48 protein-coding genes (1 of these 48 running past the window's edge) are annotated in these 56,918 nt (G+C 72.0%); 26 read left to right on the top strand and 22 right to left on the bottom strand.

Annotation, left to right across the window (positions count from 1 at the left end; translation table 11 throughout):
• Both ACFWZH_RS20130 and ACFWZH_RS20135 read left to right on the top strand, forming a co-directional pair.
• Positions 1-203 (top strand): hypothetical protein (locus ACFWZH_RS20130; RefSeq protein ID WP_384432605.1); only part of this gene is annotated, 203 nt, incomplete at its 5' end.
• 546 nt (positions 204-749) lie between these two features.
• Positions 750-1,952, top strand: coding sequence for a Cmx/CmrA family chloramphenicol efflux MFS transporter (locus ACFWZH_RS20135; RefSeq protein WP_384432608.1), 1,203 nt, complete (start codon positions 750-752; stop codon positions 1,950-1,952).
• Here ACFWZH_RS20135 and ACFWZH_RS20140 read toward each other — a convergent pair.
• Positions 1,897-3,972 (bottom strand): FUSC family protein, encoded by a 2,076-nt coding sequence (locus ACFWZH_RS20140; RefSeq protein WP_384432611.1) that lies wholly within the window; start codon positions 3,970-3,972, stop codon positions 1,897-1,899. The genes ACFWZH_RS20135 and ACFWZH_RS20140 overlap by 56 nt on opposite strands.
• Positions 3,973-4,185: 213 nt before the next feature.
• On the opposite strand from ACFWZH_RS20140, the gene ACFWZH_RS20145 reads away from it, so the two are divergent.
• Positions 4,186-5,169 carry an FAD-dependent oxidoreductase gene (locus ACFWZH_RS20145; protein WP_384432613.1) on the top strand — a complete coding sequence of 328 codons (984 nt, stop codon included), beginning with the start codon at positions 4,186-4,188 and terminating at the stop codon, positions 5,167-5,169.
• A gap of 149 nt (positions 5,170-5,318) precedes the next feature.
• On the opposite strand, the gene ACFWZH_RS20150 is transcribed toward ACFWZH_RS20145, so the two are convergent.
• From ACFWZH_RS20150 to ACFWZH_RS20160, 3 genes are all read right to left on the bottom strand, one after another.
• Positions 5,319-6,998 carry a BCCT family transporter gene (locus ACFWZH_RS20150; RefSeq protein ID WP_384432970.1) on the bottom strand — a complete coding sequence of 560 codons (1,680 nt, stop codon included), beginning with the start codon at positions 6,996-6,998 and terminating at the stop codon, positions 5,319-5,321.
• A 79-nt stretch (positions 6,999-7,077) separates the two neighbouring features.
• Complete coding sequence (locus tag ACFWZH_RS20155) at positions 7,078-8,424, bottom strand: M14 family metallocarboxypeptidase (RefSeq protein ID WP_384432616.1); 1,347 nt, start codon at positions 8,422-8,424, stop codon at positions 7,078-7,080.
• Positions 8,425-8,508: 84 nt separating this feature from the next.
• The gene (locus tag ACFWZH_RS20160; protein ID WP_384432619.1) at positions 8,509-10,446 is read right to left on the bottom strand and encodes a Xaa-Pro dipeptidyl-peptidase; all 1,938 of its coding nucleotides are present in this window, start codon (positions 10,444-10,446) and stop codon (positions 8,509-8,511) included.
• 244 nt (positions 10,447-10,690) lie between these two features.
• Here ACFWZH_RS20160 and ACFWZH_RS20165 point away from each other — a divergent pair, with 244 nt between their 5' ends.
• Positions 10,691-12,187, top strand: coding sequence for a M1 family metallopeptidase (locus tag ACFWZH_RS20165; protein WP_384432622.1), 1,497 nt, complete (start codon positions 10,691-10,693; stop codon positions 12,185-12,187).
• A gap of 69 nt (positions 12,188-12,256) precedes the next feature.
• On the opposite strand, the gene ACFWZH_RS20170 is transcribed toward ACFWZH_RS20165, so the two are convergent.
• Positions 12,257-13,108 (bottom strand): oxygenase MpaB family protein, encoded by an 852-nt coding sequence (locus ACFWZH_RS20170; protein ID WP_384432625.1) that lies wholly within the window; start codon positions 13,106-13,108, stop codon positions 12,257-12,259.
• A 305-nt stretch (positions 13,109-13,413) separates the two neighbouring features.
• Between ACFWZH_RS20170 and sph the strand changes: the two genes are divergently transcribed.
• Entirely contained in the window at positions 13,414-14,385 is a 972-nt protein-coding gene (sph, locus tag ACFWZH_RS20175; RefSeq protein WP_384432628.1) for a sphingomyelin phosphodiesterase, read from the top strand.
• A gap of 4 nt (positions 14,386-14,389) precedes the next feature.
• On the opposite strand, the gene ACFWZH_RS20180 is transcribed toward sph, so the two are convergent.
• Positions 14,390-14,935, bottom strand: coding sequence for a hypothetical protein (locus tag ACFWZH_RS20180; protein ID WP_384432631.1), 546 nt, complete (start codon positions 14,933-14,935; stop codon positions 14,390-14,392).
• A gap of 255 nt (positions 14,936-15,190) precedes the next feature.
• Positions 15,191-15,607 carry a hypothetical protein gene (locus ACFWZH_RS20185; RefSeq protein ID WP_384432634.1) on the bottom strand — a complete coding sequence of 139 codons (417 nt, stop codon included), beginning with the start codon at positions 15,605-15,607 and terminating at the stop codon, positions 15,191-15,193.
• A gap of 951 nt (positions 15,608-16,558) precedes the next feature.
• Between ACFWZH_RS20185 and ACFWZH_RS20190 the strand changes: the two genes are divergently transcribed.
• Both ACFWZH_RS20190 and ACFWZH_RS20195 read left to right on the top strand, forming a co-directional pair.
• Positions 16,559-17,815 (top strand): protein-glutamine gamma-glutamyltransferase, encoded by a 1,257-nt coding sequence (locus ACFWZH_RS20190; protein ID WP_384432637.1) that lies wholly within the window; start codon positions 16,559-16,561, stop codon positions 17,813-17,815.
• 9 nt (positions 17,816-17,824) lie between these two features.
• Positions 17,825-18,187, top strand: a complete 363-nt coding sequence (locus ACFWZH_RS20195; RefSeq protein ID WP_384432640.1) for an SPASM domain-containing protein — start codon at positions 17,825-17,827, stop codon at positions 18,185-18,187.
• 127 nt (positions 18,188-18,314) lie between these two features.
• Here ACFWZH_RS20195 and ACFWZH_RS20200 read toward each other — a convergent pair whose 3' ends face one another.
• Both ACFWZH_RS20200 and ACFWZH_RS20205 read right to left on the bottom strand, forming a co-directional pair.
• Positions 18,315-19,775: an amino acid permease gene (locus ACFWZH_RS20200; RefSeq protein ID WP_384432644.1), complete on the bottom strand. Its 1,461-nt coding sequence runs from the start codon at positions 19,773-19,775 to the stop codon at positions 18,315-18,317.
• A 133-nt stretch (positions 19,776-19,908) separates the two neighbouring features.
• Positions 19,909-21,738 (bottom strand): AMP-dependent synthetase/ligase, encoded by a 1,830-nt coding sequence (locus ACFWZH_RS20205; RefSeq protein WP_384432647.1) that lies wholly within the window; start codon positions 21,736-21,738, stop codon positions 19,909-19,911.
• A 124-nt stretch (positions 21,739-21,862) separates the two neighbouring features.
• Between ACFWZH_RS20205 and ACFWZH_RS20210 the strand changes: the two genes are divergently transcribed.
• Positions 21,863-22,630: a MerR family transcriptional regulator gene (locus tag ACFWZH_RS20210; protein ID WP_384432650.1), complete on the top strand. Its 768-nt coding sequence runs from the start codon at positions 21,863-21,865 to the stop codon at positions 22,628-22,630.
• A gap of 33 nt (positions 22,631-22,663) precedes the next feature.
• Here ACFWZH_RS20210 and ACFWZH_RS20215 read toward each other — a convergent pair whose 3' ends face one another.
• From ACFWZH_RS20215 to ACFWZH_RS20240, 6 genes are all read right to left on the bottom strand, one after another.
• Positions 22,664-24,868 carry a 3-hydroxyacyl-CoA dehydrogenase NAD-binding domain-containing protein gene (locus tag ACFWZH_RS20215; protein WP_384432653.1) on the bottom strand — a complete coding sequence of 735 codons (2,205 nt, stop codon included), beginning with the start codon at positions 24,866-24,868 and terminating at the stop codon, positions 22,664-22,666.
• Positions 24,869-24,902: 34 nt separating this feature from the next.
• Positions 24,903-26,117, bottom strand: coding sequence for an acetyl-CoA C-acetyltransferase (locus ACFWZH_RS20220; protein WP_384432656.1), 1,215 nt, complete (start codon positions 26,115-26,117; stop codon positions 24,903-24,905).
• A 50-nt stretch (positions 26,118-26,167) separates the two neighbouring features.
• Positions 26,168-27,310 (bottom strand): acyl-CoA dehydrogenase family protein, encoded by a 1,143-nt coding sequence (locus ACFWZH_RS20225; protein WP_384432973.1) that lies wholly within the window; start codon positions 27,308-27,310, stop codon positions 26,168-26,170.
• A 334-nt stretch (positions 27,311-27,644) separates the two neighbouring features.
• Complete coding sequence (locus ACFWZH_RS20230) at positions 27,645-28,838, bottom strand: CoA transferase (protein WP_384432659.1); 1,194 nt, start codon at positions 28,836-28,838, stop codon at positions 27,645-27,647.
• Between the two features lie 178 nt (positions 28,839-29,016).
• Positions 29,017-29,169 (bottom strand): hypothetical protein, encoded by a 153-nt coding sequence (locus ACFWZH_RS20235; protein ID WP_384432662.1) that lies wholly within the window; start codon positions 29,167-29,169, stop codon positions 29,017-29,019.
• A 138-nt stretch (positions 29,170-29,307) separates the two neighbouring features.
• On the bottom strand, positions 29,308-30,819 hold the full coding sequence (locus ACFWZH_RS20240) for a sialate:H+ symport family MFS transporter (protein WP_384432976.1): 1,512 nt from the start codon (positions 30,817-30,819) through the stop codon (positions 29,308-29,310).
• Positions 30,820-31,143: 324 nt separating this feature from the next.
• Between ACFWZH_RS20240 and ACFWZH_RS20245 the strand changes: the two genes are divergently transcribed.
• Positions 31,144-32,334: a saccharopine dehydrogenase family protein gene (locus ACFWZH_RS20245; protein ID WP_384432665.1), complete on the top strand. Its 1,191-nt coding sequence runs from the start codon at positions 31,144-31,146 to the stop codon at positions 32,332-32,334.
• A gap of 30 nt (positions 32,335-32,364) precedes the next feature.
• Here the strand turns inward: ACFWZH_RS20245 and ACFWZH_RS20250 are convergent, their stop codons facing one another.
• A complete protein-coding gene (locus ACFWZH_RS20250; RefSeq protein WP_384432667.1) occupies positions 32,365-33,069 on the bottom strand; it encodes an endonuclease V in 705 nt (234 codons plus the stop codon).
• 236 nt (positions 33,070-33,305) lie between these two features.
• On the opposite strand from ACFWZH_RS20250, the gene ACFWZH_RS20255 reads away from it, so the two are divergent.
• Both ACFWZH_RS20255 and ACFWZH_RS20260 read left to right on the top strand, forming a co-directional pair.
• Complete coding sequence (locus ACFWZH_RS20255) at positions 33,306-34,727, top strand: amidase (RefSeq protein WP_384432670.1); 1,422 nt, start codon at positions 33,306-33,308, stop codon at positions 34,725-34,727.
• 152 nt (positions 34,728-34,879) lie between these two features.
• Positions 34,880-35,179, top strand: coding sequence for a YciI family protein (locus tag ACFWZH_RS20260; protein ID WP_384432672.1), 300 nt, complete (start codon positions 34,880-34,882; stop codon positions 35,177-35,179).
• A gap of 77 nt (positions 35,180-35,256) precedes the next feature.
• Here the strand turns inward: ACFWZH_RS20260 and ACFWZH_RS20265 are convergent, their stop codons facing one another.
• Positions 35,257-36,723: a sugar porter family MFS transporter gene (locus ACFWZH_RS20265; protein ID WP_384432675.1), complete on the bottom strand. Its 1,467-nt coding sequence runs from the start codon at positions 36,721-36,723 to the stop codon at positions 35,257-35,259.
• 420 nt (positions 36,724-37,143) lie between these two features.
• Here ACFWZH_RS20265 and ACFWZH_RS20270 point away from each other — a divergent pair, with 420 nt between their 5' ends.
• From ACFWZH_RS20270 to ACFWZH_RS20285, 4 genes are all read left to right on the top strand, one after another.
• Complete coding sequence (locus tag ACFWZH_RS20270) at positions 37,144-38,049, top strand: SIS domain-containing protein (protein ID WP_384432678.1); 906 nt, start codon at positions 37,144-37,146, stop codon at positions 38,047-38,049.
• A 56-nt stretch (positions 38,050-38,105) separates the two neighbouring features.
• Positions 38,106-38,987 carry a ketose-bisphosphate aldolase gene (locus ACFWZH_RS20275; protein WP_384432681.1) on the top strand — a complete coding sequence of 294 codons (882 nt, stop codon included), beginning with the start codon at positions 38,106-38,108 and terminating at the stop codon, positions 38,985-38,987.
• Between the two features lie 69 nt (positions 38,988-39,056).
• Entirely contained in the window at positions 39,057-39,860 is an 804-nt protein-coding gene (locus ACFWZH_RS20280) for a DeoR/GlpR family DNA-binding transcription regulator (RefSeq protein WP_384432684.1), read from the top strand.
• 404 nt (positions 39,861-40,264) lie between these two features.
• Entirely contained in the window at positions 40,265-40,579 is a 315-nt protein-coding gene (locus ACFWZH_RS20285; RefSeq protein ID WP_384432687.1) for a hypothetical protein, read from the top strand.
• Between the two features lie 89 nt (positions 40,580-40,668).
• Here ACFWZH_RS20285 and ACFWZH_RS20290 read toward each other — a convergent pair whose 3' ends face one another.
• Positions 40,669-41,286 carry a TetR/AcrR family transcriptional regulator gene (locus ACFWZH_RS20290; protein ID WP_384432689.1) on the bottom strand — a complete coding sequence of 206 codons (618 nt, stop codon included), beginning with the start codon at positions 41,284-41,286 and terminating at the stop codon, positions 40,669-40,671.
• 129 nt (positions 41,287-41,415) lie between these two features.
• Here ACFWZH_RS20290 and ACFWZH_RS20295 point away from each other — a divergent pair, with 129 nt between their 5' ends.
• Both ACFWZH_RS20295 and ACFWZH_RS20300 read left to right on the top strand, forming a co-directional pair.
• Entirely contained in the window at positions 41,416-43,398 is a 1,983-nt protein-coding gene (locus tag ACFWZH_RS20295) for an FUSC family protein (protein WP_384432692.1), read from the top strand.
• Between the two features lie 193 nt (positions 43,399-43,591).
• Entirely contained in the window at positions 43,592-44,098 is a 507-nt protein-coding gene (locus ACFWZH_RS20300) for a MarR family winged helix-turn-helix transcriptional regulator (RefSeq protein ID WP_384432695.1), read from the top strand.
• Between the two features lie 112 nt (positions 44,099-44,210).
• Here the strand turns inward: ACFWZH_RS20300 and ACFWZH_RS20305 are convergent, their stop codons facing one another.
• Positions 44,211-45,284 (bottom strand): WD40/YVTN/BNR-like repeat-containing protein, encoded by a 1,074-nt coding sequence (locus tag ACFWZH_RS20305; protein WP_384432979.1) that lies wholly within the window; start codon positions 45,282-45,284, stop codon positions 44,211-44,213.
• Positions 45,285-45,699: 415 nt separating this feature from the next.
• Here ACFWZH_RS20305 and ACFWZH_RS20310 point away from each other — a divergent pair, with 415 nt between their 5' ends.
• Positions 45,700-46,125 carry an SsgA family sporulation/cell division regulator gene (locus tag ACFWZH_RS20310; protein ID WP_384432699.1) on the top strand — a complete coding sequence of 142 codons (426 nt, stop codon included), beginning with the start codon at positions 45,700-45,702 and terminating at the stop codon, positions 46,123-46,125.
• A gap of 49 nt (positions 46,126-46,174) precedes the next feature.
• Here ACFWZH_RS20310 and ACFWZH_RS20315 read toward each other — a convergent pair whose 3' ends face one another.
• Positions 46,175-46,804 (bottom strand): TetR/AcrR family transcriptional regulator, encoded by a 630-nt coding sequence (locus tag ACFWZH_RS20315; protein WP_384432702.1) that lies wholly within the window; start codon positions 46,802-46,804, stop codon positions 46,175-46,177.
• A gap of 160 nt (positions 46,805-46,964) precedes the next feature.
• On the opposite strand from ACFWZH_RS20315, the gene ACFWZH_RS20320 reads away from it, so the two are divergent.
• From ACFWZH_RS20320 to ACFWZH_RS20330, 3 genes are all read left to right on the top strand, one after another.
• On the top strand, positions 46,965-47,483 hold the full coding sequence (locus ACFWZH_RS20320) for a PH domain-containing protein (RefSeq protein ID WP_384432983.1): 519 nt from the start codon (positions 46,965-46,967) through the stop codon (positions 47,481-47,483).
• Complete coding sequence (locus ACFWZH_RS20325) at positions 47,480-49,084, top strand: PH domain-containing protein (RefSeq protein WP_384432705.1); 1,605 nt, start codon at positions 47,480-47,482, stop codon at positions 49,082-49,084. The genes ACFWZH_RS20320 and ACFWZH_RS20325 overlap by 4 nt, the downstream gene beginning before the upstream one ends.
• A gap of 135 nt (positions 49,085-49,219) precedes the next feature.
• Entirely contained in the window at positions 49,220-49,633 is a 414-nt protein-coding gene (locus ACFWZH_RS20330; protein WP_384432708.1) for an SsgA family sporulation/cell division regulator, read from the top strand.
• Between the two features lie 157 nt (positions 49,634-49,790).
• Here ACFWZH_RS20330 and ACFWZH_RS20335 read toward each other — a convergent pair whose 3' ends face one another.
• The gene (locus tag ACFWZH_RS20335) at positions 49,791-50,567 is read right to left on the bottom strand and encodes a polysaccharide deacetylase family protein (RefSeq protein ID WP_384432711.1); all 777 of its coding nucleotides are present in this window, start codon (positions 50,565-50,567) and stop codon (positions 49,791-49,793) included.
• Positions 50,568-50,718: 151 nt separating this feature from the next.
• Here ACFWZH_RS20335 and ACFWZH_RS20340 point away from each other — a divergent pair, with 151 nt between their 5' ends.
• Genes ACFWZH_RS20340 through ACFWZH_RS20355 form a run of 4 tightly spaced genes read left to right on the top strand, consistent with a single transcriptional unit; the run spans position 50,719 to position 53,981 of the window.
• Positions 50,719-51,426: a response regulator gene (locus tag ACFWZH_RS20340; RefSeq protein WP_384432714.1), complete on the top strand. Its 708-nt coding sequence runs from the start codon at positions 50,719-50,721 to the stop codon at positions 51,424-51,426.
• Positions 51,427-51,434: 8 nt separating this feature from the next.
• Entirely contained in the window at positions 51,435-52,922 is a 1,488-nt protein-coding gene (locus tag ACFWZH_RS20345) for an ATP-binding protein (RefSeq protein ID WP_384432717.1), read from the top strand.
• Entirely contained in the window at positions 52,919-53,542 is a 624-nt protein-coding gene (locus ACFWZH_RS20350; RefSeq protein ID WP_384432720.1) for a hypothetical protein, read from the top strand. Before ACFWZH_RS20345 ends, ACFWZH_RS20350 begins: the two co-directional genes overlap by 4 nt.
• 37 nt (positions 53,543-53,579) lie before the next feature.
• Positions 53,580-53,981, top strand: a complete 402-nt coding sequence (locus ACFWZH_RS20355) for a DUF1992 domain-containing protein (RefSeq protein WP_384432723.1) — start codon at positions 53,580-53,582, stop codon at positions 53,979-53,981.
• A gap of 16 nt (positions 53,982-53,997) precedes the next feature.
• On the opposite strand, the gene ACFWZH_RS20360 is transcribed toward ACFWZH_RS20355, so the two are convergent.
• Entirely contained in the window at positions 53,998-55,281 is a 1,284-nt protein-coding gene (locus tag ACFWZH_RS20360; protein ID WP_384432726.1) for a DUF4185 domain-containing protein, read from the bottom strand.
• Positions 55,282-55,424: 143 nt separating this feature from the next.
• On the opposite strand from ACFWZH_RS20360, the gene ACFWZH_RS20365 reads away from it, so the two are divergent.
• Positions 55,425-56,918: the 5' portion of a methylmalonyl-CoA mutase family protein gene (locus ACFWZH_RS20365; protein ID WP_384432729.1), read on the top strand. It continues 411 nt past the right edge of the window; the window shows 1,494 of its 1,905 coding nt (coding positions 1-1,494); its start codon is at positions 55,425-55,427; its stop codon lies off the right edge, out of view.

The following is a 56,918-nucleotide window of genomic DNA, read 5'->3' on the forward strand; positions in this document are numbered from 1 at the left end:
GCGACCGACACCAGGACGTTGACCTGTGCGCCGTGGACGGCCGCCAGGGCGGCGGCCGGGGCGGTGCGCCGCGGCAGCGGCAGGGCGGCGGCCAGCGCGGCGGCGACCGCCGTGGCGGCCGCGACGCGGGACCGGCGAACGACGCGATGGCGGACGCCCTGCGGCGGGCCGGCCTCCTGGGCAAGGAGCGGGGCGGGCGCTGACGCCCCGGCCCCTGAAGCAGCCTTCTCCCAGCGCCTTCTGACGTACCGTCACTTTCCACGGCCGTCAGTTCGGGCAGCCGCCTGCCGGTGGCTTCCCGGACTGACGGCCGCGCCGTTGCACCCGCGGACGGGGCGTCGACGGCGCGGAGAGGCCGGACCGGGCCGCGCCCCGAAAAAACGCGTGGACGGCGCTGAGCCGGGGTCGTTATCCTGCGCCCATGTCCAGCCCCGAGGCGTCAAGACGCTAGCCACCGGTCGTCCGGTGGCTTTTCGCGTTGCCCGACCGTAGGGAGTGCCCACGCCGCACGGCGTGTCCGGCACGTCCCGCCCGGCCCGTGCCGCCTCGTCGCGCGCTCGTCTCCACGGCCGCGCTCGCCTGCCATCGGATCGCCGTAGTACGGGCTCTCCCCCGACCTGACGCGGGCTCTCCCCTGTGTGCAGCCCCAGATCGTCTGCCAGGTCGTCTTCCTGCGCGGTAGCCGCATGCGTCGTGCGCACGCCCTGCCGCCGCACCGTATCGATCCTCTGTGGTTGCGGAGTGTTGCTGTGCCCTGCTTTCTCTACCTCCTCGGACTGGCCGTCTTCGCCCAAGGCACGTCCGAGTTCATGCTGTCCGGTCTCCTCCCCGGCATCGCCGCGGATCTGGGTGTCTCGCTCTCGGCCGCGGGCGCGCTGACCTCGGCCTTCGCCGTGGGAATGATCGTCGGTGCGCCGCTGATGGCGCTGCTGAGCCTGCGCTGGCCGCGCCGCCGCGCGCTGCTGGCCTTCCTGATCGCGTTTCTGCTGGTCCACGTCCTCGGCGCGGTCACCACGAGCTACGGGGTGCTGCTGGCCACGCGGGTCGTCGCGGCACTGGCCAACGCCGGGTTCCTGGCGGTGGCGCTGGCCACCGCGACGGCCGCGGTGGCCCCGGACGCCAAGGGCCGCGCCACATCCGTCCTGCTCGGCGGCACCACCATGGCCTGTGTAGCGGGCGTACCGGCCGGTGCGTTCCTCGGTGGGCTGTGGGGCTGGCGCTCGGCGTTCTGGGCGGTCGCCCTGGTGTCGGAGCCCGCCGTGGTCGCGATCGTCCGGTCGGTACCGGCCGGGCAGGACCGCGCATCCGCCCAAGAGCGCGGCACGGCGGCCGCCCGCCGTACGGAGCTCCGCGCGCTGCGCAGCCCGCGGCTGCTGGTGACCCTGCTGCTGGGCGCCCTGGTGAACGGCGCGACCTTCTGTGCCTTCACCTACCTCGCGCCCCTGGTCACCGGCGTCGCCGGCATCGCACCCGGCTGGGTGCCGGCCGTGCTCGCGCTCTTCGGACTGGGCTCCTTCGCCGGCGTCACCCTCGGCGGACGGATGGCCGATACCCGCGCCGTACGGCTCCTGGTGACGGGCGGGCCGGCCCTGCTGCTGGGGTGGGCCCTGCTGGCGCTGACGGCGGGGAGCCCGGCCGCGGCCGTCGTGCTCGTCCTGGTCCAGGGAGCCCTCTCGTTCGCCGTCGGCTCCACCCTGATCTCGCAGGCGCTCTACGCGGCGACCGGCGCGCCGACCCTGGCCGGCGGGTTCGCCACGGCCGCGTTGAACGTGGGCGCGGCGATCGGCCCCTGGCTGGGCGGGGTCGCCCTCGCCGCCGGGCTCGGCTACCGGGCGCCAGTGTGGGTCAGCGCGCTGCTGGTGGCGTGCGCCCTGGTGGCGGGCGGGGTGGCCGGGCTCAGCCCGCGCCCGCGTAACCGCGCATGCGTTCCAGCTCCGCCGCGACGTCGGTGAGCGTGGCGCAGTCCGGAACGGGACGCAGATCGGGGTCCGCGACGTCGGTGTCACGACGGCGGCGCGGGTCCTCCAGGGCGTCGGCCATCGCGGACAGCGCCCGGCACAGCCGCTCGGACTCCTGCCGGTCGGGGCGGTGGGCGCCGTGGTCGAGGCGTACGGCGCAGGCGGTCGCCGCGTCCACGACGCGTTCGGCCGCGGTGACCACGGTCAGCCAGTCGGGGTTGCGGTCGCGGGCGGCGAGGAGTTCGGCCGCGGCGGTCTCCGCCGCGGCCCTGGCCTCCGCCAGCGCCCGGTAGGCGGCCCGTCGCAGCGCCAGCCGCCGGGTGGGGTCGGCTCCCGGCTCCGACTCCAGGACGTGCCGCAGGAACCGCTCGGTGGCGCGCAGCGCCGAGGTGACGCGCTGGCCGACCCTGCGGCGCGGGTCGGCGAGCTGGGGCAGATGCCCGACGATCAGGACGATGGCGCAGGCGATGGAGGTGTCGACGATCCGCTCGGCGGCGGGGAGCGCGGTGAGATGCGGGTACGCCCGGCCGAAGGCCGTGGGGGCCGCCCCGCCGACGTCCACGAACGACAGCACCATGAGGGTGATGGCCACGGTCTGCAGCGCGAAGTGCCGGGTGGCGAACGGCAGCAGCGCACCGCCCGCACCGGCGACCAGCGCCGGCCACCACGCCCCGGTGAGCAGCAGCCCCGCCCCGGCGAAGACCAGCACCCCGGCCACGGTCCCGGCGAAGCGGTTGACGGTACGGGAGAACAGCGGCCCGAGGTCCGGCTTGACGAGGAAGGTGGCGGTCACCGGCAGCCAGTACCAGTGGTCGGCGCGCAGCAGCAGGGCCACCGCGGCGCTCGCGGCGATGCAGACGGCGACCCGGAGGCCGTAGTGCCGTCCGGCGGGGCCGAGCAGGCTGCGCCCGCGCCGGGTCCACCGCTCCGCGAAGGCGCCCAGCATGCGGCGGACCGCCGCTCCGGGCGGCACGGCCCCGGTCGGACGGCCGGGCGGGGGCGGCGCCGGCTCCGTCGCCGCGTCCGCCTCCGGCTCCGGCTCCGGCCGGGGCGACGGCTCGCGGCGGGCGAACACCACCGCCGCGTCCAGCAGCGCCTGGTCGAAGGCGCCGCGTGCGGCCGTACTGGTCTCGGGGGCGGACAGCCGGCCCGGTGGCCGCCCGGTGCGCAGCGCCTCGGCGAACCGGCGGGGGCTCTCGGCGACCCGGGACGGCAGCGGGCGGGCCTCCCACAGCAGCGCGACGCTGGCCTCGCACAGCGCGGTGGCCGCGGCGAACCGCTCGGTGAGCAGCAGCTCTTCGGCGCGCGCGGGGCGGCGCAGCAGCCGACTGGTCAGCCGGCGCAGCCGCAGGGCCTCGTCGGCGCGGTCCAGGGCCGCGGTGAGCCGGCGCCTGGCAGGCTCGGCACCGGAACCGCCGGCCGCGCCCAGGGCGTCGGCGAGCGCGTCGAAGACCGTGGCGACCGCCGCCCGCTCACCGCTGAGCGCGCCGCCCGCGGGACGCGGTGAGCGCAGTACCAGGCGGAGCACAAGCAGCCACAGGCAGCCGGCGAGGACGTAGAGGGCCTTGGTCCAGGGCGCTCCAGGCAGCGGCATTCCGGCGCCGAGGATGGTGGTGGCCAGCATCTGCATACCGGCGTTGGAGCGCACCGGCCCCGCCACGCTGCCCGCGCCGGAGACGAAGCCGACCGCGAACAGCGCCGGAACGATCCACCAGCCCGCACCGGCCGCCTGCAGCGAGGCGCCGATCAGCATGCCGAGCGCCGAGGCGAGGGCCGGCAGTCCGATGTGGACGATGCCGGTACGGCGGGTGCCGGGGCGGTCGTTGACGCCGGCGAGCATCGAGCCGAGGCCGGCCAGCACGCCGGGCGCCGGATGGCCGGTCGCGATACCCGCCCCGAGCAGCGGCCCCGCGCACAGCGCACCGCGGGCGACGGCGGCCCAGGGCACGGGCAGCCGCTGCCAGCGGAACGGATGCGCCAACCAGGCGGGCACGGCGCGCGGCGCGCGGAGCATGGGCCTCCTCAGACGACGGCGTACGGACGGACGGCAAGCGGAATCCGAGGGGCGACATCGGCCGACGGTGCTGCCACCAGCCTAAGGTCCGGGTTTGTCCGCGCCACGTCCGGAGGGTTACCGCAAGATCAAGAACGGCGGGCGGGCAGGCGGCCGGCCTCGCCCCGGCGCTCCCGGTGGGCACGCTCCACCGACCCCGCCTACCATCCCGCCATGACGCTCAACACGGATGACGTATGGGTGATCGGCGCGGGCGTGATCGGGCTGACGTCGGCGGTCGCGCTGGCGGAGGGCGGGCACCGGGTGCGGGTGGTGAGCCGGGACGCGGTGGCCGCCACGACGTCGGCGGTGGCCGGCGGGCTGTGCTGGCCGTACCGCATCCGGCCCTACGAGCGCGCGGTGCGGTGGGCCGTCAGGTCCTTCGAGGTGCTGGCGGAGCTGGCGGGCAGGCCGCAGGAGACCGGCGCCAGGATGGTGACGGGCACGATGGCGGGCGCCTCGGCGGACCCGGGCGCCGCCGATGACGGCCTCGCCGCCTGGTACGACGCCGTACCCGGACTGCGGCACGCGGTCGCGGACGAGCTTCCCCAGGGGTGCGCGTCGGGGTGGCGGGCCCGTACTCCGCTCGTCGACATGCCGGCCCATCTGCGCTATCTGGAGCGGAGGTTGGCCGCGGCGGGCGGGGTCGTCGTACGGCGCGAGGTGCGGTCCCTGGACGAGGCCGGCCGGGCGGCGGCCGTGGTCGTCAACTGCTCGGGGCTGGGCGCGCGGAGCCTGGTGGCGGATCGCGAAGTGCACCCTGTACAGGGGCAGTTGGTGATCGTGGACAACCCGGGTGTGCGGGAGTGGTTCGTGGCCGCGGACCAGGGAGCGGAACAGACCGCGTATGCGCTGCCGCAGCCGTACGGGCTGGTGCTGGGCGGTACGGCGTGTCAGGACGCCTGGTCGCGGGAGCCCGATCCGGAGGTGGCCGACGCGATCGTGGCGCGCTGCGCGCGGTACGTCCCGGAGGTGGCACGGGCCCGGGTCCTGGCCCACAGGGTGGGGCTGCGCCCGGCCCGGTCGTCCGTGCGCCTGGAGGCGGAGCGGCTGCCCGGCGGAGCGCTGTGCGTGCACAACTACGGGCACGGCGGTGCGGGGGTGACCGTGGCGTGGGGCTGCGCGGAGGAAGTGGTGCGGCTGGTGCGGGACGCCTGAGGCGGCCCGGATGCACGCGGCGGGACCGGACGGCCCGAGGCCCGTCCGCGGCGCGCGGCCGGAAACCGCAGGCGCTGGGCCCAGGCCCGTGGAGGGCCGGCGGCATCGGCCACCGGCCCTCCACGAAGCCCTCGGGCTCGCCGCCGGAGCTAGTCGCCTTCCTTCACCTCGACGGTGGCGCCGCTCGCACCGCCGCCGGCCCGGATCTGGAACTCGAAGTCCCCGTCGTAGCGTTCATGCCCGGCGATGACGGCCAACTCGACGGCCTCCTCGCCCTTCTGGCCCCGCACGATCAGCGGATCGCTGCGCAGGTCCCGCATCAGCGCCCAGCACATGACGATCATCACGAGCAGGAACGGCACCGCGACCAGGATCGTGAGGTTCTGCAGTCCGGTCAGCGCGTCGCCCGAGCCACCGCCGATCAGCAGCATGATCGCGGCCACCGCGCCGGTCACCACGCCCCAGAACACCACCACCAGCCGGCTCGGTTCGAAGGTTCCCCGCTGCGAGAGGGTGCCCATGACGATGGAGGCGGCATCGGCGCCGGAGACGAAGAAGATGCCGACCAGGATCATGACGAGGAGGCTGGTGAGCGTGGCGAGCGGGTACTGGTGCAGCACGTCGAAGAGCTGGCCCTCGGATGTGCTCGACCCGCTGAGCTGCTTGGAGTCCTGCAGCTTCATGGCCGAGCCGCCGAACACCGCGAACCACAGCAGGCTGACCACGCTCGGCACGAGGATGACCCCGCCGATGAACTGACGGATCGTCCGGCCGCGGCTGATCCGGGCGATGAACATGCCCACGAAGGGCGTCCAGGAGATCCACCACGCCCAGTAGAACACCGTCCAGCTGCGCAGCCAGCCGCCCACGTCGCTGCCGCTGCTGGCCTCCGTACGGCCGGCCAGCTGCGGCAGCTCGCCGATGAACGAGCCGATGGAGGTCGGCACCAGGTTGAGGATGAGGATGGTCGGTCCGACCACGAAGACGAAGACCGCCAGGATCAGCGCCAGCACCATGTTGATGTTGGACAGCATCTGGACGCCCTTGGCGATGCCGGAGACCGCGGACAGGATGAAGGCGATGGTCAGCACGGTGATGACGCCGACCAGCAAGGTGGTGCTGACGCTGTCCATCCAGCCGAGCACCTTGATGCCGCTGCCGATCTGCAGCGCGCCGAGCCCGAGCGAGGCCGCGGAGCCGAAGAGGGTGGCGAAGATGGCCAGGATGTCGATGACCCGGCCACCCCAGCCGCTCGCCCGCCGCTCACCGATCAGTGGGCTGAACACCGCGCTCATCGTCTGCCGCCTCCCCCGCCGGAAGCAGCTGTACGCGATGGCCAGACCCACGACCGCGTAGATGGCCCATGGGTGCAGCGTCCAGTGGAACAGCGTGGTGGCCATCGCCGTGTCCATCGCCTGGGCGGCGTCCTTGGGATCGGTGCCCGGTGGTGGCGTGGTGAAGTGGCCCAGCGGCTCACTGACGCCGTAGAACATCAGGCCGATGCCCATACCGGCGCTGAACATCATCGCGATCCACGACACCGTGCGGAATTCGGGCTCCTCGCCCTCCTTGCCGAGGGTGATCCGGCCGTACTTGCTGACGGCCAGCCAGATCGCGAAGATCACGAAGCCGGAGGCGGAGAGCACGAAGGCCCAGCCGCCGTTGTCGATCACCCAGTTCAGCATCGTGGTCGACACGTTCTTGAGCGATGCGGTGGAGGTCGCTCCCCAGGCGATGAACGCCAGGGTGAGCAGTGAGGTCACACCGAAGACCACACGGTCGGTGCGTGGGCGCCCGGTCCGCAGCGGGTCGTCGGGGAGGTCCGCCACCGATGACGCGCCACCCCCGTCTCCCGTCCCCTTGTCTGCGTTCGACACGTAGTCAACCTTTCAATAGCCCATATTTTCCTTACCCGTTACCCCCTACCACACCTCGGCAGACGTTCAGGGGCGCCGCGACCGTAAGGTGATAATCGGCCCTCCGGTCCAGCAGCAGCGGGACGAGGCCGCGCAGCGACTGGCGCAGCGGGACGACCGCGCCGCCGTCCCGGTCCCGCCGGTAGGCCACGCCGTGCAGGTCCAGCTCGTCCTTGATGCCGGCGAACTGATCGGCGTCCAGGCGGTAGGCGCAGGGCGGGTCGGACAGGATCTTGTCGTCGGGGGCGGGTTCGTTGTCCGCGCCGCCGAGGTAGACCGGGCCGTGGTCGGCCCAGCCGGCGAGCCGGGCCGCGTCGGTGGCCGCCTCGACGCGGGTGCGGTGCTGCTCGGCGAAGCCGAACAGGCCCTTCAGAGCCGCCAGTTGGGAGGTGACCCGGCGTCGGTTGTTGAGCGCGGGGTCGGCCTTCTCGGCGTCCGTGAGGGGGTCCACGCGGGTCTCGACGAGCAGCCCGACCGATCCCTTCACACCGGCGGTGTTGCGCAGAATGCGCTCCTGGCCGTCGCCCGCGACCTGTTGGACAGGGTCGCCGGTCTCCGGGTCGGTCCAGATGCCGTAGACGCCGGTGCTGAATCCGGCCCTGCGGACGGCGGGCCCGAGGAAGTCGGTGAAGAGCGAGGTGGCCTCGCGGTGCACCGCGTCCGAGGTGTTGAGGTTGCGCGGCCACAGCGACAGCACGTCCTTCATGTAGTACGGGACGGTGGGTCCGTACTCGTGCAGGTCGTAGATGGTGTCGGGGCGGTGGTCGCGGATGACCGCGGCCATCGCCCGGCCCTCGGCGGTGCGCAGGGCGAGGTGGTCGCGGTTGATGTCCGCCCCGTCGGAGTTGCCGCGGGTGTCGGCGGCCCGGCCGTCGGGGTTGGCGGTCGGTACGACGAGCACGGTGGTGCGCTCCAGGAAGCGCCGGGTCGCCCGGTCCTTGGCGTAGGCGAGGTCGCGGACGGTGGCGAGGCAGGCCTCGCGGCCGGAGGGCTCGTCGCCGTGCTGGGAGCAGATCAGCAGCACGGAGTTGCCGCGCCGTACCTCGGCCGGGCGCCCGGGGGCCGGGGCGCCGATGCGTACCAGCTGCAGCGGGCGGCCCTGTGCGGTGCTGCCGATCCGCTCGACCCGTACGCGCGCGGTGGCACGGTCGACGGTGGCGAGGAACTCCTGCTCCTCGTGCTGACTGGTCCAGCGGGCGCCATGGCTGGTTTCGAATCCCGTACGGGGTGCCCGGGTTCCGGTCGCGCCGGCGGGCGAGGCCGACAGGGTGGCGCTGAGCGCGGCGGTCAGAGCGAGGGCCAGGGGCCCGAGGGCCAGGCGGCGGGAGCGGAGTATCACGAGGAGGTGCCTCCCTAGGTGGAGCGGTGGGGGGTGGGGTGCGGTGGGGGTCGGGCCGGGCCGCCCGCTGCGGGGCGGTCCCGGTCATCCGGCGTGCGGCAGCCGGCTGATCGAGTGCGGCGGGGCGATCCCGTCATGCGGCCCCGCGCTGTCGGTCTGCCGGGGCGCGCCCCCGATGGCCCGTGCGAAGGCCCGGGCGCCACCGGTCAGCGGCAGTTCGGCGAAGGTGCGGGCCACATCGAGGGTGAGCCGCGGCCGGGAGGAGGGCGGGTCGATCAGACCGGCGTCGGTCCCGGCCACGATCAGCGCGAGCCGGTGTCCGGCGGGCACGATGTGGTCGCTCGCGGCCAGGTCCAGGGTGAGGGTGTAGGGCTTGCCGGGGGTGAGCGGGCGGCCCTTGTGCGGGTCGGCGTAGTTGCCGAGGTCGGCCCAGCCGCGGCTGAAGACCGTGTGCGCGACCTGCCGGGTGTCGGCGGCGGTCTCCTTGAAGCAGCCGGTGTCGCCCTTGGCCCCCTCGCCCCAGCAGGTGCGCCGGTCGAGGGTGGTGATGCCCTCGCCCTCGTCCGCGTAGTCGCGGATGGTGGCGGGGCCGAGGTCCACCAGGACGGCGGAGAGGTGGGCGGTCGTGGTGCTGGGCGTGGCGGTCACGGTCACCGTGCCGGAGCCGGACAGCCGCAGCGGTGCGCGCAGCGGCCCGGTGGTGAACCCGGCCTTGGCCGCCGTGGGTTCGTCGAGGTGGGCGGCCCAGTCGGCCTCGCTCAGCCGCGGGTCGTCGGTGAAGGTCTCGGTCGAGCCCGGCGGGGCCTGCTCGGTGCCGAGGACGCCGACGCCGGGGGCGCTGCCGCCGCGCGGCCACACCCTGGTGGCGGAGGTGCCGGGTGCGGGCCATTGCGGGTCGGTGGTCCAGCTGCCCGGCGCGCGTTCGACATCGGCCATCGGGGCGCGGTCGATGCCGTTGTCGTAGCCCATCAGATAGTGGTCGAACCAGTGGTGCAGGGTCTTGACCCAGTCCGCGCGCCGGAAGTCGAAGGGGTCGACGTGCCCGGTCTGGGAGAGCCAGATCTTGCGCTCGACACCGTGCCGGGCGAGCGCGTCCCACCAGCGGCCGACGTTGCGGGTACGGACGTTGAGGTCCTGCATGCCGTGGACCAGGAAGACGCTGGCCCGGACCTTGCCCGCGTCCCGGACGTAGTCCCGTTCGCTCCACAGCCCGGTCCAGTCGCCACTGCGCGGCGCGCCCTCGACGAGCCTGCGCTGCATGGCGGCGCAGCCTCTTTGCGCCTCGGGGCTCTCGACCAGGTGCGCGAGGGTGTCCGGGCCCGAGTCGTAGAGCGGGGCGCCCTTGGCGAAGTAGTAGTCGTACCAGGAGGAGATGCCGGCGATCGGGACGATGGTCTTGAGGCCCTTGACGCCGGTGGCCGCGACGCCGCTGGCGATGGTGGCGTCCCAGCTCTTGCCGATCATGCCGGTGCTGCCATTGGACCAGTCGGCCGTGACGGGTCTGCCTCCGCTGCGGGCGGTGTAGGCACGGCCCCGGCCGCCCAGCCAGTCGACGACGGCTCTGGCCGACTGGATGTCGTGGCGTCCGCCCACGTCGACGCAGCCGTCCGACCGGTTGGTGCCCGCCAGGTCGACCAGGACCGTCGCATAGCCGCGCGGCACGAAGTAGTTGTCGTAGAAGAGCGGGAACTGGACCGGCCGGCCCCGCTCGTCGTAGGTCTTCTTCTGGCTCTCGTTGCCGCGTCCGCAGCAGGAGTAGTACGGACTGGCATCCATGATCACGGGGACCCGGCGGCCCTGCCGGGCGGGTTCGGAGGGCCGCACGATGTCGACGGCGACGCGGTCGGTGCGCCCGTCCTCGTCGCCGTCGAGCCCGGTGTCGACCCAGACCGATGCGCGTATCGCGCGGTCGTAGGAGTACACGGGTCTGCTCTCGCCGGGCGCCGCCTGCGCGGTGGCCGGCCCGATCAGGGCGGACAGCAGGGCGAGGACGGCCGCCGGCACGAGCGCTGTGAAGGGCATGCGGGGGAACCGCGCAGGATTCGTCACGGGCGGACGGTAGCGCGGCTCAACTCGTCGGCGTAAGGGCACGGGTGACCGCGGCTGCGTGGGCGGTGACGGATGTGGGGCCGGTGGCACGAAGGACCACCGGGGCAGATGGTGGTTCATGTCGGTCATGTGTCAGATCGGGCCATGTACATGACTCCGGCCCGGAGGACTGCATAAGGTCTGAAGCGAGCCATCCCCCCTACGAGTTGGAGGACTCGTGCGTCACAGACTCCTCGTCCCGGGCGCGGCCGCGCTCAGCCTGCTGCTGGCGATCCCGGCATCGGCGGCCAGCTTCTCGCCCGGCGCTCCCGGTGTGGGCGACACCTACTACCCCGAGAGCGGAAACGGCGGATACGACGTTTCCCACTACGACCTGCGACTCAAGTACCAGCCGAAGACGGACCTGCTGGAGGGCACGGCGACGCTGCTCGCCAAGACCACCCAGGACCTCTCCCGCTTCAACCTGGACTTCGGCCTGAAGGTCAGCGAGATCCGGGTCAACGGCAAGAAGGCCGCCTTCGCCACGTCCGGCAAGCACGAGCTGGAGGTCACCCCGGCCACGCCGCTGGAGAAGGGCAAGCAGATCAGCGTCGTGGTCCGCTACGCGGGCAAGCCCTCCGAGCTGAAGATAGACGGCTACTCCGCCTGGGCCCGTACGCCCGACGGCGGTGTGGTGGCGCAGGAGCCGGACGCCGCCGTGTGGTGGTACCCGAGCAACGACCACCCGACCGACAAGGCCACCTACGACATCTCGGTGGCGGTCCCGGACGGCACCCAGGCCCTGAGCAACGGCGTACTGGCCTCGCAGTCCTCCAAGCTCGGCTGGACGCGCTACAACTGGCGCTCGGACAAGCCGCAGGCGACGTACCTGACGACGCTGGCCGTCGGCAAGTTCGACATCACCACCGACAAGACCGCGAACGGCCTGCCGGTGATCAACGCCGTCAGCAAGGACCTCGGCGCCAACGAGGGCTCGGCGAAGGCCAGCATCGAGCGCACCACCGAGATCACCGAGTGGCTGGAGAGCGTCTTCGGCCCCTACCCATTCAACTCGGTGGGCGGCTACGTCCCCAACGTGCCGGCCGGGTACGCGCTGGAGACCCAGACCCGCCCCTTCTACGGCAAGAAGGCCTTCGACCGCGGCACGAACGTCTCGGTCGTGGTGCATGAGCTGGCCCACCAGTGGTACGGCGACAACGTCTCGCTCAAGGACTGGAAGGACATCTGGATCAACGAGGGCTTCGCCGCCTACAGCCAGTGGCTGTGGTCGGAGAAGGAGGGCGAGGGCACCGCTCAGGAGCTGGCGGACTACGTCTACGCCCAGCACCCGGCCGACGACGCCTTCTGGACGGTCAAGCCGGGCAACCCGGGCGCGGAGAACCAGTTCGACGGCGCCGTCTACGACCGTGGTGCGCTGACCCTCCAGGCGCTCCGCAACAAGGTCGGCGACAAGGTCTTCTTCCACATCCTCAAGTCCTGGCAGACCGAGCACACGTACGGCAACGCCTCGGTGGCGGACTTTGTGAAGTTCGCCGAGGAGAAGTCCGGCAAGCAGCTGGCCGACTTCTTCGACACCTGGCTGTTCCAGCCGAAGAAGCCGGCCGCGGGCGCGGCCAAGACGGCGTTCGGCGCGCAGCGGGGGCCGGTCGCCCAGCCCAAGTCGTGGAAGCAGATCGCGGCCACGCACGATGTGCACGGGGCGCACGGCCACTGATCCGGTGGACGGGTGAACCATCCGGAGCCGGGGCGGCGGGTATCCCGCCCCGGCTCCGTTCGTGCGCGGCTACTTCCGTGCGGCCCGGCGGGCCCGGCGCGCGATCGGCATGAAGCGCAACCGCTCCGGCAGGGCCGGGACCACCGCGCGCACCACCCGTCCGAAGCGGCGCAGCCGGCGCTCCTGCGCCTCGGTCCACTCCAGGCCGATGGCCTGCCGGGCGTCCGGCGGCATCAGCCCGATCGTGACGAACCGCCGGAAGCGGGCGAACCGCGGGCACAGCCACGGCCAGGTGAGCCGGAGGAGCAGCCGCAGCCAGCGCGGACCGCGGTCGGGGACCGGCAGTTGCGGGTCGGTCGCGATCAACTCCCGCACCACCGCGGTCTCTTCGAGGTCGTTGTCGAGGACCTTGCGGTAGTACGGCCAGAACTCCTCGATGGTCTGCGGCATATCGCGGTCGTGGATACCCAGGATCCGGCCGACCTGGAGCCACTCCGCGTAGAGCCGGCGCTCCTGCGCCTCGGTGAAGGGGCGGCCCAGGTAGCGCTGGGCGTGCCGGAACACGGGGTAGCCGGTGGCGTGCACCCAGGCGTAGTAGGCGGGGGTCAGCGCGTGGTACCTGCGGCCGTGGGCGTCGGTGCCCTGGATGGTCCGGTGCAGTCGTCGCAGCCGCTGCCCCTCCTCGGCCGCGCCCTCGCCGCCGTACACCCACAGCTGCAGCGAGGTCAGCGAGCGCTCGCCGCGGCCCCACGGGTCGGTGCGGAAGGCGGAGTGGTCGTCCACGCCGGCGCCCACCGCCGGGTGTGCGACCTGCATCGTCAGCGCCGACGGCAGGGTGAGCAGCGTGCGGATGTCCCCGACCATCGACCAGAGCACACCTCCGACCGGCGGGGGCTTTGGGTATGTTTCCACCGTATTCATGGCATTAATCATCATACGGCGGCTCCCGGTGCCCGCGGGTACGAGGTCCAGCCCTGGCCGGAACGTGTTCCGGCACACCACCGTGGCACCGGCGCCGCGGCCCGCCGCCCGGCCGCCCGCGCCCGCCCCGCCCGACTGACGGCCCGGAATCGGCCGCCTCCCCGCGCGACCGCGGGCGGTCATGCGCCGGGTGCGGTAAATCCCGTTGCCCTCCATCTCGTTGCCCCCGGATGGTTACCTCGAAGTAACCCCAGCTGATTTGATGTGCGTCGCCGGAACTCACCCCCACCCCACAGGGAGTCCCCGTGTCGCCTTCTCCGCTGCGCGTGTCCCGCGCCGCCGCGGCAGCCGCCGCCCTGGCCGCCGTCACCCTCGCCGCCGCGTCCCCCAGTTCGGCCGCCACCGCCCCTCATCTGAAGGTACTCACCTACAACGCCTTCCTCATGAGCAAGAACCTCTACCCCAACTGGGGCCAGGACCACCGCGCGCAGGCGATCGCGGACGCGGACTTCTTCCAGGGCCACGATGTCGTCGTCCTCCAGGAGGCGTTCGACAACTCCTCCTCCGACGCCCTGAAGTCCCGGGCCGCGGCGCAGTACCCGCACCAGACCCCGGTGGTCGGCCGCAGCAAGGACGGCTGGGACGCCACCGGCGGCGCCTACTCGGCCACCACCCCGGAGGACGGCGGGGTGACGCTGCTGAGCAAGTGGCCGGTCCTGCGCAAGGAGCAGTACGTCTACAAGGACGCCTGCGGCTCGGACTCCCTGTCCAACAAGGGCTTCGTCTATGCCGTGCTGGACGTCGACGGCGCCAAGGTGCATGTCGTCGGCACCCACACCCAGTCCACCGACTCGGGCTGCGGGGCGGGTGAGGCGGCCGCGGACCGCGCCAAGCAGCTCAAGGAGATGGACGCCTTCCTGGACGCCAAGCACATACCGGCGGACGAGGAGGTCATGGTCGCCGGCGACCTGAACGTCGACTCGCACAGCGACGAGTACCAGGCGCTGCTCGACAACGGCGACCTGGCTCCCGCCGACAGCCGCACCGGCCACCCGTACTCCTTCGACACCCAGGACAACTCCGTCGCGAAGTACCGCTACCCGGACGACCCCCGCGAGGACCTGGACTACGTCCTGCACCGCAACGGCCACGCCCGGCCCGCCGGCTGGCGGAACGAGGTGGTCAAGGAGGAGTCGGCGCCCTGGACGGTCTCCAGCTGGGGCAAGGACTACACGTACACCAACCTCTCCGACCATTATCCTGTAATAGGCGCATGACCGGCTAGGCGCTCTGGATGCTGGCGGCGGTGTCCGGTTCATCTGCCGGCGCCCGCACGGGCACGACGTTGACCGTCTTGTTCGGGGCGATCTCTACTCGGCGAACGATCGAAGCGAGAGTGACCCGCTTCGACTCGACGCCGATCGTGTCCCACTCATCGAGCAGCCCCTGCATCTTCTCGCGGTAAGGCAGCGGGCCGAGTTGCGGCGCCTCGTCGTCCGGCAGCGCGTCGAGTTCCTTCTGCTTCTCGGCGCGCTGCCCGTCGAACTTGCCGCGGGTGCGCAGGTACGAGTCACGCGGGATGTCGCCGAGCGCGAAAGCTTCCGCGGCTCGGTCGAGCGCGCCCGTCACCTTGGCAATCTCCTTTTCGAGGCGCTTGCGCTTCTTCTTGACGTCGGGAGCCTCGCGCGGCTGCGGGATCACGATCCGGCCGGGATCACCGCATTGCGTCGGGTCGGTGCGTGACGAGCAGCCCGGCACCGAAACCGCTGTCGAAGTACCAACGAACGGTCTGGTCTTGCCACGGTCGACCGCGGGTGTTGAACACACCGAGCTCGTTCCACCTGATGGCGATCTTCCCGTAGCCGGTCTTGCCCACGTTGTACCGCTGGAGCCCTTCGAGGGACAACTCTGCGACATCCGCCAATCCCCGCCGGCATCGCCGAGGAGAAGGCCGACGCCCAGGCCGACAACGACGCCCGCCTTCAACCGGGCCGCTCCTGGCACGCCACCCTCGCCACCCAGCACACGACCGAACTCACCACAGCTCTCGCGTCCGTACTGCGCGACCGGTGAGACCTGAAGTCACCTCCCCAGCCACCCACGGTGCGCCGCAGGATCGTGCTCCTGCAGCGCACCGCTGCCTCCGGCCCGCGCTGCCCAACTTGCCACCGGTTGTTCCGAGGCCGTGACCGGCTCAATGCCCGGGAGGAATCCCCAGCTCGCTGCCGCGTGATCGGCGGCGATCTTGAATTCCGGACAGATCACCTCCAGTACACCGGCGATGATCAGCAAGGTGACCCGCAGCACCGAAAGGAAGAGCAGGAGCAGCAGCCAGAGGGCGTAGTGGTGCAGGATCTGGATGTTCCACTCGCCGAGCTCGCCCGGCACGAACAGCATTCCCACCCGGACCGCCACCCGCTTCCAGGCGATTTCCCGCTCCCGGCCGCGGTGGGTACAGCGCAGCATGCACACGGGCCAGGTGAGGCTCGTCTGTTGCACGGCTCACAGCCTGGCAGCACAGTGCGTCGGAGGACGGCTGGAAGGACTGCACCCCGCCGTTCTCCCTGCCCCGGGCTGAGGCACTGCGCGACGGATGACCCCGAACGGGCGAGGGGGCCGCCGTAGCGGGTGGCGAAGATCTTCCGGTCCTTCACGTGGGCGATGGCCCGTTCGACTGCGGCCCCGAGCGTGTTGACGGAGCTCCCGCAGCCGGTTCACCCGCTGAATGGGACTCTTCCTCCCGGTCGACGACGGCTTCAAACTGCACCGTGGGATTCGCGACAACATCGGTACCGGCCTCGCCGTGAACCACACGCCAGGAGCAGGGGAACGCTGCCGCATCGCATCCCCACAGGCCGGCTCGGATACCTGGCCAGATACGTCCTACGTGACAGATTGGCCGATTGTAAGACCGCGACGTTGCCGGTGAGTTGGCGCCGAGGCATGATCACTGCCCGTATCCACCTGATCACTCACCCAGGAGCCGATACGTGATACGCCCCATCGCTTCGCGTGCTCTCCCTGCCGTCGCTTTGACCGGCACCCCCGCCCTGGCCTTCGCCCAGGGAGCCCAGGCGGCCGCCCCGATCCCCGACCCCCGGCGCCCGGCGACCACCGCTGTCGGCCAGGTCCGCAGGGGCGACACCGACTCCGGGCCCGCGTCGTCGCCTCGGCGGCGACGCTGACGTAGCGAGGCACCAGTGCCGCCCGACCCGGGCGGCCCGCCGGCCACCAGGTCATGACCGGCGACGGCCACGCCGCCACCGACGTCTCCCGCCTCTGCCGCATCTCCTTCCGCCTCGCGGCGGCGTTCCTTCCTGTCTCCGGCGCAGCGCCCCAGGACAGCGCGGCCGGGGTCACGGAGCGGCTGCTTACCGCAACCGCTCATTGTGTCGTTCGCTCGCATGCCCCGTTTCACGAGATTCCACAACAAGGGAGTTATTGATTTTCATGAACAAACGTCGGAGTCTACTCGCCTTCGCCACTGTGAGTGCGGCGATATGCACCGCTGGAATCATGCCGTCGGTCAGCCATGCCGCCAGCGGCGGCGACGGGGAAAGGGAGGGGTCCTACGCCGCAACGCACGGCCTGACGGCGGAGGACGTCAAGAACATCAACGCACTGAACAAAAGAGCCCTGACTGCGGGTCAACCTGGCAATTCTCTGACGGAATTGCCGCCGAGCGCCAGTACGCTCTTCCGGGCCCCCGACGCTGCCGACGAGAGGGTGACCCCTACCGCCGAGCCGCTCAACCGGATGCCTGACGCGTACCGGGCCTACGGAGGTAGGGCCACTACGGTCGTCAACAACTACATACGCAAGTGGCAGCAGGTCTACAGTCACCGCGACGGCAACCAACAGCAAATGACCGAAGAGCAGCGAGAAAAGCTGTCCTACGGCTGCGTCGGCATCACCTGGGTCAATTCGGGCCCCTACCCGACGAACAAATTGGCGTTCGCGTTCTTCGACGAGAACAAGTACAAGAGCAACCTGGAAAACAGCAGACCACGCCCCAATGAGACGCAAGCCGAGTTTGAGGGGCGCATCGTCAAGGACAGTTTCGACGAGGGGAAGGGTTTCAAGCGGGCGCGTGATGTGGCGTCCGCCATGAACAAGGCCCTGGATAATGCGCACGACGAGGGGACCTACATCGACAACCTCAAGACGGAGCTCGCGAACAAAAATGACGCTCTGCGCTACGAGGACAGTCGCTCGAACTTTTACTCGGCGCTGAGAAATACGCCGTCCTTCAAGGAAAGGGATGGAGGCAACTACGACCCATCCAAGATGAAGGCGGTGATCTACTCGAAACACTTCTGGAGCGGGCAGGACCAGCGGGGATCCTCTGACAAGAGGAAGTACGGCGACCCGGATGCCTTCCGCCCCGACCAGGGCACAGGACTGGTCGACATGTCCAAGGACAGGAATATTCCGCGCAGTCCCGCCCAACCCGGCGAAAGTTGGGTCAATTTCGACTACGGCTGGTTTGGGGCTCAGACGGAAGCGGATGCCGACAAAACCATATGGACCCACGCCAACCACTATCACGCGCCCAACGGCGGCCTGGGCCCCATGAACGTATACGAGAGCAAGTTCCGGAACTGGTCTGCCGGGTACGCAGATTTCGACCGCGGGGCCTACGTCATCACATTCATACCCAAGAACTGGAACACTGCCCCCGCCGAGGTGAAGCAGGGCTGGTCGTAACAGCCGGGTATGAGGGCCGGGTCACCCGGCCCTCTCCCCCCAGCCCACCGGCGTCGATGCGGTCCCGGTCTTCTTCGGTCACACCCCAGCGGTTCAGGTGAGCCAACGTGCTGCAAGGGCAGCGCGCCGACCAGTCCCGCCGGCAGCTGCTCGACATCGGCCTGCGGGACGTTCGTACGGACCGAGTCCGGCCCTTCGGACGGGCAGCAGCCGACGGCGCCGCCCCGGACATCGCGAAACTCTGCGGGCGCTGCGGCCGGAACAAGCTGGCCATCACCCAACGGGGACGTCTGGCCATGCGTGTTTGCGCGCTGGATGACCGTCGGCAACGTCCACGAGACGAGCCTGCAGCAGATTTACCACGGGGCTTGAGGGTGGTCATCCGACCACTACCCGGTGATCGGCGGCTGATCGGCGGCCGAACAGCGCGAGGGCGGTCGCAGAGGCCTCTCGACCTCTGCGACCGCCCTCGATTCCTCGGGTGTCCGCTACCGCGCGGCTACTTCGCCAGCTGGCGCTCCTCGGCGATCCGGGCGACCCGGCCGCGGACCGCGAACCAGCCGCCGACCAGCGCGGCGCCGATGATCGGGATCAGCAGCACGGTCTGCCGGCCGACACCGCCGTCGAACCACATCAGCACGATGACGCCGACCAGGAACACGATGGTCGCGATGTCGGTGACCGGCGTGCCCGGCAGGCGGAAGCGCGGGCGCTCGACCAGACCGGCCTTGGCACGGCGCACGAACACCATGTGGCAGATCATGATCGTGCACCAGGTGCTGACGATGCCCAGCGCCGCGATGTTGATCACGATCTCGAACGCCTGGCCCGGCAGCCAGTAGTTGAGCCCGACACCGAGCACACACACCGCGGAGGTGAGCATGATGCCGCCGTACGGCACCTGGTTGCGGTTCATCAGGCCGGCGAACTTCGGCGCGGAGCCCGCCATCGACATCGAGCGCAGAATGCGGCCGGTCGAGTAGAGCCCGGAGTTCAGGCTGGACATCGCCGCGGTCAGCACGACCAGGTTCATCACGTCGCCCGCCGCCGGAACACCGACGTTGGACAGCACCGTGACGAAGGGGCTCTCGCTGCCGGTGTACTTGTTCCACGGCAGCAGCATCGCGAGCAGCACCACGGAGCCGACGTAGAAGACGCCCACCCGCCACATGATCGAGTTGACGGCCTTCGGCACGACCTTCTGCGGGTCCGCGGTCTCACCCGCGGTGACACCGACCAGCTCGACCGCGGAGTAGGCGAAGACGACGCCTTGCAGCACGATCACCACGGGGAGCAGGCCGGTCGGGAAGAGGCCTCCGTTGTCGGTGATCAGACTCAGGCCTGGTGTGTGGCCGTCGACCGGGTGCTGGGTGGCCAGCAGGAAGATGCCGATGAACATGAAGACGACCAGCGCGGCGACCTTGATGATCGCGAACCAGAACTCCAGCTCACCGAAGATCTTCACCGAGATCAGGTTCACCGACAGGACCACCGCCAGGGCGATCAGCGCCATCACCCACTGCGGGATGTCGGTGAACATGCTCCAGTAGTGGGTGTAGAGCGCGATCGCGGTGATGTCGGCGATACCGGTCGTCGACCAGTTGACGACGTACATCCAGCCGGCGACGTAGGCGCCCTTCTCACCCAGGAACTCACGGGCGTAGGAGACGAACGAACCCGACGAGGGGCGGTGCACCACCAGCTCGCCCAGGGCCCGTACGACGAAGAAGGCGAAGAGGCCACAGACGGCGTAGGCGACGGCCAGCGCGGGTCCCGCGGAGTGCAGCCGACCGCCGGCGCCCAGGAAGAGGCCGGTTCCGATCGCCCCACCGATGGCGATCATGTTGATGTGCCGGCCCTTGAGGCCCTTGCTGTAGCCCGCGTCGCCCGCATCCTGCTGCGCGGCGCTCCCCCCGTCAGGTGACCTCTGGGCTGTCTCGGTGACGGTTTCTGTGCTCACTGCTGGTGAATCTCGCTTTCGGGCAGGCGTCGCCTAATGGGGCAGGCGCTCGAGCGATGGCCGGATCCCGCGGATCGCGCGGCGGCCGACGGCACACCTTCCCTGAAGAGCGGCCCCCCGTCTGTGTGCAAGATCACAGCGTGTATAGGCCATCCAAGATTTGTCCGTATTTGGCGGCAATTATCCGGCGACGCAATTTCAAGGAGGGCGTCAGTTCACCCGATTCCGGACCCCATTCCTCACTCAGCAGCGAAAACTTCTTGACCTGTTCCGTTCGGTTCAGACGCGAATTCGCCGCCGCGACGGCCCGCTCCACCTCCGCCCGCACCTCCGGATGCCCGGCCAGCTCCCGCAGCGTCCCCTCGATGCCGCGCCGCGCCGCCCAGGCCGGGGCCAGCCCCCCGTCCAGGACCAGCAGCGCGACCAGATAGGACCGGCCGTCGCCGTGCACCAGCGCCTGCCCGATGAGCGGATGCTCCTTGAGGCGGTTCTCCACCAGAGCGGGCGAGACGTTCTTGCCCGTCGAGGTCACGATCATTTCCTTCTTGCGGTCGGTCAGCCAGAGGAAGCCGTCCTCGTCGACCCGGCCGATGTCACCCGTCGCGAACCAGCCATCGGCGTCGGCCGCCGGCTCCACCGATCCGTCGGCCCGCAGATACCCCTCGCACACCGTGCGGCCCCGGACCTCGATCTCGCCGTCCTCGGCCGTACGCACCTGGACGCCGTCGATCGGACGGCCGACCGAGCCCAGCCGGAACGCGCCGGGGCCGTTCGCCGTGCACACCCCCGCCGTCTCGGTCAGCCCCCAGGCATCCATGATCACGACGCCCAGACCGGCCCAGAACCGCACCACGTCCGGGGGCATCGGCGCAGACGCGCTCGCGGTCCACACCAGGCGGTCGAAGCCGGCCCGCGCCAGCAGCGGATCGAGCACCTCGGCCTTCGCCCTGCCGTAGGCCTTCGCCAGCTCCTCGCCGGGACGCTCGCCCCGCTCCCGGCACGCGACATACGCCCGGGCGCACTCGCCGGCCGCCGCCACCGCCGCCCGCCGCTCCTCGGGGAGCAGCGCGAGGACGGCCCGCACCGACGCCGCCAGCTTCTCCCACACCCGCGGCACCCCGAAGAACTCCGCCGGGCGCAGCTCGCGCGCCGTCCGGGCGACCGCCGCCGGATCCGCGCACAGGTAGACGTGTCCGGCCCGGAAGACCGGCAGATAGATGCCCAGCATCCGCTCGGCGATATGCGCGAAGGGGAGATAGCACAGGTGCTCGGCGTGATCGGGCAGCTCCACCACCGCGTCCAGGGCCACCGCGTTGAGCAGCACGTTGCGGTGGCTGACCAGCACGCCCTTGGGGTCGCCGGTGGTGCCGGAGGTGTAGACGACGGTCAGCGGGTCGCCCGCCCGTAACCGCCGCCGGTCCTCCTCGAACGCCTCGGGGTCGTACCGCTCGGCGCCCCGCTCGGCCAGCGCCGCGAAGGTCTCCTGCCGGCCGTCACCGGCGGACTCCCCCGGCTCGACGATCACCAGCCGCTCCAGCCGGGTGGTGGCGTCGTCGAGCAGCGGCTCCCAGCGCCCGAGCTCGCGGGGGCCTTCCAGGACGGCGAAGCGGGCCCTGCTGTGCCGGGCGATATGGGCGATCTGTTCGGGCGCTGCGGTGCCGTACACCGTCACCGGGACCGCTCCGAGGTGCACCAGGGCGAGGTCGCTGAGCCAGTGCTCGGGGCGGTTGCCCATCATGAGCAGGACGATCTCCCCGCCGCGTACGCCGAGCGAGCGGTATCCGGCGGCCAGCTCCGCGACCCGCCGGCGCACCTCGGCCCAGCTCAGCGTGTGCCAGCCGGCGTCTTCGGTACGGCGCCAGGAGAGCGCCGGCCGCTCCCCGTGGTCCTCGGCGTTGCGCAACAGCAGTACGGGGAGGGTGAGTTCGTCCGGTGCACCGGGCATGCGCAGGATCGTGGTCAACGCGGCCTCCTGACGATGTGGGCCTGATCTGCGGGCCGAACCGCGGCGCCGACTGCGGACACGGCGCGGTCGGGAAGGTTCCAGAAGGTTTCACAAGAGTGGTGAGACAGCAATACTGTTGAACATGATGGAGTCCGCCACCGGTCTGACCGTCGACGAACTGGCCGCCCGTGCCGGAGTGACGGTCCGCACTATCCGCTTCTACAGCACCCGCGGCCTGCTGCCGCCGCCGGAGCTCGGTCCGCGCCGGGTCGGCCGCTACGGCCCCGACCACCTCTCACGGCTCGCGCTCGTCGAGGAACTCCAGCACCAGGGCCTGACGCTCTCCGCGATCGAACGCTATCTGGCGCAGCTGCCGCCCGACCTGAGCGCCCAGGACCTGGCCATCCACCGTGCGCTGGTGGCGAGTTGGGTCCCGGACAAGGCCGAGGACGCCACCCGGGAGCAGCTGGAGCGCCGGGTCGGCCGGCAGCTGACCGAGGAGGACCTGGACCGGCTGGCGGCGATGAGCGTGCTCGTACGGACCGAGGACCCGGAGGTCTTCCGGGTCGATCCCGGTCTGCTGCACCTGGGCACCCGGCTGCTGGACGTGCCGATCGCGCTGGAGACCATCCTCGCGGCACGCACCGTCGTCATCGAGCACACCCGCTCGGCGGCCCGCGAGCTGAGCCGGCTGTTCAAGGACGAGGTATGGGAGCCGTACCGGGACGGCGGGCCGGACGAGGAGGAGATGGCGCGGATGAAGTCGCTCTCCGCCCATATGCAGCCGATGGTGGTGCAGGCACTGGTCACCGCCTTCCAGCGGTCGATGAAGCAGGAACTGCGGGAATGGTTCGGCAAGGAGGGCGAGGCGAGCCGGCGGGACGGCGGCCCGCAGGCACCGTCGCGGTGACGGGGCGGGCCGCCGCGGCCCGCCCCGTGCCCGTCAGTCGCTGAACTTCTCGCCCTTCTCGGCCTTCTCGACCAGCAGCGGCGACGGCGCGAACCGGTCGCCGTAGGCCGCCTGCAGTTCGCGGGCGCGGGCCACGAACCCGGGCAGGCCGACGCGGTCCTCGCGGCCCGGTCCCCCCTGGTACCCGTTGATGTACTGGATCACGCCGCCGGTCCAGCCGGGGAAGCCGATGCCGAAGATGGAGCCGATGTTGGCGTCGGCGACGGAGGTGAGCACGCCCTCCTCCAAGCAGCGGACGGTGTCCAGCGCCTCGGCGAAGAGCATCCGCTCCTGCATGTCGACGAACGGGATACCGGCCCCCTCCTCGGCGAAGTGCTCGCGCAGTCCGGGCCACAGACCCGCCCGCCTGCCGTCCTCGCCGTACTCGTAGAAGCCGGCGCCGCCACTGCGTCCGGGACGTCCGAACTCGTCGACCATCCGGTCGATGACCTCGTCGGCCGGGTGCGGCTGCCAGGTGCCGCCGGACTCCTCGACCGCCCGCCTGGTCTCCTGGCGGATCTTCCGCGGCAGGGTGAGGGTCAGCTCGTCCATCAGGGACAGCACCTTGGCCGGGTAGCCGGCCTGGGCGGCGGCCTGCTCGACGGAGGCCGGGTCGAGACCCTCGCCGACCATCGCCACGCCCTCGTTGATGAAGTGGCCGATCACGCGGGAGGTGAAGAAGCCGCGCGAGTCGTTGACCACGATCGGGGTCTTCTTGATCTGGCGGACCAGGTCGAAGGCGCGGGCCAGCGCCTCGTCGCCGGTCCGCTCACCCTTGATGATCTCCACCAGCGGCATCTTGTCGACCGGCGAGAAGAAGTGCAGCCCGATGAAGTCCTGGTCGCGCTCGACCCCCTCGGCCAGCAGCGTGATGGGCAGCGTGGAGGTGTTGGAGCACAGCAGGGCGTCGGGCGCGACGATGTGCTGGATCTCCTTGAACACCTTGTGCTTGAGACCGACGTCCTCGAAGACCGCCTCGATGACGGCGTCGCAGCCCGCGAGGTCGGCCGGCTCCGCGGTGGGCGTGATGCGCGCCAGCAGCTCGTCGCGCTGCTGCTCGGTCGTACGGCCCCGGGAGAGCGCCTTGGCGAGCAGCCCCTCCGCATACGCCTTGCCCTTCTCGGCCGCCTCCAGGGAGACGTCCTTGAGGACCACCTGCATCCCGGCCCTGGCGCAGGAGTACGCGATGCCCGCGCCCATCATGCCGGCGCCGAGGACCGCGACCTTCTCCACCTTGCGGGGCGCGATGTCCTTGGGTCGGTTGGCACCCGAGTTGACGGCCTGCAGGTCGAAGAAGAACGCCTGGATCATGTTCTTGGAGATCTGGCCGGTCACCAGCTCGACGAAGTACCGCGCCTCGATGGTCTGCGCGGTCTCGAAGTCGACCTGGGAACCCTCCACGGCCGCGGCGAGGATGTTGCGCGGGGCGGGGTACGGCGCGCCGTTGAGCTGCTTCTTGAGGTTCGCGGGGAACGCCGGGAGGTTGGCCGCGAACTTCGGCTGGGCGGGCGTGCCGCCGGGGATGCGGTAGCCCTTCACGTCCCAGGGCTGCTGGGACTCGGGGTGCTCCTCGACGAAGGCGCGGGCCTTGGCGAGCAGCTCCTCGGGGGTGGCCGCGACCTCGTGGATCAGCCCGGCTTCCTTGGCGCGGGTGGCGTTGTACTGCGTGCCCTGGAGCAGCACCTTCAGCAGTGCGTCGGCGATGCCGAGCAGCCGGACCGTACGGGTGACGCCGCCGCCGGCCGGCAGCAGGCCGAGGGTGACCTCGGGCAGACCGATCTTGGTGCCGGGGGTGTCGAGGGCGATGCGGTGGTGGCAGGCGAGCGCGATCTCGTAGCCGCCGCCCAGCGCCGCGCCGTTGATGGCGGCGACGACGGGCTTGCCGAGCGTCTCGATACGGCGCAGATCGCGCTTGATGCCGTTGCCCGCCTCGAAGGCCTGCTGAGCCTGGGCGGGCGTGACGGCGATCAGGTCGCGCAGGTCGCCGCCGGCGAAGAAGGTCTTCTTGGCGGACGTGAAGATGATGCCGCGGATGCTGTCCTTCTCAGCCTCCAGGCGGTCGGCGACCGCGGTGAGGGAGGCCTTGAAGGCGTTGTTCATGGTGTTGGCGGACTGGTCGGGGTCGTCCAGGACCAGCGTGACGATGCCGGTCTCGTCCTGTTCCCAGCGGATGGTCGACAAAGCGGCGGATTCACTCATGGTGCGTACTCCGTAGTGGGGTGGGACGAGGGGGTCAGAGGCGCTCGATGACGGTGGCGACGCCCATGCCGCCGCCGACGCAGAGGGTGGCCAGGCCGTAGCGCTTGTCCTGCCGCTCCAGCTCGTCGATCAGGGTGCCCAGGATCATCGCGCCGGTCGCGCCGAGCGGGTGGCCCAGGGCGATGGCGCCGCCGTTGACGTTGACCTTGTCCAGGCTCAGGCCCATGTCCTTGACGAAGCGCAGCACCACGGCGGCGAAGGCCTCGTTGATCTCGACCAGGTCGATGTCGTCGATGGTCAGACCGGCCTTGGCCAGCGCCTTGCGGCTGGCGGGCGCGGGGCCCGTGAGCATGATCGTCGGCTCGGAGCCGGAGACCGCGGCGGAGACGATGCGGGCCCGGGGGGTCAGGCCGTACCGCTCGCCGACCTCCTTGGAGCCGATGGCGACCAGGGCCGCGCCGTCCACGATGCCGGAGGAGTTGCCGGCGTGGTGGACATGGTCGATCTTCTCGACCCAGTGGTACTTCTGCAGCGCGACGGCGTCGAAGCCGCCGGCGTCGCCGATGGTGGCGAAGGACGGCTTGAGGCCGGCGAGCGAGTCGGCGGTGGTGCCGGGGCGCATGTGCTCGTCGTGGTCGAGGACGACCAGGCCGTTGCGGTCGCGCACCGGGACGACGGAGCGCTCGAAGCGGCCGTCCTTCCAGGCCTCGGCGGCGCGCTCCTGCGACAGCGCGGCGAACTCGTCGACATCGCGCCGGCCATAGCCCTCGATGGTGGCGATGAGGTCGGCGCTGATGCCCTGGGGGACGAAGCCGGTGTCGAAGTTGGTCATCGGGTCCGCGAACCAGGCGCCGCCGTCGGAGGCCATCGGGACCCGCGACATGGACTCGACACCGCCGGCCAGGACCAGGTCCTCCCAGCCCGAACGCACCTTGGCCGCGGCCATGTTGACGGCCTCCAGACCGGAGGCACAGAAGCGGTTCTCCTGGACGCCGGCGACGGTGTCGGGCAGTCCGGCGGCGATCGCGGCGATCCGGGCGATGTCGGACCCCTGGTCGCCGACCGGTCCGACGACGCCGAGCACGATGTCGTCGATGGCGGCCGGGTCGAGTCCGGGGAAGCGGCGGCGCACTTCGTGGATCAGGCCGACGACCAGGTCGATCGGCTTGGTGCCGTGCAGTGCGCCATTGGCCTTGCCGCGGCCGCGCGGGGTGCGGATCGCGTCGTAAACATACGCTTCGGTACTCACTGGGTAAGCGCCTTTCGGGAGGACACAGCGGGAGGTCACAGCAGGAGGGGTCAGCCGAGCAGGGAGCGACCGATGATCTCCTTCATGATCTCGGTCGTCCCGCCGTAGATGGTCTGGATGCGGCCGTCGGTGAAGGCCTTGGCGACGCGGTACTCGGTCATATAGCCGTATCCGCCGTGGAGTTGGAGACAGCGGTCGGCAACGCGCTTCTGGAGTTCGGTGGCCCACCACTTGGCCATGGAGGCGTGCACGGCGTCGAGCGTGCCGTCCGAGTGGTCGGCGATGCAGCGGTCGAGGAAGGTGCGGGTGACGGCGCACTCCGTGGCCATCTCGGCGATCTCGAAGCGGATGTGCTGGAGCTTGGCCAGCGGCCGGCCGAACGCCTCGCGTTCCTTGACGTACTGCGTGGTGATCTCCAGCAGATGCTCGGCGCCGGCGATCCCGGCGACGGCTATGCCCATGCGCTCCTGCGCGAGGTTGGTCATCAGGTGGACGAACGCGCCGTTCAGCTCACCGAGCAGGTTCTCCTTGGGCACCCGTACGTCGTTGAAGAACAGCTCGGCGGTGTCCTGGGACTTCTGGCCGATCTTGTCGAGGTTGCGGCCGCGTTCAAAACCGCCCGTGCCGCGCTCGACGACGAGCAGCGACAGCCCGTGGGCACCGCCCTCCGGTGTGGTCTTGGCGACGACGATGACGAGGTCGGCGAGGATGCCGTTGGAGATGAAGGTCTTGGAACCGTTCAGCAGCCAGTGGTCGCCCCGGTCCTCGGCGGTGGTGCGGATGCCCTGCAGATCGGAGCCGGCACCGGGCTCGGTCATGGCGATGGCGGTGATGATCTCGCCGCTGCAGAAGCCGGGCAGCCAGCGGCGCTTCTGCTCGTCGGTGGCGAGGGAGGTCAGATAGGGGCCGATGATGTCGTTGTGCAGCCCCAGCGCGAGCCCCGCGGCCCCGGCTCGGGTGAACTCCTCGGCGAGGACGGCGCTGTAGCGGAAGTCGGCGTTGCCCCCGCCGCCGTACTCCTCGGGCACCGCCAGGCCCAGCAGTCCCTGCCGCCCGGCCGCCCGCCAGGCGTCCCGGCTGACGATGCCGTCCTTCTCCCACTGCTCGTAATACGGCGTCACCTCCTTGGCGAGGAAGGTGCGCACGGTCTCGCGGAAGGCCTCGTGCTCGGCGGTGAAGAGCTGGCGCTTCATCTGGGTCATCTCTGCGGGCCCTCCTCAGAGCCGGTTCTTGACGTGTCGGTCGGCTTGGCGGGCCGTGCTTCCACCGGGTGGACGTCGAGCGTCGTCACGCCGTCGCCCCGGAACGCCGCGGCCCGCTCGCGGACGTATCCGGCGGGCCCGCGCGGCGGCGTCCGTCGGCATGTGCCGACGCTCAAGACGTCGCGGACCCGGCCATGCCCCATCGGACACGCCCTAGGCGCCCGGGCGCCGGGGCCCAGCGGTGACCGGCCGCCGGCCCCGCCGGCACCCCGGCCGGCGGCCCGGCGCGGACCGCCCGCGTGCTGAAGCGTGGTGGACGGTTCCATCAGCCGGCGGTGTCCTTCTGGACGGCGCGGGCCGGGCCGGCGGCCGGGGTGCCGACGCGGCCGGCCGGTGGCGGGGCGAGGAGGCTGGGGGCCTGCCAGTCGCGGGCGACCCCTTCGGTGTCCGCGCCGGGCCGGGCGGGCGGCCTGCGCACCGCGCCCGGAGTGCGCGAGAAGCGGGGCGCCGGCGCGGGCTGGGTGATCCCGCCGTGGTCGACGAAGGTGCCGCGGGCGGCGAGGTGCGGATGCTGCGGGGCCTCGCGCAGCGAGAGCACGGGCGCCACGCAGGCGTCGGACTCCTGGAAGACCGCGGTCCACTCCTGCCGCGTACGGGTCCTGAAGCGGGCGGCGATGGCGGTGCGCAGCTCGCCCCAGGCAGCGAGGTCGTCCCGGCCGGGGGCCTCCTTCTCGATCCCCAGCAGCCGGATGAACTCGCCGTAGAACCGCTGCTCCAGCGCACCGACCGCCATATAGCCGCCGTCGGCGGTTTCGTAGGCGCCGTAGAAGGGCGTCCCGCCGTCCAGGAGGTTCGCACCGCGCCGGTCCTGCCAGCCGCCGGTCGCCAGCATGCCGTGGATCATCGCCGTCAGATGGGCCGTGCCGTCGACGATCGCGGCGTCCACGACCTGGCCCTTTCCGCCGTCGGAGCGGGCGTGCTGCAGGGCGGCGAGGACACCGATGACGAGGTAGAGCGATCCGCCCGCGTAGTCGCCGAGGAGGTTGGCGGGGATGGCGGGCGGGCCGTCGGGCGGGCCGATCATGCCGAGGGCACCGGTGATGGCGATATAGCCGATGTCGTGTCCCGCGGTGTCGGCCAGCGGACCCTCCTGCCCCCAGCCGGTCATCCGTCCGTAGACCAGCCGGGGGTTGCGCGCGAGGCACTCCTGCGGGCCCACGCCGAGCCGCTCGGCCACTCCGGGGCGGTACCCCTCCACCAGCACATCGGCGCGCTCGGCCAGCTCCAGCACCTGCGCCACGCCCTCGGGCGTCTTCAGGTCCACCAGCACCGAGCGCTTGTTGCGGTTGGTGACGTCGTACGCCGGGTCGATGCCCAGCCCCGCGCCTCCCGGCCGGTCGACGCGGACGACGTCGGCGCCGAGGTCGGCCAGCAGCATGGCCGCGAACGGGCCGGGGCCGATGCCCGCGAGTTCGACCACCCGCACCCCGCTCAGCGGGCCGTTGTCCGGCTCTGTCATCGCGCCCCATGCCCTTCCGCACTGTGACACTTCTGATGTAACACTCGTGATGTTAAGAACGTGTTCCACTTTCCACAAGCCCCCGCACCAAGTGGTACTCGCCAAAAAAGGCCCGCGCCGGCGATGCTCAACTGCCATCGCCGCCACGGGCCTTTGCGCGCCTGCTGCCGCTGCGCCGCTATCCCCCGTCGAGCCCGGCGATGACCTTCGCCGGGGCTATGCCGCGCAGGGACTCCACAGCCCTGTCCCCGAGCATCCCGGCGAGCCCGAGCGCGTGCCCGAGTCCGACCACGCGCTCCCGCGCCGCCGCCGGATCCACCGCCTTCGCCATGCGCTCCTCCACGTCCGTTCCCCCGTACGGCACCGCGCCTGTCGCACGCGGGCCGACCCACGCATCACACGCTAACGGCGAGCACTGACAACGGCCCGCGCAGCGCCGGACACCGGGCCGACGGAGGGACGAACGGCGTCACGCCGAGTCGGTCGACGCCTCGCCGGCGGCGGAGCCGGCCGGCCCCCCCGACGCGACGGCCTTCGCTTCGCCGGTCTCCGGCACGAGGTGGTCGTCGGGTGCCTGACGGTCCACCAGCCTTCCGAGGCGCTGGGGGACGTTGCCGCCCACCAGGAGGATGACGACGAGCGTCAGCCCGAAGGTGAGCACGGCGAGCGCCTGCCCCAGGGGCATGCCCTCGGCCAGATGGGCGCCGAGAACGGGGGCGACCGCTCCGCCCAGCGCCCCGACGTTGTAGACGAAGCCCAGCGACGCGGCGCGGCGCGCGGTCGGGAAGTGGCCGGCGAGGTACTTCGGCAGGATGCCGGAGATGCCCTGACTGAGCGCGAGGAGCACGAACAGCAGCACGCCGAGCGCCGGCAGGCTGTCGTGCACCGCGAAGACCGGGAAGACGAAGGCGAGCGAGGCCAGCAGCGTGCCCGCGTAGGCCCGCCGGGTGCCGAACCGGTCACCGACGAAGCCGGCCAGCCAGCAGCCCGCCATGGTGCCGAAGCCGGCGTAGAACATCACGTCGGTGACCTGGGCGGGGCTGTATCCGAGGCCGGTCTTGAGGTAGGTGGGCAGCAGGGCCTGGATGGGCCAGCTGTAGAGGAAGGCGCAGAAGACCGTCGCCATCAGGGACACGTACAGCAGCCATCCCCGGCGGCCGCCGAGCTGCGCGGCGAAGGCGAGCAGGCAGAGCGCCGCGACGCCCGCCAGCCAGGGGGCAGCTCCCGCCCCGAGGGGCGTGAAGACGCAGAACAGCGCGACCGAGGCACCCGCCGCGAGGGCCGCATTGGCCCACGACCGGATCCGGCCGGTGAACAACGGCCGGAACGGATTCGGACGCTCCTGCTCCGGGCGTCCCGTAGGGGCACCGACGTCCCTCTTCCAGTCCCCGGCCTCCGGCAGCGACCGGCGCACCCACAGGGCGACGAGGACGGGCAGCACGCCGATCCAGAACATCCAGCGCCAGCCCCAGTGGGGCACCACCCACTTGTACAGCTCGGCCGCGAGGACGGTGCCGCCCGCGTAGCCGGAGATCAGGAACCCGGAGGCGCGGTTGCGCCATCGGGTGGGCCAGCTCTCCAGCACATAGGTCACGCTGGCGCTGTACTCCCCCGCCATGCCCAGGCCGATCACCAGCCGGGCGACGAACAGACTGGTGTATCCCCAGGCGAACCCGCAGGCGAAGGTGCCGAGCGAGTAGAGCAGGATGCTGGCGATCATGGCGGTTCTGCGGCCGTGGCGGTCGCCCAGCGCCCCCAGGACGGCACCGCCCAGCCAACGGGTGATGAAGGCCCCGGAAATCAGCGAGGCGGCGGTGGCGGTGCTCAGCCGGAAGTCCTCGGCGATCTCGGTCAGCACCAGGGTGATCAGCACGAAGTCGAAGCCGTCGAGGAGGTAGCCGATCCAGGCGCCGGCCATCGCCTTCCACTGCCGCGGGGTGACCTCCCGGTACCAGATCCGTGCCCTGTCCGGGGTCTCCATGGGGCGCTTGGTCACGGCAACCCGGCCTCCTCCAGCAGTCGTGCAACGACCGAAGAGCAGCCACCGAAGGCGGCGACGAGCGGACAACACCGGCGAACCATGACCGGCGATCCAGACATCGGACGTCCCATGTCATCGGCGCTCACGGCGAATCTGGCCCGGCCGCGACACCCTGTCAAGACCGCACACCGGCCCCTGTCGGCCACCGGAGGTCCCTGCGACGGATGAGGCCAATGGGGGTTACTGGGCCGGTCGTTGACGCGTCGACGGCAACTGCCTAGGGTCCCGGACACCACGTCAACAGGGCGGTCGAGAGGATGCGGGATGCGACGGCAGGACACCTCCGGACGGGCGTACGACCTCGTCCTCTACGGCGCGACCGGCTTCACCGGCGCGCTCACCGCCGCGTATCTGGCCGAGCACGCCCCCGAGGACTGCCGCTGGGCGCTGGCCGGACGCAACCTCGCCAAACTGGAGCAACTGCGCGACCGGCTGGCGGAGATCGACCCGGCCTGCTCCGACCTGCCGCTGCTGCGGGCCGACAGCGGCGACCCGGAAGCCCTGCGTGCCCTCGCCGCCGGCACCCGGGTGCTGGCGACGACGGTCGGCCCGTACCTGATCCACGGTGAAGGGCTGGTCGCCGCCTGCGCGGCCACCGGCACCGACTACCTCGACCTGTGCGGAGAGCCCGAGTTCATCGACCGGATGTATGTGCGCCACGACGCCGCGGCCCGCGCCTCGGGCGCCCGCCTCGTCCACGCCAGCGGGTTCGACTCCGTTCCGCACGACCTGGGAGTGCACTACACGGTCGGTCTGCTCCCCGAGGGCGTGCCGCTGCGCATCGACGGCTTCGTACGCACCAACGCCACGTTCTCCGGTGGCACGCTGTCCTCCACGCTGACCGCCGTGTCGCGCCCGGTCGCGATGGCGCGGGCGGCCCGTGCCAGGCAGCGGGTCGAGCCGCGACCGGCGGGACGTGCGGTGCGGGCGCCGTTCGGGGCGCCGGTCAAGAGCGCCGAGACGGGCACCTGGGGTGTGCCGCTGCCGACCCTCGACCCGCAGGTCATCGCCCGCTCGGCCGCGGTGCTGGACCGCTACGGGCCCGACTTCCGCTACCGCCACTACGCCGGCGTGCGGCGGCTGCCGATCGCCGTCGGCGGGGCACTGGGGATGGGCGCCCTGTGCGCACTCGCGCAGCTGCCACCCGCACGGCGCTGGCTGTCGGGCCGTCTGGAGCCGGGCGACGGTCCGGGCCCGGAGCGCCGCGCGCGCAGCTGGTTCACGGTGCGCTTCGTCGCCTCCGGTGGCGGCGAGCGTCTGATCACCGAGGTGTCGGGCGGTGACCCCGGCTACGACGAGACGGCGAAGATGCTCGCCGAATCGGCGCTGAGCCTGGCCTTCGACGATCTCCCGGAGACCGCGGGCCAGGTGACGACCGCGGTGGCCATGGGGGACGCGCTGACGGCCCGCCTCCAGAAGGCGGGCCTCACCTTCCGCGTGGTCCGGGAGCGATGACCCGGCGCCCCGCCCCGGGCGACGCCGTTGTCAGGCGCCGGCCAGCGCCTTGCGGCACAGCGAGTCGGCGGCCCGGGTCGTCTCCGGGAGCCGGTACGCCGCCGCCAGCCGGAGCGTGTGCGCGCAGGCCCGGTCGAGGTCGACACGGTGCCCCACGGAGACGAAGACCGGTTTGACGCCCTTTTGGGTGCGCAGGGCACGTCCGACCTCCTCGTCGCCATCCAGGAGCGGAGAGGTCGTGCCGCGCTCGGGCCCCGGAGGCTCGTACCGGAAGGTGAAGGGGTTCTTGGCCACACCGATCGTGGGCAGCCCGGTCAGCACGCCCAAGTGGCTGGCGAGCCCGAAGCGGCGCGGGTGCGCCAGCCCGTACCCGTCGCACACCACGAGGTCGGGCACCCGGGCGAGGCCGGCGAGGGCGTCGAGCACGGTCGGGATCTCGCGGAAGGCCAGCAGCCCCGGGACGTACGGGAAGGAGACCCTCCCGACGGCGGTGGCCTCGTCGACGACGGAGAGGGTGTGGGCGTCCAGCGCGACGGCGGCCGCGGCGACCACGTTGCGCTCGTCGTCGTAGGCGACGTCCACTCCGACCACGGTCCCCTCGAAGCCCGGCTCCGGCCCGGACTCGTCGAGCCGTACGTGGGACCGCAACCGGTCCTGGACCGCGCGTGCCTGGGCTTCGTCGGTCGGCCAGTGCCGCAGTTCCTCGTCGCAGGAGATCGTTCGGGAAGTGTCCATGGTGTCCACCACGCTACCGAACCGCCGATCGAGCGATGATCGGGCCGACGCCCTGTCAGTGGCGCTCGGTACCGTGAGGAGTGCACCCGGCAGGCTGCCCCCGCTGAGCGTGGACCCGGCCGGTGCCGAGTCCGGCCGGACCGAGCCCGGCCGGTGCCGACGCCATGGACGTGCACGCTCCTTCCCTGCCGCCCCGTCCCCGTTCCCCGTCCGCCCGGAGACCACCGGAGGCCCCTATGTCCGACGCTCTCCACGAACTCGACGCCACCGACCTCGCCGCGCGGTTACGCCGTCGCGAGATCTCCGCCCGGGAGGTGGTGCAGGCTCATCTGGACCGCATCGCACGGGCCAACCCGTCCGTCAACGCCATCGTCACCCTCGACCCCGAGGGCGCACTCGCCGCCGCGGCGCATGCCGATGAACGCCTCACCCGGGGCGCCGCCGTGCCGCCCCTGCACGGACTGCCGATCGCGTTCAAGGACACCCATCTCACCCGCGGTATGCGCACCACCTTCGGCTCACCGCTCTTCGCCGACCACATCCCCGACGAGGACGACCTGGTGATCGGCCGGCTGCAGCGGGCCGGCGCCATCCGCCTCGGCAAGACCAACGTCCCCGAGTTCGCCGCCGGTTCGCACACCTTCAACCCGGTCTTCGGCATCACCCGCAATCCGTACGACACCACGCGCTCGGCGGGCGGCAGCAGTGGCGGCGCCGCCGCGGCGCTCGCGACCGGGATGCAGCCGCTCGCCGACGGCAGCGACATGGGCGGCTCGCTGCGCAACCCCGCGTCCTTCTGCAACGTGGTCGGTCTGCGGCCGACGCCGGGCCGCGTCCCACCGCACCCGGGCGGCAACCTCTGGGACACCCTGGCGGTGCCCGGCCCCATGGGGCGGACCGTCGCCGACACCGCGCTGCTGCTGTCGGCGATGGCCGGGCCGGATCCTCGCTGTCCCATCAGCCTGGAGACCCCCGGCGATGCCTTCCGGGTACCGCTCGACCGCGATCTGCGCGGACTGCGCGTGGCATGGGCACCCGACCTCGGCGGACACGCACCGGCCGATCCGGACGTCCTCGCCGTTCTGGAGCCCGCGCTGAGCGTCCTGGAGGAGCTCGGCTGCCATGTCGATACGGCCTGCCCGGGCCTCACCGGCGCCGACGAGGCCTTCCGTACGCTGCGGGCGCACAGCTTCGACCTGGCGTTCGGCGATCTGCTCGACTCCGACCGGCAGGCCCTCAAGCCCAGCCTCGTCTGGAACATCGAGCAGGGCCGCCGTCTGACCGCGGCCGATCTCAAGGCCGCCACCGCGACCCGCAGCCGGCTGCACCTCGACATGGTCGGCTTCTTCTCCCGGTACGACCTCCTTCTGGCCCCGGTCAGCCAGGTCACGCCGTTCGACGCGGAGCTGGAGTATCCGAGGGAGGTCGCGGGCCGGCCCACGCACACGTATCTGGACTGGATGCGGTCCGCCTACCTGATCTCCGTCCTCGGTGTGCCCGCCCTCTCGGTCCCCGCGGGGTTCACTCCCGGTGGTCTGCCGGTGGGGCTGCAGTTCATCGGTGCGCCGCGCGCCGATCTCGCCGTCCTCCAGGCCGGTCATGCCTACGAGCAGGCGACAGGGCACGGCCGGCGCCGCCCGGAAGCGCCCATGTCCTGATCCGCCGCAGCCCGCCCGTCCGCTCCCGGGCCGTCCACTCCCAGGCCGCCCGCGAGCCTCCGGCCGCCCGGCCTCACACGCCCTTCCGGCCTGCGTCTTCACGGTCGGGAGGGCGCGCGGCCGGCGAGCGGGGCCTGCTCTATATTGCAGCCATGTTCGTATTGGAACTGACCTACACCGCGCCCATCGAACGCGTCGACGCCGCCCTCGCGGAGCATGTGGAGTGGCTGCAGAAGGGGTACGCCGCCGGGCACTTCATCGCGGCCGGCCGCAAGGTCCCGCGTGACGGGGGCGTGATCCTGGCCGCCGGGATGGACCGGACGGCCGTGGAGCGGATCGTGGCCGAGGACCCGTTCACCCTCGCCGGGGTGTGCGAGTACCGGATCACCGAGTTCGTGGCGACGACCACCGCACCGGCACTGGAGGCCTACCGGGAGCAGCTGCCTTCCTAGGGGGTGTCCGGTGGGCCGGGGGCCGGGCCGCGACGCCTGACACGGCATCTCGCGCCCATGCGGCGGTCCACGGCGGTCTACGACGAGGTGGTCGTCGAGGCCGGTGACGTACCGAGCGGGCCGGGGCTCACCTCACCGGGCTCGGGCGCCTCCGGCCACCGCCCCCCGTTGCGCCAGTAACCCTGAATCTCCTCCAGTTGGCGTCCCTTGGTCTCGGGCGCCGTGACGGAAGCGAAGACCAGAGCGGCGAGGGCGAGGGCGCCCAGGCCCGCGAACGTCCGGGCCGCGCCGGCCCAGGCCATCAGCGAGGGGAAGAACTGGGCGATCAGGAGGTTGGCGACCAGGTCGGCGGTGAGCATCACCGACGCCCCGGTGGAGCGCAGTTGGGCGGGGAACGCCTCGCTCGCGTAGACCCAGATCAGCGATCCGAAGCCGAAGTTGAAGGCCGCGGTGAACAGGAGGATGGCGCCGAAGCCGATCCAGGTCGTGGCGCCGCGCAGATCCCCCGTCCCGAAGACCGCGGTCAGCACGGCGAGCATCATGACCATCGTGCCGATGCCGCAGAGCAGCACCGCGCGGCGGCCGAGCCGGTCGATGACGAGGATGGCGAGAACCGTCGCGGCCAGTGAGGCGAGCTGCACGAAGGACGGCAGCAGGAAGTTCTGGCCGTCGCCCGTGAAGCCCATCTCCTCGAAGATCTGCGGGCTGTAGTAGGTCACGGCGTTGATGCCGGTGATCTGGCAGAAGAAGCCGAGGCCGACGACGAAGAACGCTGCTCGGGCGTACGGCTTGCGCAGCAGCGAGCGCGCCGATCCGCCGCTCTCCTCGGCGAGCGCGGCAGCCACGGCCGCGACCTCCGCACGCGGGTCGACGTCCGGATCGGTCGTCGCCATGACCTCGACGGCCCGCTCCGTGCGCCCCTTGAGGACGTACCAGCGCGGGGTGTCCGGCAGCCGGAGCAACGGGATCAGGACGAGCGCCGCCGGGATCGCGGACAGGCCGAGCATCCAGCGCCAGTGGCCGCCGCCGGACAGGCCCCAGTTGACGAAGTACGTGATGACGATGCCGGCGACCGTGGCCACCTGATAGGCGGCGACGGAGGCGCCCCGGATCCGGGCCGGGGTCGATTCTGCGACGTAGAGCGGGGCGGCGACGATCGAGATGCCGATGGCGACGCCCAGCAGGAACCGGACGATGTCCAGCACGACGACGTTGGGCGCGAGGGCGGACAGGGCGACGAACACGGCGTAGGAGCTGGCGACGATCAGCATCGCGGCCCTGCGCCCCAGGGCGTCCGCGAGCTTGCCGCCGATCAGCGCGCCCACGATGGAGCCGAACACCAGGATGCTGTTGACCAGGCCCTTCTCGACCTCGGTGAGGTGGAAGTCCCTGCTCAGGAACACCAGGGCACCGGAGATGCTGCCGGTGTCGTAGCCGTAGACGACGCCGACGACGGCGCCGGTGAGCGCGAACATTCTGCCGCTGCGGCGTGCGGCCCGGGAGGACGGTGGCGGGGGCGTCGCGGAGAGCGTGGCAATGGACATGCGAAGTCCTTTGTACGGCGGAGCGGTCTACTGCATGACCGACCGATCTGCGTGAGCGCATGAGTGCATGACTGCTAGTGCATGACTGCTAGTACATGGCGGCTTGATTGATCTTGCGAATATCCAGCCTCTTTCACGCAACTGTCAACAGCTAGCTTCTACCCCGCCACCCGCACTCCACCTCTGCATCCACCGCTTTCACCCTCCCTCAACACCTCTCCCGATACCCCCGTATCGCCCCGACCAGCACCGACCCTCACCCCTCCCCTCTGGTGCATCCACCCATACGAGGGATGGATCGCGAGCAAGATTCTGCGTACAGTCGATCGCAACGAAGTCGAAAGTTGCAGTTTTACGCAGCACGCTGCAACGCAGCACAGGATGATCCAGATCCTTTTCACGCATCACGGGAGGGTGGCCATGAACGACGCCTCGTACATGGAGCAGGAGCTGCAGAGTCAGCCGGGGACCTGGCAGGAGGCCGCGCGGATCGGAGCGGCGGTCGCCACACTGCCCGCGGCCGGGCAGCGGGTCGCCGTGATCGGCTGTGGCACGTCATGGTTCATGGCGCAGTCCTACGCGGCGCTGCGCGAGGGGGCCGGGCTCGGCGTGACGGATCCCTTCGCCGCCTCCGAGGCGTTCCTCGACGGCGACCGCGGCTATGACGCGGTGGTGGCGATCACCCGCTCGGGCACCACGACCGAGGTGCTGCGCGTGCTCGACGCGGTCAAGGGGCGCGTCCCGACGGTGACGATCATCGGCGACCCCGAGACGCCGGCGACGGCGCTCTCCGACGAGACGATCGCGCTGCCCTTCGCCGACGAGAAGTCGGTGGTGCAGACCCGCTTCGCGACGACGGCGCTCACACTGCTGCGCGCCCACCTGGGTGAGGACGTCTCGCAGGCGGTGGCCGACGCCCGGGAAGCGTTGGCCGCGCCGTTGGACAAGGAGTGGGTGGACGCCGAGCAGTTCTCCTTCCTCGGCACCGGCTGGACCTTCGGCCTTGCCAATGAGGCGGCGCTCAAGATGCGGGAGGCGTCGCAGAGTTGGACGGAGTCCTACCCCGCGATGGAGTACCGCCACGGCCCGATCGCGATAGCCGCCCCCGGCCGGGTGACCTGGCTGTTCGGCCGGGCACCGGAAGGGCTGGAGGCCGATGTGGTGCGGACCGGTGCGCGCTTCGTGTGCCATGCCCGCGATCCGCTGGCCGATCTGGTGCTGGTGCAGCGGGTCGCGCTGGAACGAGCCCGAGCCCGCGGCCTGGACCCGGACAACCCACGCAGCCTGACCCGTTCGGTGATGCTCGAGGCACCAGCCGCCTCCTAGCCACTGCCTGTGCCCCGCACGCCAATCCACCCCGCACGCAAGGGAGTCAGCGCGCCATGCCCCTCGTTCCCACCTCATCCATCGTCGACGCCGCGCGTGAGGCCCAGGTCGGCGCGGCGGCCTTCAACGTCATCCATCTGGAAACCGCCGAGGCGCTGGTCACCGCCGCCGAGCGCACCGGCACCCCGCTGATCCTGCAGATCAGCGAGAACTGCATCCGCTACCACGGCAGTCTGCTGCCGATCACCCGCGCCACGCTCGCTCTCGCCGAGGACTCCAGCGCCCGGATCGCCGTACACCTCGACCACATCACCGACGCGGACCTGGTCCGCCAGGGCATCAGGGCCGGAGTGGGGTCGGTCATGGTGGACGCCTCCGCGCTGCCGTACGAGGAGAACGTCGCCACCACCGCGGAACTCGCCGCCTGGTGCCACGAGCGGGGCGCCTATGTCGAGGCGGAGCTGGGCGAGGTCGGCGGCAAGGACGGCGTGCACGCACCGGGGGTGCGCACGAACCCGGACGAGGCCCTGGCCTTTGTCCGTGCCACCGGTGTGGATGCCCTCGCTGTGGCCGTCGGCTCGTCACATGCCATGCACGAGCGCACGGCCGTGCTGGACAAGGACCTCATCAGGGCGCTGCACGCCGCCCTGCCGGTGCCGTTGGTGCTCCATGGCTCTTCCGGAGTGCCGGACGAGGAGCTGCGCCGAGCCATCGCCGCCGGAATGACGAAGATCAATATCTCCACTCATCTGGTGTCCGTCTTCACCCAGTCGATACGCCGGACGCTGGGCGCGGATCCGTCGCTGGTCGACTCCCGCAAGTATGTGAAGCCGGCCCGCGAGGCAGTGGCCGAGGAGGCCGCGAGGCTGCTGGGCGTGCTGGGCACTCCGACGACGGTTCCGGTCCAGTACGCGGCCCAGGCACCGGCTCGGGGGTGAGCAGGTCGCCCAGAACGGGGCGTCCACTGGGCGTCACGGTGGCCGACGGAAACGAATTAGGCTCGCGCTATGAAGCGCCATGAACGGATGAACGCACTGCTCGAGCTGCTCGGGGACCGGGGTCGGGTGGACGTCGAGGAGGCGGCGACCGCTCTGGAGGTCTCGGCGGCCACGATGCGGCGCGACATGGACGCCCTCGCCGAGCAGCAGCTGCTGACCCGCACACGGGGCGGGGCGGTGCTCAGCTCGGTGGCGTACGACCTGCCGATCCGCTACAAGCACGCGCACCGGTCGGAGGAGAAGGAGGCGGTGGCGAAGGCCGCGGCCAAGCTGGTCGAGCGGGGGGATGTGGTCGGTCTGAGCGGTGGCACGACGACCACGGCGATCGCCCGGGTGCTGGCCACCCGTCCGGACTTCGCCGAGGCGGGGCCGCAGCCGCATCTGACCATCGTCACCAACTCCCTCAATATCGCCAACGAGCTGGCCGTGCGGCCACAAATCAAGATCGTGCTCACGGGCGGGGTGGCGCACTCGCGGTCGTTCGAACTCGTCGGCCCGTTCAGCGAATTGGTACTGCAGCAGATCTCGATCGACATCGCGTTCATCGGGGCGAATGGAATGGACCCGCTGATGGGGGCCACGGTGCACGACGAGGCGGAGGCCCGGGTCAACCGCCTGATGGCAGAACGTGCCCGGCGTGCCGTCGTCGTCGCGGACTCGTCGAAGATCGGCGAGCGCTGCTTCGCCCGGGTCGGCGATGCGGATGTCTTCGACACCTTCATCACCGACGGCGGCGCGAAGGAGGCGATCCGCCGCGAGTTCACCGATCGGGGGCTGAGGGTGGTGACGGCACGTCCGTCTCCCGGCGAATGAGGCTCCGGTCCGCCCCTGCCCGCCCACCGTCCGCCGTTCGCCCGAGCACGCGGGTGCGGCCCCCCGGCCCGGCCCGACCCGAACGCGAGACGAGTTGTGGTGGCGGAGGTGATGGCGGCCCAAACACGAAGACGGAGATCGAGTTGTGGTGGCGGACGGTGACGGCGCCGCAGCAGGGGGCGATCGAGCACCCCCGAGCGCCCATTCGTTTGCCCCGTTTTCCTGCGTTTCGCTACCGTCCCACCCGGTATCAAAAAGGTCGCTCTTGTGTCGCACTTGTGTCCCCGTGTGGCACCCGGGGCTGATTTCGCGGTGCGGGTGTGGACAATGGGGAATGAACGTGCGAAGCCAGTACGGGTTTCGCAGGGGGAGTCTGAGTCTGAGTTTCTCTCGGGGGAGATGACGTGCGGAAGTTTCTGGCCATAGCGCTGGCAGCAGTGGCATGCAGCGCCTCACTGACACTGACCACCGCCGCGGAAGCGGCCGCCGCCGGCCAGCCGCCGCGGTGCGTCAAGGTGCGCAAGTACTACGACAAGGACGGCCAGCGGTACGTACGCCTGGCGAATCTGTGCGCCCTGCGCACCTCGTGCTTCACCGTGGTCATCCCGCACCACAAGGACCCGCGCGGCCGCCTCTCCGGGGGCACGACGAAGAGCGTCCGCTACGGCAAGACGGCGACGACGCCGCGGGCCCTGTACGTGAAGAACGTCTCCTGCTGAACGGCCTCACCGCCATGCGACGGCCGGGCCCGGGGGCCTGAGAGCGCGCACCCGCGGCCCGGGCCGTCACCCCTCGTCCGACCGACTGGTCATACGCGTACGGCGATGCCGTCCAGCACCATCGACAGGTACTGCCGGGCGATCTCCTCGGGGCTGTGCAGACCGCCCGGCCGGTACCAGCTCGCCGCGACCCAGACGGTGTCCCGCACGAAGCGGTAGGTGAGCCGGATGTCGAGGTCGGCGCGGAAGACCCCGTCGGCCACTCCCCGCTCCAGCGTGCCCAGCCAGGCCTTTTCGAACTTCTGCTGGGAGTCGGTGAGGTAGCCGAAGCGGGGCTGGCCGGCGAGGTGCTTGGCCTCCTTCTGGTAGATCGCGACGGCCGCGCGGTGCCGGTCGATCTCCCGGAAGGACTCGGTGACCAGCGCCTCGATCGTCTCCCGCGGCCCGAGCCGCGCGGCGAGCACCGCGTCGTAGCCGTCCCACAGCTCCTCCAGGAACGTGGAGAGGATCTCGTCCAGCATCGATTCCTTGGAATCGAAGTGGTAGTAGAGGCTGCCCGCGAGCATCCCGGCCTCGTCGGCGATCCGGCGGACGGTGGTGGCGTTGTAGCCCTGCGCGGCGAAGACCTCGGCCGCGGTGTCGAGCAGTTCGCGGCGGCGCTCCGGGGACGCGTTCGCGGTGGTCGTCTTCTTCTTGGCGGCTGGCACCCGCACATTGTCGCTCTCCGCCGGGCGATGTCCGCTCCCGGGCGGGGCGGCGCGAAACAGCGAAGCCCTTCACGAGCCAAAACCCTTCACGAGTAAAACACCTACAAATAACCTGCTAACCTTCCCCCTATGGGGAAGCATGCCGGGCCCGCCGGGAAGCGCGGGAGGACAGGGAGCGTCGAGCCGACGGGTGTGGTGCGCACCCGGCCGTTGCCGATCAAGAGCACCGTGCGGCTGCGCCGCCCCGTCGACATCTGGCACAAGCCGGCGCTCAGCGCGGTCGCCGCGCTGGCGATCCCCGACCTCACGCTTCTCGTCCTGGGCCGGCTGGATCTGATCCTCTACACCTCGGCCGGGGCGATGTGCGCCCTGTACGCGCACGGTCTGCCGTACGCCGCCCGCGCCCGGACGCTGTCGTGGGTCGTGCTCGGCATGGTCACGAGCCTGGGTGCGGCACTGACCGCGGCCTCGCTGATCTCCTCTGCCGCGCTGCTCGTCGTACTCGCCTCGCTGCTCGCCGCAGTCCACAAGATGGTCTGCGACGCGACGCGCATCGGCCCGCCGGGGAACCTCATCCTGACCTTCGTCGCCGCGTCGGCGTTCTTCGTGCCGCAGCGCCTGGGGCAGGTCCCCTGGCACCTGGCGCTGGCGCTCGGCTCCGGTGTGCTCGCCTGGCTGGTGTGCATGGCGCCGGCGCTGGTCCGTCCGCAGGGGCCGGAGCGGATCGCGACCGCCCGCGCGCTGGAGGCCGCCGCCGGTCTGCTGCGTACGAGGCCGGGTGCGGGCGGCGCGGCGGCGGCCGGGTCGGCGCACGCCCGGCATGCGGCCGCGACCGCCGTGAACGCGGCCCGGCACACGTTGCTCCTGGTCCCGGCGGCCCGCACCCCGAAGAAGGCGGCGGCGCGGACCGGGCTCGAACGGATGCTGGTGCGGGCGGAGGCGGTACTGGCGGATACGGGGGACCGGGAGCCCGGAGACATCGAAGCCCGAGCTGAGATCCTGGGCGAAGCCCGATCCAGAGCCCAGGCCGAAGCCCAGGCCGAAGCCCAGGCCGAAGCCCAGGCCGAAGCCCAAGCCGCCGTCCTCGTCGCCTGGGCCCGTGACCTGCGGCGCGGGCGCCCGCTCCCCCCTGTCTCGCTCTCGGTGGCACCGGCCGGGGAAGGGATCGGCGTCGCCGTCGAGGAGCGGGGCGGCGGCCGGCCCGGGGAACCCACGGCGGGCACCGCCGCCGAAGCGGTGGGCGTGCGGCGGCCGGCTCCCGATCATCCGCGTGGGCTGCGTGCGGTGGCCTCCCGGCTGGCGCCGGGTTCACCGCTGCTGCCCATAGGAGCGCGGGTCGCCGCCGGGTGTGTCCTGGCGGGCTGGGCCTCGATGGCGGTCGGCGTCGGGCACCCGTACTGGGCCGTGGTGACCGCCGCCTCGATCTACCAGGCCAACACCACGCTCTCCTGGCAGCGCGCGCTGCAGCGCACCCTGGGCAATCTGCTCGGTCTGCTGCTGTTCACCGCGCTGCTGCCGGTGATCCGCACCGGGCCGCTCGCGATGGTCGCGCTGGCGTTGGCCTGCCAGCTCGGGGCAGAGGCGTGTATCAGCCGCAACTACTGGCTGGGCTCCGTGTGGGTCACGCCGATGGCGCTGCTGCTGACGGAGTTCGGCGGTCATCGGCCGGCGGCGACGCTGATCACGGACCGCTGGATCGACACCGTGGTGGGCGCGGCGGTGGGTCTGACCTGCTGTGTCGTGGTCACCAACCGGCGGGCGGCGGACCGTGTCGAGGGCGCGCTGGAGCGACTGGCGGAGGCGGAGGCCGCCGTGCTCCGGTTGCTCGCGGCGGGACCGACGCCCAAGGCCGACGAGGCTCGGGAGATCTGCCGGGCGCGCGACCGGCTGGCCGGTTGCCTGGTCGAGCTCCGTGAGGCCGTGGAGGTGGCGGCCGGCGAGTGGTGGCAGCGCGCCGTCCCGCAGGAGCGGATCGCCGGCGCCGAGCAGCGGGGGCACCGTGCGCTGGCCGGAGTCGTCCGGCGGCTCGGGGCCTCTTCGGTGGGACTCGGGGCCTCCTCGGTGGGTCGGGGGCGGACGACGGGCGCCGCGGCGCCGTCACCGGTCGCCTGACCCGTACGCCCGCCCGCGCGGCGGACGGCGCCGTGCGGCAGGCACAATGAGGTCCTGTCCGGGTGATCAGCAGCGGACCGGGTGACCAGCAGCGGACGGGCCGCGCCGGACGCCGTGGTCCCGGACCTGACCCCGGCGCCGACCGCTCGGAGGGGACCGGGCGGCGGACGGCCTGGCCGAGAGGAGAGTGCGGGTGACCGAGGACATCGTCGCAGGGGTGCTGCGCCAGTGGCAGCAGGTGCACCCGGGGCTGGACACCGGCCCGATGGCGGTGATCGGGCGGCTCAACCGCTGTTCCGCCCTGCTCCAGCAGGCGGCCGATGCGCCACTGCGGCGGGCCGGGCTGACCCGGCCCGAGTTCGACATCCTCGGCACCCTGCGCCGGATGGACCGCGAGCTGACCCCTGGGCGGGTCGCCCGTGAGACCTTCGCCTCCGGTGCGGCGGTGACCAAGCGCGTACGGCAGCTGGAGGAGCGGGGGCTGATCGCCCGTCGGCCGGACGACCGGGACCGTCGCGTGGCGCATCTCTCGCTCACCGACGAAGGCCGCGAGACCATCGACCGGCTGCTGCCGGAGCAGCTGCGGTACGAGGCGGCGCTGCTCGACGGCATCGGTGATCAGCGGCAGGAGGAACTCTCCGCGGCGCTGGGTGAGTTGCTGGTCGTGCTGGAGGGGCGGCTCGGCAGCCTCATGGAGTGACCGCGGGTCTCATGGAGTGCGGGGACGCGTGGGGAAAGCGCCTTGGGCGCACCGGCCCGCGGCTTCGGACGGCTCCCGCCCGCCGCCTCGGCCCACGCCCCGCCCGCGCCGCTCACCACCCCAGTCGTGCGATCCGGCCCCGCTCCCCCGCTGCCCAACAGCCCAGGTCAGGGGCGCAGTCGACGGTGTCGTACGAGCCCTGGTCGAACGGGTGCCAGGTGCGGCCGCCGTCGAGTGTGAGATCACTGCCGGAGGGGCCGACCGCCAGGGCCAGGCGTCGGGAGTGCGGGAGCCAGGCGACGCCGGAGCGGTAGGCCGCGGGGGGTTCGGCGGACGCCGTCCAGGTGGCGCCGGCGTCGGCGCTGACCGCGGCGGCGCGGGGCGAGGGCTGGTCGGGGCGGTAGTCCCCGCCGACCGCGAGGCCGTGCGCCCGGTCGCGGAAGGCGAGGGCGAAGACACCGCGTGCCGGATCGCCCGCCGGAAGGGGGGCGTCGGCGACCGACCAGGTACGCCCGCGGTCGGCGGTGTGCAGGACGCGGGCGGTGCCGGCGCCGCCGGTCGCGAGCCAGGCGTCATGGCTGCCGGTGGAGACCAGGCACTGGCCACTGGCGGCGAACGCGGCCTCGCCGTGCTGCGCCGGGGGCATACCGTCCGACGGCAGTACGCGCCAACTGCGGCCGCCGTCCCCGGTGGACAGGATGCGGTACCTGCCGTCCACGGGGTCGCTGAGCGCGATGCCGTGCCGCTGGTCGAAGAAGGTCAGGCAGTCGTAGAAGGCGCGGGGGTCGGTGTTGCGGAAGCTTTCGTGCCAGGTGGCGCCGTCGTCGTCGGTGCGCAGGACGCGCGAGGCCTCGCCCTCGCCGATGGCGAGGACGACCGCGCGGCGTCCGTCGAACGCCTCGACGTCGCGGAACTCCAGCGCGCCGGCACCGGGCGGGGAGACGTCGCTCCAGTGCTTGCCGCCGTCGCGGGTGCGCAGCACGGTGCCGCCCGTACCAGCGACCCAGGCGGTGCTGCGGCTGACGGCCGCCAGGCCGCGGAAGCGGGCGGTGCTGCCGCTGTCCTTGAGGTGCCAGCCGGCGCCGGCGAGCGGAGTGCTGCGCTGCGCTGCCGCCGGCTCGTGGGTGACGGCGGCGGCCACGGCCGACGGGCCTGGTGCGGCGGCGACCGCGCCCGTCACCGCCAGCGCCGCTGCCGCCGTCCGGCGCGCGACCCGCCGCCCGAGCGGAGCCCCGCTCCGTACCCTGTCGAAGAACGACCCGCTGTGCACCATGCGCCGCATTCGCCCCACCCCGCTCGTGTTGTGCGCTGGAAGCTAGCCCAGCGCGGCGGCTCCGTCCAGGCCACCGGGCGGCCGCCGAGGGCGAGTTCACGATGTCCGTCCGAAAACTGACGTGACGTCATGTCGCGGCGTCGCGCACCGGGGCCGTGGATCCCCGGACAGCAAAGAGGGCATATGGCGGCGCATGGGGATACATTCCTCCGCCTCGTGATGCAGGTCACGCAGGAATCCATGGGATTCCAATGCACCCGCGGCAATGGCCTTGCCGTCCTAGTGGTTGTACACCCAGGGAACCGCACCAATTGCAAGGGAGCCGGCGATGTCCAGCGTCATCGACCAAGCCGTTTCGGCCCGTCTCATCGCGACCACTCCCCGGTCGCGGGTGATTCCGGCGAACCTGCGTTACGCACGCACCGATCCGTTCGCGGTGCGCCTGGTCTTTCCGCCCGTCGCGTCGCTGGACGGCGCGGAGGTGGTCTGGACGTTCGGCCGGGAGCTGCTGGAGGAGGGGCTGCACAGGTCGGCGGGCGCGGGCGATGTGCAGATCTGGCCGAGCAATCCCGACGGTGAGTACGACGTCGTCGTGGTGGAGCTGCACACCGCCGGCGGGATGGCCGTGGTGCAGTTCGACGCGCCGGATCTGCGCGGCTTCCTGACCCGGTCCTACGAGGTCGTCCCGAAGGGTGACGAGGCGCGGCATCTGGACGTCGAGGCCGATCTCGACGCCCTGTTGCGCGAGGCGTAGACCCCCGGCCGACCGGGCCACTCCCCCTGGCGCCGACTCGCCCCCCGGCTCACCGCGTCGTCGGCGCCCGCCCCTCGGCGGCGTCCCCGAAGAGGTTCGCCAGGTGCAGGTCCAGCAGCCGTACCGCGGCCTGCGGCTCGTGCACTTCGAGCAGGACGTAGCTGGCGAGCCCGTCGGCGACGCTGATCAGCAGCATCGCCTGGTCCTCGGTCGCGCGCTCCGGGGGCAGCTCCCCGCGTTCCGCGGCGCGTCGGAGCTGGTCGGCGAAGAAGGCGCCGAGCTGGGGAATGCCGTTGCGGGCCTCGGCACGCAGGGTGGCGTCATGGACGGCGCGGGCGTAGTAGGCGGCGCCGACGAGCACGCCGATGCGGCTGTTGTCGTCCAGCGGCAGCATGCCCGTCAGGCAGGCGCGCAGGACCTCGCGCGGTGTCGGCTCCTCGGCGAGCGCCTCGATCCTGGCGCGGATGCGGTCGGCGGCGAGCTGGTTGATGTGCCGGAGGGCGAAGATCAGCATCTCGTCCTTGGTGCGGAAGTAGTGCTGGAGCCGGCCGAGCGAGATGCCGGCCTCCGCGGCGACGTCGCGCAGGCTCGCGGCGTCCAGTCCGCGGCTGCCGGTGATCCGCCAGAGCGCCTCGGAGATCTCCCGCCGTCTGGCTTCGTGGTCCACCTTCTTGGGCACGGACGAGCCCTTCCTTCTCACACCGCGCGCCCTTCGCGGGGCGCCGTTCTTCCCGTATGAACTCCGGCTGCCGCGACCCCTGCCGGTTTTTACAAGTCGCTTGTACCGTTATAACGTACCGCTACTCAATACGCTTGACTTGGAAACCGGTGACACCCTGATGCCCGAGCACGCCGCCCCGCTCCTGCGCCCGCCCCGCCACCGTGTCGATCCCCGGGCCCGCAACTGGTGGACCCTGCAGGCCCTGCTGACGCTCAGCGGCCCGATGCTGCTCACCGCGCTCGTCATGGCGGTGCTGTCCCTGCTGTTCTTCCCCGGCGCGCTGCCCTGGCTGGGACCCCTGCTGCTGGTGGTGCTGGTCCTGCCGGCCGTCGGCTACCTCGTGGTGATGCCGCGCTGGCGGTATGCGGTACACGCCTGGGAGCTGGGCGGCCGCGCGGTCTACGCCGCGGGCGGCTGGTTCTGGCAGAAGCGGCGGATCGCACCGCTGTCCCGGGTGCAGACGGTGGACACGGTGCGCGGTCCGCTGCAGCGGCGGTACGGACTGGCGACGGTGACCGTCACCACCGCCTCGACCGCCGGTGACATCAAGATCGCGGGCCTCTCCGACGCCGACGCCGAGGAGCTGTCCCGGCTGATCGGCGAGGCCGCGCAGGCCGTGCCGGGTGATGCCGCATGAGCGCACCGCTGCCTCCCGAGGTGCCCGGCGTGTCCGGCGGGTACCGCGACGCCCGCACCGCGCCGGGCGCCGCCCCTTCCACCGCTCCCCCGTGGCGGCGGCTGGATCCCCGCACCCTGCTGGTGCACTGCGGATGGATGGGGGCGCCGCTGGCCTCCCTGGCGCTGACCGCGCTGGCCACCGGCGGCCGGATCGGCACCAAGGCCTGGATCACCCTCGCCGCCATCGCCGCCTCGTTCGCCGTCGTCACCACGATGGGCCTGATCCGCTGGGCGCGTACGGACTTCCGGGTCACCGCCGACACCCTCGACGTACGGACCGGGCTGCTGAACCGGCGGCTGCGCAGTGTGCCGCTGCACCGCATCCGCACCGTCGATCTGACGGCGACGCCGCTGCACCGGCTGCTGGGCGTCACGGTGCTGCGGGCCGGCACGGCGGGCTCGGGGGACGGTGGCGGTGAGCTGTCGCTGGAGGCGCTCACGACCCGGGAAGCCGACCGGCTGCGCGCGGAGTTGCTCACCCGCGCCGACACCGAGGGGGCCGCGCAGGATCCGGTACTGGCCCGCATCAACTGGCGCTGGCTGCGCTACGCACCGCTCACCTTCTGGGTCGTCGGCGGGGTGTTCGTGGTGGCCGGATCGGTCTACCGGGTGCTGGACGGCATGGGCGTCGAGCCGTGGAAGATCGGCTTCGTCCGGCAGGCGTTCGTCGACTTCGGCGCGAGCGCGCTCTGGCTGACGATCCCGGCGGCGCTGCTGGCCGTCCTCGCCCTCGGCTCGCTCGGCGCGATCGCCCTGTACGTCGAGAACTGGTGGAGCTACCGCCTGGAGTGGGCCGACGCACGCACCCTGCGGGTCCGCCGCGGGCTGTTCACCACCCGCTCGGTCACCATCGAACGGGCCCGGCTGCGCGGGGTGGTGCTGCGCGAGCCCCTGCTGCTGCGGGCCGGCGGCGGCGCGCTGGTGCGTGCGGTGGCCGGTGGGCTGGGCAACCGCGAGGAGAACCGCAAGCGCAGCGGGCTGCTGCCGCCGGCGCCCCGCGCGCAGGCGCTGCGGGTGGCGGGCGGGACGCTCGGCACACCGTTCCCCGGCAGCTCCGCACCGGCGCCGCTGGCGCCGCACCCGCGCGCCGCCCTGCGCCGACGCCGGGTACGCGGCCTGCTGTTCGTGGTGCTGCCCGGTACCGCGGTCCTCGCGGGTCTGGGCGCGGCCTTCACGCCCGTACTGCTGCACTGCGCGTGGATCTACGCGCTGCTCTGCACGCCGCTGACGCTGTGGCTGGCCGGCGACGCGTACCGCAGCCTGGGGCACGCCGTCGACGGCCGCTACCTGGTCGGGCGGTCGGGGACCTTCAGCCGCGACACCTTCGCCCTCCAGCGCGAGGGGGTCGCCGCCTGGACGTTCTCCACCTCGCCGTTCACCCGCCGGTCGGGCCTGGTCACGCTCACCGCGGCGGTCGCGGCGGGCGAGGACGGCTACCGCATCCGGGACCTCGCGGCCGACGACGCTCCGGCGTTCGCCGCGGCGGCGGCTCCGGGCATCCTGGACGAGTTCCTGGTCCGGCCCGGGGAGCGGCACCAGGCCTGGGGGCAACTGCCGTAGTGGGCAAGGGCAGTCGACCCACACCCCTTAAACGTGACGCACCTCACACACCCTTCGCGTGCACGGCGGGAGTGGGCACGGCGTCCTACTGGACGAGCCATCGCCCATGACCGACAGCCGTGAGGGAGCAGCGCGATGAACACCGTCATCGACCACGCCGTCCAGGTCCGCCTCATCGCCACCACCCCCGGCACGCACGCGGTCCCCGCCGTGCTGCGCTACCACCCCGCCGACCCGCTGGCGGTGCGGATGTCCTTCCCGCCGGAGATCTCGTTGGACGGCTCCGCGGTGGACTGGACGTTCGCCCGCGAGCTGCTGGACGAGGGGCTGCGGACACCGGCCGGGCGGGGCGACGTCCGGGTGCGGCCGTGCGGCCCGGACCGCACGGTGATGGAGCTCCACGCCGACGAGGGCATCGCGATGGTCCAGTTGAGGACCGCGGAGGTGCGGCGGTTCCTCGCGAGGTCCTACGCGGCCGTGCCCGCCGGCGCCGAGTCGCCCTACCTGGGTCTGGAGCGCGGACTGGCGGAGCTGTTCGGCGCGGCCTGATGCGCGGGCCCGCTCGGCACGCGCCGGAAACGCCGTGCGGGCCGCCGCCCCGGGGATCCCGGAGTGCGACGGCCCGCACGGCGTTTCCGGCCGCTCAGGGGGTGGCCCTCCGATCTCCGTGGGCCCGCGCAGATCGAAGGAACACCTCCTGGCTCCCCTACCGCTCCGGGAATCCGAACCCGTAACCCTGCAGCTTCATCCACGGCAGCAGTCGCTCCAAGGACTCCACGGTCCGGGCGCGGTTGCCGCCGCCGTCGTGGAAGAGGACCGTCGGCCCGTTGGTGAGTTCCCCGCGCACCGTCGCCTCGATCGACTCGACGCTGCCGCCCTCGAAGTCCTTGCTGTCGACGTTCCAGCCCAGCGGGCGCATGCCGTGGTCGGCGGCGAGCTGCCGGCTGTAGGGCGTGAAGGCGCCGCCGGGGGCGCGGTAGTACTCCACCTTCGCGCCACCCGCCGCGTCCTCGATCATCTTCTGCGCGTCGAGGATCTGCCGGGACTGGTAGCTCTGCGGTTGGTGGTCCATGCCGGTGTTGTGGCTGGTGGTGTGGTCGCAGAGCTTGTGCCCGGCGGCCACCACCTGCTTGACCAGGTCCGGGTGGGCCTTGGCCTGCGGGCCGATCATGCAGAAGACCGCCTTGACGTCGTGCCGCTTGAGCACCTCCAGGACCTTCGGGGTCCACACCGGGTCCGGTCCGTCGTCGATGGTGATGTTCAGGCTGCGACCGGGGCGGTCCGAGGCATGGGCGATCGACGGATCGACGGGCGCGATCTTCGGCGCCCGCTCGGGCCGCTGCTGGGCGGAGCCGGGACTGTCCGCTTCGGCCTCGGAGGCCTGCGGCTGGGCGAAGGCCAGCGCCCCCGCCACCGCCAGCGACACCACTGCCGCCGCGGCCACTCCGATGATCCCGCCCTCGATTCCGAAGCGCCGTGCCATGCCGATCCCGTCCCCTCACGCCGTGCTGGTTTCCTGACGGACGCGGTGGGCGATGCCGGTGCCCGCCGCCTTCCACCACGACAGAGGGGCCCGGGACCGGGCAGGCTGCTCCTGTTACGGATCCATCATGAAACTGATTGATACTCGACCCATGCCACGTGTACTTCTGATCGAGGACGACGCCGCCGTACGCGACGGGGTGACCCTCGCGCTCCGGCGGCGCGGCCATGAAGTGGCGGCCGCGGCCAGCGGCGAAGCGGGCCTGGCGACCCTGCCGGCCTTCCGTCCCGACATCGTGCTGCTGGATCTGATGCTCCCGGGGAAGGACGGCTTCGAGGTCTGCCGGCTGATCCGGGCCGAGCGGCAGCTGCCGATCATCATGCTCACGGCGCGTGGCGACGATCTGGACGTGGTGCTCGGGCTGGAGGCCGGGGCCGACGACTACATCGTCAAGCCGGCCCGCGGTGAGGTCCTCGAAGCACGCATCCGTGCCGTGCTGCGCCGCACCGCGCTGCCCGCGGACGGTGCGCCGGCCGCCGCGGAGCCGGGCCCCGCCCCCGTGGAGACCTACGGCGAACTGGCCATCGACCGGGCCGGTCTGGTCGTCGCCAAGGGCGGTCAGGACCTGGCCCTGGCGCCTTCGGAGATGAAGCTGCTGCTGTTCCTGTCCGCCACCCCCGGGCAGGTCTTCAGCCGCCAGCAGCTGCTGGAGCATGTGTGGGAGCACAGCTACCACGGCGATGCGCGACTGGTCGACGCCTGCGTCATGCGGCTGCGGACGAAGATAGAGGACACCCCGCGCAGCCCCCGCTACGTCCAGACCGTGCGCGGCTTCGGCTACCGCTTCGGGCCGCTGTGAACCGCCTGGTGCCCTCCCGCACCCTGCTGCGCGGTCTGCGGGCCCGGCTCGTCGTGGGGTTCCTGGTGGTGGCCACGGTCAGCGCGCTGACCACCGCCCTGCTGACCTACCGCGAGGCCCGCAACGCGATCCTCCAGCGCTCCCAGGACATCGCCGTCAACGATCTGCGGGCGCAGGTCAACTCGCTGGCGCCGGAGCTCACGGTGCCACCGGCCCAGGCCGACCTGGACAACTTCCGGGTGCAGCTGGAGCGCTCCGGGAAGTCCCGCGACTGGGACATCTCCGTGCACTATCGCGGGGTTCCGGACAGCGACGAGGGCGGTCTGCGGCGCAGTGTGGTGATCCCGGCCGACCTCAAGGCGAGCGTGGAGAAGCGCCATGTCCCGGCGTTCCAGCGCATCGACCGCGGCGGCGACCCCTGGCTGCTGATCGGGATGCCGGTCCGGCAGTCCGACGGCCAGGCCTCCGCGCTGTCCGTCTACGCCCAGCTCCCGCTCAGCGCCGAGGAGTCCAACGTCGAGGCGCTGGTGACCGCCGCGCAGCGGGGCGCGCTGCCGGTGCTCATCCTCGCCGTGATCCCGGCGCTGCTCGCCGCGCGCGGGGTGCTGCGGCCGGTGCGGGGCCTGCGCCAGGCCGCCGGGCGGATCGCCGAGGGCAAGCTGGACACCCGGCTGGAGGTCAAGGGCGCCGACGAGCTCGCCGATCTGTCCCTGACCTTCAACGACATGGCGGCCCGGCTGGAGGAGAGCATGGCCGAGCTGCGCCGTCTGGAGTCCAACTCCCGGCGGTTCGCCGCCGACGTCTCGCACGAGCTGCGGACACCGCTGGCGGCGATGACCGCGGTCACCGACGTGCTCGACGAGGACGCCGACTCCCTCGACCCCGACACCGCCTCCGCGGTCCGGCTGATCAGCCAGGAGACCGGCAAGCTGGCGCGGATGGTGGAGGACCTGATGGAGGTCTCGCGGTTCGACGCGGGGGCCGCCGCGCTGCATCTGGACGAGGTCGATGTCGCCGAGACCATCCGCAAGACGCTGCAGGCCAGGGCCTGGCAGAAGCGGGTGGCGGCGGACCTGCCGGCGGATGTGCGGGCCCGGCTCGACCCGCGGCGGCTGGACGTGGTGGTCGCCAACCTGGTCGGCAACGCGCTGCACCACGGCGGCGAGCCGGTCCGGGTGGCGCTGCAGGCACCGGAGGCCGGCGCCGACCGGCTGCTGATCGAGATCTCCGACAGCGGCCCCGGCATCGACCCCGAGGTCCTGCCGCATGTCTTCGAGCGCTTCTACAAGGCGGACTCCGCCCGTGCCCGCTCGGAGGGCAGCGGTCTGGGCCTGGCCATCGCGATGGAGAACGTACGACTGCACGGCGGCACCCTGCGCGCCGCCAACTGCCCCGACGGCGGGGCGGTGTTCACGGTGGACCTGCCGCTGCGCCACGACGAGCCGGGCGAGCCGGGCGCCGAGGCGGCCGGCGGCGGAAAAGAGAGCGACGCATGAGGACGACGCAGTCCCCGAACGCCCCGCGTACAGTGCGGGCCCGGCGGCGGGTGCTGGCCGGCGCGGCCACCGGCGCGCTCGCCGTGGCGCTGGCCGGCTGCGGTATCGCGCCCACCGATGTGATCGACGCCGGTGAGCCCGCCGGCGGTGTGAAGTCTCCGGGCCAGCAGGTGGCCGATGTCCAGCTGTTCTTCTACGGGCCCTCCGGGCTGCGCTCCGCGACCCGCCCGGCGAAGGCCCCGGTCGATCCGGAGCAGGCCATCGAGCTGCTGATGGAGGGGCCCAACCACGCCGAGCGGATGCGGGGCCTGTCCAGCGTGCTGCCGAAGTTCCCCGCCCCGCTCACCGCCTCCAGCAGCGAGGGCAAGGTCGTGATCACCCTGCCGGTGAACGCCAAGCTGCTGGACTCCGCCTCCCTGAACCAGCTGGTGTGCACCGCGGCCAACGCCCGAGTGCCCGGGGACAAGCCTCCGGGGCAGGTCGCGGTGACCGTGGTGGGCGATGCGGTCCGGGTCGGCCCCATGGTGTGCGGCGGGAACAACGCCTTCCCGGTGGTCCAGCCCACTCCAGGGGCCTCGGCCAACAGCGGCAGCGGCGAAGCGGGCGGCGGCGTAGGCTGACAGCGCTGACGTAAGGGCCGCATCCTGGGGAGAGGCGATGACCGAGCGCAAGCCACCCGGAGTCACCTTCGAGACCTGGGTCGACAAGCAGATCCGCGAGGCGACGGAGCGCGGCGACTTCGCCGACCTCCCCGGGGCCGGCAAGCCCCTGCGCCATCTCGACCAGCCGTATGACGAGATGTGGTGGATCAAGGAGAAGATGAGCCGGGAGCACCTGTCCTACCTGCCGCCGAGCCTGGCTCTGCGCAAGGAGGCCGAGGACGCCCTGGAGGCCGCGGCGAACGCCCCCACCGAGGCCGCGCTGCGGCGCATCCTGGCGGCGGTCAACGAGCGGATCCGCGCGGCGCTGCGGACCCCGCTCGAAGGCCCCCCGCTGAACCTCGTCCCGTTCGACATCGACGAGCAGGCCGACAAGTGGCGGGCACGGCACGGAAGTTGAGCGCGTCGCGCCGGGCTCACCGCCCGGCGTCCGCCATCCGTACGCGCACGAACCGCGGCCGGTACAGCGCCACGTCGCCGTTGAGCCGGGCGTCGGCCGGCACCCCGGGCGGCCCCAGCCAGTTGATGTCGTAGCTGAGCAGCAGCCCGCCGTCCGTGGTGAGTTCCGGGTGTGCCTGGGGGTTGTAGGCGGCGACGTACCGCGGGTCGGGCGCGGGCGGGCGGGGCGGGGTGAGCCGGCCGACCGGGCCGTGCCAGGGGCCCCGCGGCGAGCAGGCCCAGTAGCCGGTGATCGTCCGCAGGCCGGCCGTGCCGCCCCGCCCGGTGTCCATGGTGAACAGCACCCAGGTGGCGGGGCCGTCGCGCAGGACGGTGAAGGCGCTGCCGACGCCGCGCCGGCCGCCGCCGCGCAGCACCGGCCGGGCCCGCTCGGCCCGCCGCTGCCAGCGCGCGCCGTCCCAGAACCGCCAGCCGTCCCGGTCCGCGAGCCGCCCGGCCGGGACCCGGGCGACAAAGGCGCTGGAGCCCGGCGCGGACGGCGGGTCGTCGCCGCCGAAGACATAGGTCCAGCCGCCGTCCCGCACCGCCGCGGCACCGTAGAGGACCCGTCGCCCGGGGTCCGCGACGGCGCCGGGGCCGACGGTCTCCTCGATGCCCTCCAGGCGCAGGCCGGGCAGCGAGAGGGTGGCGACCTCGGTACTGCGCGGCACCCCGAAGAGCCACGGTCCGGTGCCGGGGGCGCGGTTCCACAGCAGCACTCGGACGACCTTCTCGCGGGCCCCGGGCGTACGGGGCTCCACGCTCGCGTGGACCGGCCAGCGCCAGCCGCCGTCGGGCGGGTCCGGGAAGAACGGTCCGGGAGCGGCCGGGGTCCCGCCGGTCAGGGTGCGCTCCAGCCGGCCCGAACGGGACATCAGCACGGCGGAGTTGCGCCGCAGGAAGGGGGTGCCGCCGGCGTCGGCGGTGCGCCAACGGCGCCTCTCTCCTTGGGGGTTGGGCGGTGGCTGGATCCGGTCGAGGAAGGTGTCGGAGAAGAGCCAGAGCGTACGGCCGTCGGGGAGGCGCACCGAGTGGGTGCCGTCGCCGCCGGTCCAGTCGTCCACCCGGGTGTTGTCGTTGCCGTAGCGGGCGAATTCGGCGGTATGCCGGGAATCGACCGACCAGGAGGCGATCCGGCGCCCGGCGCAGCCTCCGGCGCGGTCCGGGGCGGCCGCTCTCGGCAGGGCCCACAGGAGCGCGGCGAAGACCGCCAGGAGCAGGGCGGCGAGGGCCGCGGTGCGCAGGACCGGCGCCTTGGACATCGCGCTCCTTGCTCGGGTGCCGGGCCCACCGTAGCGAACCGGTCACCGGCGCATAGATATGAACATCAATGAGAGGTCAACGAGTGCAACGTCACAGCTGGAGCCCCTGCTCCAGCTAACGGTCGTTCGCCTAGCCTGCTGCCATGACCGCCGAGTCCCCCGAACTCCCCCTGGCTGCCGCATTCCCGGATGCCGACCGAGCGCAGTGGCAGCGCCTCGTCGAAGGCGTGCTGCGCAAATCGGGCGTCACAGAGGCAACGGGCGCCGCCGCCGAGGACGCGCTCGCCACGGATCTCCAGGACGGGATCCGCATCCGCCCGCTGTACACCGCCGAGGACGGCGCGGCCGCCCCGGGCCTTCCGGGGTTCGCGCCCTTCGTGCGGGGCGGCCGCCCCGAGGGCACCACCGTCGCCGGGTGGGACGTACGCCAGCGCCATGTCCAGACCGATCCGCGGCGCGCCAACGAGGCGGTGCTCGCCGACCTGGAGAACGGCGCCACCTCGGTATGGCTGACCGTCGGGGACGGCGGGGTACCGGTGGCCGGTCTCGAAGAGGCGCTCCAGGGCGTCTATCTGGACCTGGCCGCGGTGGTCCTGGACGCGGGTGCCGATTTCACCCCGGCCGCCGAGGAGTTGCTGCGGCTGTACGCCGCGTCCGGTGCCCCGCTGCGGGAGGCCACCGGCTGTCTGGGCGCCGACCCGCTCGGCCTGCTGGCCCGTACGGGCGACGACAGCAAGCTCCGGGTCCAGCTGGAGGCGGCGGCCCGGCTGGCGCGGCGCTGCACCACCGAGGCGCCCGCGCTGCGCGCGCTGGCCGTCGACGCGCTGCCGTACCACGAGGCGGGCGGCTCGGCCGCCGAGGAACTGGGCACGGCGCTGGCCACCGGCGTCGCCTACCTGCGGCAGCTGACGGATGCCGGGCTCGGCGTCGACGAGGCCTGCCGGCAGCTGGAGTTCCGCTTCGCCGCGACCGCGGACCAGTTCCTGACCATCGCCAAGCTGCGCGCCGCCCGCCGGCTGTGGGCACGGGTGGCGCAGGTGTGCGGGGCCTCGCCCGACGCGTCCGCGCAGGTCCAGCACGCGGTCACCTCCACGGTGATGATGACCCGTCGGGACCCCTGGGTGAACATGCTGCGCACCACCGTCGCCGGGCTGTCGGCCGGCGTGGGCGGTGCGGACGCGGTGACGGTGCTGCCGTTCGACGCGGCGCTGGGCCTGTCCGACGCCTTCGCCCGCCGGATCGCCCGCAACACCCAGTCGGTGCTGCTGGAGGAGTCGCATCTGTCGAAGGTGATCGACCCGGCGGGCGGCTCCTGGTACGTGGAGCAGCTCACCGACGAACTGGCCCACGCGGCCTGGGCGTTCTTCCAGGAGATCGAGGGCGCGGGCGGCCAGGCCGCGGCGCTGCGCTCCGGGATGCTCGGCGAGCGCCTCGCGCGCACCTGGCAGCGCCGCACCGAGGACCTGGCGCACCGCCGCGAACCGATCACCGGGGTGAGCGAGTTCCCGCACCTCGCCGAGGCGCCCGTGCGGCGCGAGCCGGCACCCGCGCCGGTCGGCGGGGCCTCGCCCCGCGCGGAGTCGGGGGGCGGGCTGCCGCGGGTGCGCAGGGACGACGCGTACGAACGGCTGCGGTCG

The sequence above is a fragment of the Streptomyces sp. NPDC059008 genome, from assembly GCF_042749045.1.
GTDB lineage: Bacteria > Actinomycetota > Actinomycetes > Streptomycetales > Streptomycetaceae > Streptomyces.

What these genes read in the sequence shown, in the direction of transcription:
- ACFWZH_RS20140 (WP_384432611.1), bottom strand. Translation starts at nt 3,972, where the DNA reads ATGCTCCGCGCGCCGCGCGCCGTGCCCGCCTGGTTGGCGCATCCGTTC.
- ACFWZH_RS20145 (WP_384432613.1), top strand. Translation starts at nt 4,186, where the DNA reads ATGACGCTCAACACGGATGACGTATGGGTGATCGGCGCGGGCGTGATC.
- ACFWZH_RS20160 (WP_384432619.1), bottom strand. Translation starts at nt 10,446, where the DNA reads ATGCCCTTCACAGCGCTCGTGCCGGCGGCCGTCCTCGCCCTGCTGTCC.
- ACFWZH_RS20170 (WP_384432625.1), bottom strand. Translation starts at nt 13,108, where the DNA reads ATGAATACGGTGGAAACATACCCAAAGCCCCCGCCGGTCGGAGGTGTG.
- ACFWZH_RS20190 (WP_384432637.1), top strand. Translation starts at nt 16,559, where the DNA reads ATGAACAAACGTCGGAGTCTACTCGCCTTCGCCACTGTGAGTGCGGCG.
- ACFWZH_RS20195 (WP_384432640.1), top strand. Translation starts at nt 17,825, where the DNA reads ATGAGGGCCGGGTCACCCGGCCCTCTCCCCCCAGCCCACCGGCGTCGA.
- ACFWZH_RS20210 (WP_384432650.1), top strand. Translation starts at nt 21,863, where the DNA reads ATGATGGAGTCCGCCACCGGTCTGACCGTCGACGAACTGGCCGCCCGT.
- ACFWZH_RS20215 (WP_384432653.1), bottom strand. Translation starts at nt 24,868, where the DNA reads ATGAGTGAATCCGCCGCTTTGTCGACCATCCGCTGGGAACAGGACGAG.
- ACFWZH_RS20225 (WP_384432973.1), bottom strand. Translation starts at nt 27,310, where the DNA reads ATGAAGCGCCAGCTCTTCACCGCCGAGCACGAGGCCTTCCGCGAGACC.
- ACFWZH_RS20230 (WP_384432659.1), bottom strand. Translation starts at nt 28,838, where the DNA reads ATGACAGAGCCGGACAACGGCCCGCTGAGCGGGGTGCGGGTGGTCGAA.
- ACFWZH_RS20235 (WP_384432662.1), bottom strand. Translation starts at nt 29,169, where the DNA reads ATGGCGAAGGCGGTGGATCCGGCGGCGGCGCGGGAGCGCGTGGTCGGA.
- ACFWZH_RS20240 (WP_384432976.1), bottom strand. Translation starts at nt 30,819, where the DNA reads ATGGAGACCCCGGACAGGGCACGGATCTGGTACCGGGAGGTCACCCCG.
- ACFWZH_RS20245 (WP_384432665.1), top strand. Translation starts at nt 31,144, where the DNA reads ATGCGACGGCAGGACACCTCCGGACGGGCGTACGACCTCGTCCTCTAC.
- ACFWZH_RS20250 (WP_384432667.1), bottom strand. Translation starts at nt 33,069, where the DNA reads ATGGACACTTCCCGAACGATCTCCTGCGACGAGGAACTGCGGCACTGG.
- ACFWZH_RS20255 (WP_384432670.1), top strand. Translation starts at nt 33,306, where the DNA reads ATGTCCGACGCTCTCCACGAACTCGACGCCACCGACCTCGCCGCGCGG.
- ACFWZH_RS20260 (WP_384432672.1), top strand. Translation starts at nt 34,880, where the DNA reads ATGTTCGTATTGGAACTGACCTACACCGCGCCCATCGAACGCGTCGAC.
- ACFWZH_RS20265 (WP_384432675.1), bottom strand. Translation starts at nt 36,723, where the DNA reads ATGTCCATTGCCACGCTCTCCGCGACGCCCCCGCCACCGTCCTCCCGG.
- ACFWZH_RS20270 (WP_384432678.1), top strand. Translation starts at nt 37,144, where the DNA reads ATGAACGACGCCTCGTACATGGAGCAGGAGCTGCAGAGTCAGCCGGGG.
- ACFWZH_RS20275 (WP_384432681.1), top strand. Translation starts at nt 38,106, where the DNA reads ATGCCCCTCGTTCCCACCTCATCCATCGTCGACGCCGCGCGTGAGGCC.
- ACFWZH_RS20280 (WP_384432684.1), top strand. Translation starts at nt 39,057, where the DNA reads ATGAAGCGCCATGAACGGATGAACGCACTGCTCGAGCTGCTCGGGGAC.
- ACFWZH_RS20295 (WP_384432692.1), top strand. Translation starts at nt 41,416, where the DNA reads ATGGGGAAGCATGCCGGGCCCGCCGGGAAGCGCGGGAGGACAGGGAGC.
- ACFWZH_RS20310 (WP_384432699.1), top strand. Translation starts at nt 45,700, where the DNA reads ATGTCCAGCGTCATCGACCAAGCCGTTTCGGCCCGTCTCATCGCGACC.
- ACFWZH_RS20320 (WP_384432983.1), top strand. Translation starts at nt 46,965, where the DNA reads ATGCCCGAGCACGCCGCCCCGCTCCTGCGCCCGCCCCGCCACCGTGTC.
- ACFWZH_RS20325 (WP_384432705.1), top strand. Translation starts at nt 47,480, where the DNA reads ATGAGCGCACCGCTGCCTCCCGAGGTGCCCGGCGTGTCCGGCGGGTAC.
- ACFWZH_RS20330 (WP_384432708.1), top strand. Translation starts at nt 49,220, where the DNA reads ATGAACACCGTCATCGACCACGCCGTCCAGGTCCGCCTCATCGCCACC.
- ACFWZH_RS20335 (WP_384432711.1), bottom strand. Translation starts at nt 50,567, where the DNA reads ATGGCACGGCGCTTCGGAATCGAGGGCGGGATCATCGGAGTGGCCGCG.
- ACFWZH_RS20340 (WP_384432714.1), top strand. Translation starts at nt 50,719, where the DNA reads ATGCCACGTGTACTTCTGATCGAGGACGACGCCGCCGTACGCGACGGG.
- ACFWZH_RS20350 (WP_384432720.1), top strand. Translation starts at nt 52,919, where the DNA reads ATGAGGACGACGCAGTCCCCGAACGCCCCGCGTACAGTGCGGGCCCGG.
- ACFWZH_RS20355 (WP_384432723.1), top strand. Translation starts at nt 53,580, where the DNA reads ATGACCGAGCGCAAGCCACCCGGAGTCACCTTCGAGACCTGGGTCGAC.
- ACFWZH_RS20360 (WP_384432726.1), bottom strand. Translation starts at nt 55,281, where the DNA reads ATGTCCAAGGCGCCGGTCCTGCGCACCGCGGCCCTCGCCGCCCTGCTC.